Annotated in this window: 52 protein-coding genes (1 of these 52 running past the window's edge); 18 read left to right on the top strand and 34 right to left on the bottom strand. The window is 45.3% G+C overall.

Going from position 1 to position 57,671, the window contains the following annotated elements:
- On the bottom strand, positions 1-942 hold the 5' portion of the coding sequence (locus tag OCT63_RS15805) for a YifB family Mg chelatase-like AAA ATPase (RefSeq protein ID WP_269984040.1). Its footprint begins 582 nt before the window's first position; 942 of the gene's 1,524 nt are visible here — the first part of the coding sequence; it begins with the start codon at positions 940-942; its stop codon lies off the left edge, out of view.
- 471 nt (positions 943-1,413) lie between these two features.
- Here OCT63_RS15805 and ilvG point away from each other — a divergent pair, with 471 nt between their 5' ends.
- From ilvG to ilvA, 5 genes are read left to right on the top strand one after another with little or no spacing between them, the layout of a single operon-like run.
- Positions 1,414-3,060, top strand: a complete 1,647-nt coding sequence (gene ilvG, locus OCT63_RS15800) for an acetolactate synthase 2 catalytic subunit (RefSeq protein ID WP_017055441.1) — start codon at positions 1,414-1,416, stop codon at positions 3,058-3,060.
- A 1-nt stretch (position 3,061) separates the two neighbouring features.
- Positions 3,062-3,346, top strand: coding sequence for an acetolactate synthase 2 small subunit (ilvM, locus tag OCT63_RS15795; RefSeq protein WP_017055442.1), 285 nt, complete (start codon positions 3,062-3,064; stop codon positions 3,344-3,346).
- Positions 3,347-3,358: 12 nt separating this feature from the next.
- A complete protein-coding gene (locus tag OCT63_RS15790) occupies positions 3,359-4,327 on the top strand; it encodes a branched-chain amino acid transaminase (RefSeq protein WP_060468907.1) in 969 nt (322 codons plus the stop codon).
- 32 nt (positions 4,328-4,359) lie between these two features.
- Positions 4,360-6,201 (top strand): dihydroxy-acid dehydratase, encoded by a 1,842-nt coding sequence (ilvD, locus tag OCT63_RS15785; protein WP_269984039.1) that lies wholly within the window; start codon positions 4,360-4,362, stop codon positions 6,199-6,201.
- A gap of 3 nt (positions 6,202-6,204) precedes the next feature.
- On the top strand, positions 6,205-7,749 hold the full coding sequence (gene ilvA, locus OCT63_RS15780) for a threonine ammonia-lyase, biosynthetic (protein ID WP_269984038.1): 1,545 nt from the start codon (positions 6,205-6,207) through the stop codon (positions 7,747-7,749).
- Between the two features lie 99 nt (positions 7,750-7,848).
- Here the strand turns inward: ilvA and punR are convergent, their stop codons facing one another.
- Entirely contained in the window at positions 7,849-8,763 is a 915-nt protein-coding gene (gene punR / locus OCT63_RS15775; RefSeq protein ID WP_017055446.1) for a DNA-binding transcriptional activator PunR, read from the bottom strand.
- 163 nt (positions 8,764-8,926) lie between these two features.
- Here punR and punC point away from each other — a divergent pair, with 163 nt between their 5' ends.
- Complete coding sequence (gene punC, locus OCT63_RS15770) at positions 8,927-10,138, top strand: purine nucleoside transporter PunC (protein ID WP_046224850.1); 1,212 nt, start codon at positions 8,927-8,929, stop codon at positions 10,136-10,138.
- A 70-nt stretch (positions 10,139-10,208) separates the two neighbouring features.
- Here the strand turns inward: punC and OCT63_RS15765 are convergent, their stop codons facing one another.
- The 24 genes from OCT63_RS15765 to OCT63_RS15650 form a co-directional block, all read right to left on the bottom strand.
- Positions 10,209-11,843, bottom strand: a complete 1,635-nt coding sequence (locus OCT63_RS15765; protein ID WP_161687907.1) for a sensor domain-containing diguanylate cyclase — start codon at positions 11,841-11,843, stop codon at positions 10,209-10,211.
- A 222-nt stretch (positions 11,844-12,065) separates the two neighbouring features.
- On the bottom strand, positions 12,066-13,427 hold the full coding sequence (gene glmU / locus OCT63_RS15760) for a bifunctional UDP-N-acetylglucosamine diphosphorylase/glucosamine-1-phosphate N-acetyltransferase GlmU (RefSeq protein WP_161687874.1): 1,362 nt from the start codon (positions 13,425-13,427) through the stop codon (positions 12,066-12,068).
- A gap of 182 nt (positions 13,428-13,609) precedes the next feature.
- The gene (locus OCT63_RS15755; RefSeq protein ID WP_017055450.1) at positions 13,610-14,032 is read right to left on the bottom strand and encodes a F0F1 ATP synthase subunit epsilon; all 423 of its coding nucleotides are present in this window, start codon (positions 14,030-14,032) and stop codon (positions 13,610-13,612) included.
- Between the two features lie 18 nt (positions 14,033-14,050).
- Positions 14,051-15,454: a F0F1 ATP synthase subunit beta gene (gene atpD, locus OCT63_RS15750; protein ID WP_060468912.1), complete on the bottom strand. Its 1,404-nt coding sequence runs from the start codon at positions 15,452-15,454 to the stop codon at positions 14,051-14,053.
- Positions 15,455-15,505: 51 nt separating this feature from the next.
- The gene (gene atpG / locus OCT63_RS15745) at positions 15,506-16,372 is read right to left on the bottom strand and encodes a F0F1 ATP synthase subunit gamma (RefSeq protein ID WP_046224853.1); all 867 of its coding nucleotides are present in this window, start codon (positions 16,370-16,372) and stop codon (positions 15,506-15,508) included.
- 48 nt (positions 16,373-16,420) lie between these two features.
- Positions 16,421-17,962, bottom strand: a complete 1,542-nt coding sequence (atpA, locus tag OCT63_RS15740; RefSeq protein WP_046224854.1) for a F0F1 ATP synthase subunit alpha — start codon at positions 17,960-17,962, stop codon at positions 16,421-16,423.
- Between the two features lie 13 nt (positions 17,963-17,975).
- Positions 17,976-18,509 carry a F0F1 ATP synthase subunit delta gene (gene atpH / locus OCT63_RS15735; RefSeq protein ID WP_060468913.1) on the bottom strand — a complete coding sequence of 178 codons (534 nt, stop codon included), beginning with the start codon at positions 18,507-18,509 and terminating at the stop codon, positions 17,976-17,978.
- Between the two features lie 15 nt (positions 18,510-18,524).
- Positions 18,525-18,995: a F0F1 ATP synthase subunit B gene (gene atpF / locus OCT63_RS15730; RefSeq protein ID WP_032547868.1), complete on the bottom strand. Its 471-nt coding sequence runs from the start codon at positions 18,993-18,995 to the stop codon at positions 18,525-18,527.
- A gap of 58 nt (positions 18,996-19,053) precedes the next feature.
- Complete coding sequence (atpE, locus tag OCT63_RS15725) at positions 19,054-19,311, bottom strand: F0F1 ATP synthase subunit C (RefSeq protein WP_004411110.1); 258 nt, start codon at positions 19,309-19,311, stop codon at positions 19,054-19,056.
- Positions 19,312-19,360: 49 nt separating this feature from the next.
- A complete protein-coding gene (gene atpB, locus OCT63_RS15720) occupies positions 19,361-20,158 on the bottom strand; it encodes a F0F1 ATP synthase subunit A (protein ID WP_009848124.1) in 798 nt (265 codons plus the stop codon).
- 8 nt (positions 20,159-20,166) lie between these two features.
- The gene (locus tag OCT63_RS15715) at positions 20,167-20,556 is read right to left on the bottom strand and encodes a F0F1 ATP synthase subunit I (RefSeq protein ID WP_010433210.1); all 390 of its coding nucleotides are present in this window, start codon (positions 20,554-20,556) and stop codon (positions 20,167-20,169) included.
- Positions 20,557-20,748: 192 nt separating this feature from the next.
- Positions 20,749-21,630 (bottom strand): ParB/RepB/Spo0J family partition protein, encoded by an 882-nt coding sequence (locus OCT63_RS15710; protein WP_269984037.1) that lies wholly within the window; start codon positions 21,628-21,630, stop codon positions 20,749-20,751.
- A 23-nt stretch (positions 21,631-21,653) separates the two neighbouring features.
- The gene (locus OCT63_RS15705; RefSeq protein ID WP_029626854.1) at positions 21,654-22,427 is read right to left on the bottom strand and encodes a ParA family protein; all 774 of its coding nucleotides are present in this window, start codon (positions 22,425-22,427) and stop codon (positions 21,654-21,656) included.
- Positions 22,428-22,441: 14 nt separating this feature from the next.
- Positions 22,442-23,074: a 16S rRNA (guanine(527)-N(7))-methyltransferase RsmG gene (rsmG, locus tag OCT63_RS15700; RefSeq protein ID WP_161679956.1), complete on the bottom strand. Its 633-nt coding sequence runs from the start codon at positions 23,072-23,074 to the stop codon at positions 22,442-22,444.
- Positions 23,074-24,969, bottom strand: coding sequence for a tRNA uridine-5-carboxymethylaminomethyl(34) synthesis enzyme MnmG (gene mnmG, locus OCT63_RS15695; protein ID WP_060468917.1), 1,896 nt, complete (start codon positions 24,967-24,969; stop codon positions 23,074-23,076). Before mnmG ends, rsmG begins: the two co-directional genes overlap by 1 nt.
- 481 nt (positions 24,970-25,450) lie before the next feature.
- Positions 25,451-25,885 (bottom strand): FMN-binding protein MioC, encoded by a 435-nt coding sequence (mioC, locus tag OCT63_RS15690; RefSeq protein WP_060468918.1) that lies wholly within the window; start codon positions 25,883-25,885, stop codon positions 25,451-25,453.
- Positions 25,886-25,936: 51 nt separating this feature from the next.
- A complete protein-coding gene (gene mnmE / locus OCT63_RS15685; protein ID WP_060468919.1) occupies positions 25,937-27,298 on the bottom strand; it encodes a tRNA uridine-5-carboxymethylaminomethyl(34) synthesis GTPase MnmE in 1,362 nt (453 codons plus the stop codon).
- Positions 27,299-27,428: 130 nt separating this feature from the next.
- Entirely contained in the window at positions 27,429-29,048 is a 1,620-nt protein-coding gene (gene yidC / locus OCT63_RS15680) for a membrane protein insertase YidC (protein ID WP_269984036.1), read from the bottom strand.
- 2 nt (positions 29,049-29,050) lie between these two features.
- A complete protein-coding gene (gene yidD, locus OCT63_RS15675; protein WP_077681038.1) occupies positions 29,051-29,308 on the bottom strand; it encodes a membrane protein insertion efficiency factor YidD in 258 nt (85 codons plus the stop codon).
- Positions 29,275-29,598, bottom strand: coding sequence for a ribonuclease P protein component (gene rnpA, locus OCT63_RS15670; protein WP_017055478.1), 324 nt, complete (start codon positions 29,596-29,598; stop codon positions 29,275-29,277). The genes yidD and rnpA overlap by 34 nt, the downstream gene beginning before the upstream one ends.
- A gap of 45 nt (positions 29,599-29,643) precedes the next feature.
- A complete protein-coding gene (gene rpmH, locus OCT63_RS15665) occupies positions 29,644-29,778 on the bottom strand; it encodes a 50S ribosomal protein L34 (protein WP_004735800.1) in 135 nt (44 codons plus the stop codon).
- 206 nt (positions 29,779-29,984) lie between these two features.
- Complete coding sequence (locus OCT63_RS15660) at positions 29,985-30,722, bottom strand: amino acid ABC transporter ATP-binding protein (protein WP_017055479.1); 738 nt, start codon at positions 30,720-30,722, stop codon at positions 29,985-29,987.
- Positions 30,719-31,390 carry an amino acid ABC transporter permease gene (locus OCT63_RS15655; RefSeq protein ID WP_017055480.1) on the bottom strand — a complete coding sequence of 224 codons (672 nt, stop codon included), beginning with the start codon at positions 31,388-31,390 and terminating at the stop codon, positions 30,719-30,721. Before OCT63_RS15655 ends, OCT63_RS15660 begins: the two co-directional genes overlap by 4 nt.
- A gap of 135 nt (positions 31,391-31,525) precedes the next feature.
- Positions 31,526-32,275: an amino acid ABC transporter substrate-binding protein gene (locus tag OCT63_RS15650; protein ID WP_017055481.1), complete on the bottom strand. Its 750-nt coding sequence runs from the start codon at positions 32,273-32,275 to the stop codon at positions 31,526-31,528.
- A 308-nt stretch (positions 32,276-32,583) separates the two neighbouring features.
- Here OCT63_RS15650 and dnaA point away from each other — a divergent pair, with 308 nt between their 5' ends.
- From dnaA to OCT63_RS15625, 5 genes are all read left to right on the top strand, one after another.
- Entirely contained in the window at positions 32,584-34,005 is a 1,422-nt protein-coding gene (dnaA, locus tag OCT63_RS15645; protein ID WP_017055482.1) for a chromosomal replication initiator protein DnaA, read from the top strand.
- 80 nt (positions 34,006-34,085) lie between these two features.
- Positions 34,086-35,186, top strand: a complete 1,101-nt coding sequence (dnaN, locus tag OCT63_RS15640) for a DNA polymerase III subunit beta (protein ID WP_060468921.1) — start codon at positions 34,086-34,088, stop codon at positions 35,184-35,186.
- A gap of 82 nt (positions 35,187-35,268) precedes the next feature.
- On the top strand, positions 35,269-36,348 hold the full coding sequence (recF, locus tag OCT63_RS15635; RefSeq protein WP_060468922.1) for a DNA replication/repair protein RecF: 1,080 nt from the start codon (positions 35,269-35,271) through the stop codon (positions 36,346-36,348).
- Between the two features lie 17 nt (positions 36,349-36,365).
- The gene (gyrB, locus tag OCT63_RS15630) at positions 36,366-38,783 is read left to right on the top strand and encodes a DNA topoisomerase (ATP-hydrolyzing) subunit B (protein WP_161674721.1); all 2,418 of its coding nucleotides are present in this window, start codon (positions 36,366-36,368) and stop codon (positions 38,781-38,783) included.
- 504 nt (positions 38,784-39,287) lie between these two features.
- Complete coding sequence (locus tag OCT63_RS15625) at positions 39,288-39,722, top strand: Hsp20 family protein (protein ID WP_161674719.1); 435 nt, start codon at positions 39,288-39,290, stop codon at positions 39,720-39,722.
- A gap of 258 nt (positions 39,723-39,980) precedes the next feature.
- Here the strand turns inward: OCT63_RS15625 and OCT63_RS15620 are convergent, their stop codons facing one another.
- From OCT63_RS15620 to glyQ, 4 genes are all read right to left on the bottom strand, one after another.
- Positions 39,981-41,234 (bottom strand): valine--pyruvate transaminase, encoded by a 1,254-nt coding sequence (locus tag OCT63_RS15620; protein ID WP_161687882.1) that lies wholly within the window; start codon positions 41,232-41,234, stop codon positions 39,981-39,983.
- Positions 41,235-41,487: 253 nt separating this feature from the next.
- Positions 41,488-43,575, bottom strand: coding sequence for an alpha-amylase (locus OCT63_RS15615; RefSeq protein WP_269984035.1), 2,088 nt, complete (start codon positions 43,573-43,575; stop codon positions 41,488-41,490).
- Positions 43,576-43,777: 202 nt separating this feature from the next.
- Positions 43,778-45,844, bottom strand: coding sequence for a glycine--tRNA ligase subunit beta (glyS, locus tag OCT63_RS15610; protein WP_161687888.1), 2,067 nt, complete (start codon positions 45,842-45,844; stop codon positions 43,778-43,780).
- A gap of 2 nt (positions 45,845-45,846) precedes the next feature.
- Entirely contained in the window at positions 45,847-46,761 is a 915-nt protein-coding gene (gene glyQ, locus OCT63_RS15605) for a glycine--tRNA ligase subunit alpha (protein WP_017632669.1), read from the bottom strand.
- A gap of 420 nt (positions 46,762-47,181) precedes the next feature.
- Here glyQ and OCT63_RS15600 point away from each other — a divergent pair, with 420 nt between their 5' ends.
- Positions 47,182-47,736: a TMEM165/GDT1 family protein gene (locus OCT63_RS15600; RefSeq protein ID WP_009848160.1), complete on the top strand. Its 555-nt coding sequence runs from the start codon at positions 47,182-47,184 to the stop codon at positions 47,734-47,736.
- Between the two features lie 151 nt (positions 47,737-47,887).
- Positions 47,888-48,142 (top strand): hypothetical protein, encoded by a 255-nt coding sequence (locus OCT63_RS15595; RefSeq protein ID WP_009848161.1) that lies wholly within the window; start codon positions 47,888-47,890, stop codon positions 48,140-48,142.
- A gap of 77 nt (positions 48,143-48,219) precedes the next feature.
- Here OCT63_RS15595 and tusA read toward each other — a convergent pair whose 3' ends face one another.
- Positions 48,220-48,471, bottom strand: a complete 252-nt coding sequence (gene tusA / locus OCT63_RS15590) for a sulfurtransferase TusA (RefSeq protein WP_017055492.1) — start codon at positions 48,469-48,471, stop codon at positions 48,220-48,222.
- Positions 48,472-48,620: 149 nt separating this feature from the next.
- On the opposite strand from tusA, the gene OCT63_RS15585 reads away from it, so the two are divergent.
- Both OCT63_RS15585 and OCT63_RS15580 read left to right on the top strand, forming a co-directional pair.
- A complete protein-coding gene (locus OCT63_RS15585; RefSeq protein ID WP_004736674.1) occupies positions 48,621-48,806 on the top strand; it encodes a hypothetical protein in 186 nt (61 codons plus the stop codon).
- A gap of 156 nt (positions 48,807-48,962) precedes the next feature.
- Positions 48,963-49,904, top strand: a complete 942-nt coding sequence (locus OCT63_RS15580; protein ID WP_161687890.1) for a LysR family transcriptional regulator — start codon at positions 48,963-48,965, stop codon at positions 49,902-49,904.
- Between the two features lie 71 nt (positions 49,905-49,975).
- Here OCT63_RS15580 and acuI read toward each other — a convergent pair whose 3' ends face one another.
- The 3 genes from acuI to fadB form a co-directional block, all read right to left on the bottom strand.
- Complete coding sequence (gene acuI, locus OCT63_RS15575) at positions 49,976-50,956, bottom strand: acrylyl-CoA reductase (NADPH) (RefSeq protein ID WP_269984034.1); 981 nt, start codon at positions 50,954-50,956, stop codon at positions 49,976-49,978.
- Positions 50,957-51,198: 242 nt separating this feature from the next.
- Positions 51,199-52,362 (bottom strand): acetyl-CoA C-acyltransferase FadA, encoded by a 1,164-nt coding sequence (gene fadA / locus OCT63_RS15570; RefSeq protein WP_269984033.1) that lies wholly within the window; start codon positions 52,360-52,362, stop codon positions 51,199-51,201.
- A 26-nt stretch (positions 52,363-52,388) separates the two neighbouring features.
- Complete coding sequence (gene fadB / locus OCT63_RS15565; RefSeq protein ID WP_269984032.1) at positions 52,389-54,560, bottom strand: fatty acid oxidation complex subunit alpha FadB; 2,172 nt, start codon at positions 54,558-54,560, stop codon at positions 52,389-52,391.
- 227 nt (positions 54,561-54,787) lie between these two features.
- Here fadB and OCT63_RS15560 point away from each other — a divergent pair, with 227 nt between their 5' ends.
- Genes OCT63_RS15560 through hemG form a run of 3 tightly spaced genes read left to right on the top strand, consistent with a single transcriptional unit; the run spans position 54,788 to position 57,441 of the window.
- Positions 54,788-55,411, top strand: a complete 624-nt coding sequence (locus OCT63_RS15560; RefSeq protein ID WP_161687900.1) for a YigZ family protein — start codon at positions 54,788-54,790, stop codon at positions 55,409-55,411.
- Positions 55,412-55,445: 34 nt separating this feature from the next.
- Positions 55,446-56,903 (top strand): TrkH family potassium uptake protein, encoded by a 1,458-nt coding sequence (locus OCT63_RS15555; protein ID WP_161674704.1) that lies wholly within the window; start codon positions 55,446-55,448, stop codon positions 56,901-56,903.
- 10 nt (positions 56,904-56,913) lie between these two features.
- Positions 56,914-57,441, top strand: coding sequence for a menaquinone-dependent protoporphyrinogen IX dehydrogenase (gene hemG / locus OCT63_RS15550; protein ID WP_060468934.1), 528 nt, complete (start codon positions 56,914-56,916; stop codon positions 57,439-57,441).
- Positions 57,442-57,671 lie beyond the last annotated feature (230 nt).

The raw sequence follows: 57,671 nt of genomic DNA, 5'->3' as shown, positions 1-57,671 counted from the left end.
TGAATCGAGTGCCTTGCGCTCAAACTCCGGCATCTCATCCAAAAACAACAATCCATTATGCGCCAAAGAAATCTCTCCAGGACGAGGGACAGAGCCCCCACCCACTAAGGCCGCCATCGAACTCGAATGGTGAGGCGAACGAAATGGCCTTTGTTTCCAGTTGTATTGATTAATCTCTTGTTGCGTTAACGAGGCTACTGAAGCCGTTTCCATCGCCTCTTCATTACTCATCTCAGGTAACAAGTCGCGTAATCGTGAAGCGAGCATAGTTTTCCCCGTCCCAGGAGGACCAAGGAAAAGCAAGTTATGGTTTCCAGCCGCGGCTATCTCTAAGGCACGCTTGCCTTGTTGTTGGCCAATAATATCTTGTAAATCACGATTATCAGACACGTCGACGTGATGATGCTCCGTTCGATACAAGCCAAGCTGAGCCTGCCCACACATATCGGCACAAACCTCCAATAACGTTTGTGCCGATTTATGTGCCCCTTTGCCAACCAAGGCCGCCTGGTCACCGTTGTGGTGTGGAACCACCAAACATCGCTCAACACTGTCGGCCGCCAATGTGGCTGGCAACACTCCTTTGACTGAACGCAACTCTCCAGACAACGCCAACTCACCGATAAATTCATGTTGCGCTATTTTTGACGTAGGCAGCTGATCGGACGCCACTAAGATACCGAGCGCGATTGGCAAGTCAAAGCGCCCTCCCTCCTTAGGTAAATCCGCAGGAGCCAGGTTGACCGTGATTCTTTTTGATGGGAATTCAAAACGAGAATTGATGATGGCGCTTCTGACTCGGTCTTTGGATTCCTTGACCGTCGTTTCAGGTAGACCCACCAACGTAAAACCGGGCATTCCATTGCTGATATGGACCTCAACGGTCACCTCTGGCGCTTCTACACCCACACTAGCTCGGCTATGAATTATCGCGAGTCCCATAACTTTCCTTTGTCTTTGATTTAAAAGTATTCGCTCTGGATATTCGTTGTACACCAAAGCTATCAAGTTGTTATATAGCTTGGTGGAATGGTGTTTTAATGTGAAAAAAGAATGACATTTTCCTTGTCATACAACAGATTTGTGTGATAACACTAGAGATGTAGACATTTACTGAAGACAATAAACAAGAAAACTCGAATTTTATGATTTTTAACGCTCGCATTTACGCACTGATTAACCTGATTATCGTAGTCATTATTGAGACTGCGCGGGGGCGAGTGGGAAAAAAGTAACCACGAATTAGAAAAAACCCCCGCACTGAAAAGTTCGGGGGTTTTTTCTAATTTAACGGTTCAATTTTTATTATTTTATTATTTTCGGCTTTGCCGATTTACAGGAAGAATGGGAGCACAAGATGTGCAGAGACAATGGAAACAGTTACCAAAATAAAGGTAATACGGAGGAACTACGATGAAAGGCGCAGAACTAGTCGTATCCGCACTCAAGCAACAAGGCATTGAGACCGTATTTGGTTACCCAGGTGGTGCCATCATGCCAATCTACGATGCACTCTATGACGGCGGCGTTGAACATATCCTGTGCCGTCATGAACAAGGCGCTGCAATGGCCGCTATCGGTATGGCTCGAGCAACACAAGACGTCGCGGTTTGCATGGCAACCTCAGGCCCAGGCGCAACTAACTTAGTCACTGGCCTTGCAGACGCCTTTATGGATTCCATCCCACTCGTTGCTATCACAGGCCAAGTTGCTAGCTCCCATATCGGCACCGATGCATTCCAAGAAATGGATGTGATTGGTATGTCTTTGTCATGTACTAAACACAGCTACCTCGTTACCGACATTGAAGATCTTGCGCCAACATTAACTGAAGCATTCATCGTTGCAAAAGCAGGACGTCCCGGTCCGGTTATTGTCGATATCGCTAAAGATGTTCAATTGGCAGAAGCACCTGTTAACACTCTCCCTGAATTTACTCCACCAGCCATTCCTGTTGCGACAACCGATGCCATTGAGCAGGCACAGTACTTTTTGTCTCAAGCGACCCGTCCTGTTTTATACGTCGGTGGTGGTGTCCAACTGGCTAAAGCGACGGACTCTGTTCGTGAGTTTTTACGCCTTAATCCAATGCCAGCCGTAAGCACACTGAAAGGCTTAGGTACCATCGAACGTGACGACCCACACTACTTGGGCATGCTGGGTATGCACGGCACCAAGGCCGCTAACCTAGTGGTTCAAGAGAGCGACCTGCTGATTGTGGTTGGCGCTCGTTTCGATGATCGGGTAACCGGAAAACTTGATACCTTTGCACCGCACGCGAAGGTTATTCATATCGATATCGATGCGGCCGAGTTCAGTAAACTGCGTCTGGCCGATGCACCAATTCGTGGTGACATCAACAAAATCATGCCTCAGTTGGAACTAAGCCAAGACATCTCATCTTGGGTCCACCACTCTGAAGGGTTACGCAGCTCATTCAAGTGGCGCTACGACCACCCAGGCGATCTGATCTTTGCTCCGCTACTGTTGAAGCAACTGTCAGACATGATGCCAGCAAGCTCTATTGTTTCAACCGATGTGGGCCAACACCAAATGTGGGCGGCTCAACACATTCAGCCTCGCGATCCACAAAACTTCATCACCTCTGCCGGTTTGGGCACCATGGGCTTTGGCTTACCAGCCGCAATGGGTGCATCGGTTGGCCGTCCTGATGACCAATCGATTCTTATCTCTGGTGATGGTTCATTCATGATGAACGTGCAAGAGCTTGGCACGCTGAAACGCCGCCAAATCCCAGTGAAGATGGTGCTTCTAAACAACTCTCGCTTGGGCATGGTTCGCCAATGGCAATCACTGTTCTTTGATGGCCGCCACAGTGAAACCATCTTAGATGACAACCCAGACTTCGTGATGCTAGCGAAAGCCTTCGATATCCCGGGTAAAACCATCACGCGTAAAGAAGAAGTAGAGCCAGCACTGAAAGAGATGCTAGAGAGCAAAACCGCTTACTTACTTCATGTTCTTATCGATGAAGAAGAGAACGTATGGCCACTAGTACCGCCAGGTGCTTCAAACAGTGAGATGTTGGAGAACACATAACATGAAAAGATACCTATTAGACATCAAAGCCGATGATAAGCCTGTACTACTAGAGCGTGTTCTTCGTGTTATCCGTCACCGTGGCTTTATTGTTAAGCAAGTGGCAGGCACTCAAAACCACGAAAGCAAAGTGGCGAGTGTTGAGATCATTGTCGACAGTGACCGTCCGATCTCTTTCTTGGTCAATCAAATCGAAAAGCTGTGGGATGTGCGTACCGTTGACGTAATCTCAATCAGCCGTAATGAATTACCAAACAACAACTTACAACAAAAGATAAACGCATAAGGAACCGCAAACATGACAGCTAAAACGGCAGACTATATTTGGTTTAACGGTGAGATGGTTCCTTGGGCAGAGGCGAACGTTCACGTCCTGACTCACGCAATGCACTACGGTACTTCTGTGTTTGAAGGCGTTCGTTGCTACAACACGCCAAAGGGGCCGGTTATCTTCCGTCACCCTGAACATGCTAAGCGCCTGAAAGACTCAGCGAAGATCTACCGCTTTCCTATTCCTTACACTGAGGAAGAAATTATGGAAGCGACTCGCGAAACGCTACGTCAAAATAAACTAGAGTCAGCGTACATCCGCCCTCTCGGCTTTGTCGGTAACGTTGGCTTGGGTGTATGCCCACCAGAAAATACTGAGATGGAACTGATCATCGCTGCTTTCCCTTGGGGTTCTTATCTAGGCGAAGAAGCGCTAGAAAATGGCGTTGATGCGATGATTTCTAGCTGGAACCGTGCTGCGCCAAACACCATCCCAACCGCTGCTAAAGCGGGTGGTAACTACCTATCTTCACTGCTAGTTGGTGGTGAAGCGCGTCGTCATGGTTACGATGAAGGTATTGCACTAAGTGTTGATGGTTACCTTTCTGAAGGTGCAGGTGAAAACATCTTTGTCGTGCGCAATGGCGTGCTATCGACACCACCAGCGACCAGTGCAATTCTGCCGGGTATCACTCGTGATTCGATCATGACACTAGCAAAAGACATGGGTTATGAGATCCGTGAAGAGAACATTGCTCGTGAAGCGCTATACCTTGCTGATGAAGTCTTCATGACAGGTACAGCAGCGGAAATCGTTCCGGTTCGTAGCGTAGACAAAATTACAGTAGGTGAAGGCAAACGCGGTCCTATCACTGAAAAAGTTCAAGCGGCTTATTTTGGTTTATTCAATGGCACCACTGAAGATAAGTGGGGTTGGTTAGATTACGTTTATCCAGCAGACCACGCTTCAACAAACCAAACACAAACCACTAAGTAAGCAACAGCCAAGTATTTATAAGGATTTAAGCAATGCCAATCTATCGTTCAGCAACAACTACCCACGGACGCAACATGGCTGGTGCGCGCGCTTTATGGCGTGCAACTGGCGTTAAAGATGATGACTTCGGTAAGCCAATCATCGCAGTTGTAAACTCTTTCACTCAATTCGTACCAGGCCACGTTCACCTTAAAGACATGGGTCAACTGGTTGCGGGTGAAATCGAGAAAGCGGGCGGTATCGCTAAAGAATTCAATACCATCGCGGTTGATGATGGTATCGCAATGGGTCACGGCGGCATGCTGTATTCACTGCCATCACGTGAGCTTATCGCAGACTCAGTAGAATACATGGTGAATGCGCACTGTGCCGATGCGATGGTGTGTATCTCTAACTGTGACAAAATCACTCCGGGAATGATGATGGCAGCAATGCGCCTTAACATCCCTGTGATCTTTGTATCTGGCGGCCCAATGGAAGCAGGTAAAACCAAGCTTTCAGATCAAATCATCAAGCTAGACCTTGTTGACGCTATGATTCAAGGTGCCGATCCAACGATTTCAGATGAGCAAAGTGAACAAGTAGAACGTTCTGCATGTCCAACCTGCGGTTCTTGTTCAGGCATGTTCACGGCCAACTCAATGAACTGTCTGACCGAAGCGCTTGGTCTGTCTCAGCCTGGTAACGGTTCTATGCTAGCAACGCACGCCGATCGTGAAGCGCTATTCATCAATGCCGGTAAGCGCATCGTTGAGCTCACTAAGCGTTATTACGAGCAAGATGACGAGTCAGCCCTGCCGCGCAACATTGCTAACCGTGCTGCATTCGAAAATGCGATGGCACTGGATATCGCGATGGGCGGTTCTAGTAACACCGTTCTTCACCTATTGGCTTCAGCTCAAGAAGGTGAGATTGATTTTGATATGGGTGATATCGATGAGATGTCTCGCCGCGTTCCACATCTATGTAAGGTTGCGCCTTCAACACCGAAATACCACATGGAAGACGTTCACCGCGCTGGTGGTGTAATGGCTATCCTAGGTGAACTGGACCGTGCTGGCCTACTGAACAACCAGACTCGCACCGTGCTTGGTCTGAGCATGCAAGAGCAACTGGCTCAGTACGACATAATACAAACAGAAGACGAAGCGGTACTTAAGTTCTTCCGTGCTGGCCCAGCAGGTATCCGTACCACCAAGGCATTCTCACAAGATTGCCGTTGGGATCGTCTTGATGATGACCGCGTCGATGGTTGTATCCGTACCAAAGAGAACGCGTTCAGCCAAGAAGGCGGCCTAGCAGTACTTTCTGGCAACATCGCCGTTGATGGCTGTATCGTTAAGACGGCAGGCGTTGATGAAGAAAACCTGAAATTCCAAGGCCCAGCGATTGTATTTGAAAGCCAAGATAGTGCGGTTGATGGCATCTTAGGTGGCAAAGTGAAAGCGGGCGAAGTGGTTGTTATTCGTTACGAAGGTCCTAAAGGTGGTCCGGGCATGCAAGAGATGCTTTACCCAACCACTTACCTAAAATCGATGGGTCTAGGCAAGTCTTGTGCTCTGCTAACAGATGGTCGTTTCTCTGGTGGTACTTCGGGTCTGTCTATCGGTCACGCTTCTCCAGAAGCAGCCAGTGGCGGTGTGATTGGTCTAGTAAATACTGGCGATATCATCACTATCGACATCCCTAGCCGCTCAATCACTCTTGATGTGCCTGAAGCAGAGCTAGAAGCGCGTCGTGTTAAGCAAGACGCACTAGGCTGGAAACCAGAAAACCGTCAGCGTGAAGTGTCTTTCGCACTGAAAGCTTACGCAAGCATGGCAACCAGTGCCGACAAAGGCGCTGTACGTGATAAGTCTAAACTAGAGGACTAATCAATGAGTGATGACACGGTCAGCCCCCAACAACAAACTGGCGCAGATTATCTGCGTCAGATCTTGAGAGCCCCCGTTTACGAAGCGGCAATCGTGACGCCTCTGCAAGATATGCCACGCCTGAGCGCTCGTATCGGTAATCAGGTTCAGCTAAAGCGAGAAGACCGTCAACCGGTCCACTCGTTCAAGCTACGTGGTGCCTACAACATGGTATCAAGCCTTTCAGAGCAACAAAAAGCTGCTGGAGTAATTGCGGCATCTGCGGGTAACCACGCTCAAGGCATGGCACTATCCGGTTCTAAGCTTGGTATTCAAACCACGATTGTAATGCCAAAAACCACGCCAGACATCAAGGTCGATGCAGTGCGCGGATTCGGCGGTAATGTGGTTTTGCACGGCAGTAATTTTGATGAAGCTAAAGCAGAAGCGGAACGTCTATCGACGGAGCATGGCTATACCTTTGTGCCTCCATTCGATCACCCATTAGTGATCGCTGGACAAGGCACCATGGGTATGGAGATGCTTCAGCAAAATGGTCACATGGATTACATCTTTGTGCCTGTCGGTGGTGGTGGCTTAGCGGCTGGTGTTGCAGTACTGGTAAAACAGCTGATGCCAGAGATCAAAGTCATCGCGGTGGAGCCTGAAGACTCGTCTTGTTTGAAAGCAGCACTGGATGCCGGTGAACCTGTAGTACTGGATCAGGTCAGCATGTTTGCCGATGGCGTTGCGGTTAAACGCATTGGCGAAGAGACATTCCGCTTATGTCAGCAGTACATCGATGGTCACATTGCCGTGTCTAGCGATGAGATCTGCTCGGCGGTGAAAGACATCTTTGAAGACACTCGCGCAATTGCCGAGCCTTCAGGAGCACTGGCTCTGGCTGGTTTGAAGAAATTTTCAGAACAAAACCAACTACAAGGCAAGCAACTGGCAACGGTGCTGTCTGGTGCTAATACCAACTTTCACGGTCTGCGTTATGTGTCTGAACGTTGTGAGTTGGGTGAGAAACGCGAAGGTTTGCTTGCGGTCACTATCCCTGAGCGACAAGGGGCTTTCCTAGAGTTCTGCAACATTATTGGTGGCCGAGCGGTGACAGAGTTTAACTACCGCCACAATGACGAAAGCCTAGCGAATATCTTCGTTGGTGTACGTCTGCAAGGTGGTCAAGAAGAGCTCGAGCACATCATCAATGACCTACGCGACGGCGGCTACCCGGTGGTCGACCTTTCTGATGATGAGATGGCAAAACTGCACATTCGCTACATGATTGGCGGCAAACCATCAAAACCATTGAAAGAGCGCCTATACAGTTTTGAGTTTCCGGAATACCCAGGGGCCTTGATAAAATTCCTTGATACCTTAGGTACCCACTGGAATATCAGCCTATTCAACTATCGTAACCACGGTGCCGATTACGGTCGTGTATTGTGTGGCTTTGAACTTGGTGATAATGATTTAGCTCAGTTCTCGACACACCTCCGAGAGCTTGGTTATCAGTGTAAAGATGAAACCGATAACCCTTCCTACAAGTTCTTCTTGTCTTAAGAGTTAACTACCGATTCAAAAAGAGCGAGTATTTACTCGCTCTTTTTATTGGTGCCGGTTTAGGTCAGTCACCTCAAAAGATCGTCTTCAAGTAGATCATTAGATCGCCTTGCGATGATCCAACCAATCTTGATGAAGCTGCTCGCTCGATCCTAGGTATTTTACCATCCATTCGATCAATTTATGGTTGTCGTCTTTCCGCCACACCAAACAGCAGTGGCTCTGCGGGCTTGGTTCTGGCAAGATCTTCTCCACCAGCAAACCCTGCTCAATAATAGGCGCAGCGATATGTCTTGGCATATAGCCCACTCCAACACCGTTCTTAAGGCACTCAATCGCACTGTACCAATTAGGTAATAGAAGACGTCTCTGACTCGCATAGTGACCGGTGTGTCGCTTAGGCAGCACGCTAGAGGTATCATCCAAACATATTGCGGGATACTGGCTAACGAATTCTTCATTAAGGTTTTGCTCTCGCACACACGGGTGACTTGGTGACATCACAAATGCCCAGTCTAAGCGCCCCATGTCTTTGACCTCAAAGTCACCACCAACAGGAATCGCGGAAGTGGCACCAATCACGATATCTGCCCTGCCCTGCGCTATCGCTTCCCAAGAGCCGTTGAACACCTCCATGTTGATCTGAAGTTCGGCAAACTCAAACGTTTGATAGAACGCTTCAATCATCGGCTTCATTTTGTCGAGCTTAACCACATTATCGAGCGTTAGGCGCAGTGTCTTCTTCCAGCCACGAGCAGCTCGTCGAGTTTGAGCACTAATCTCTTCCATCTGCCTCAGCAACGCACGAGCCTCTTCAATGAACAGTTCACCAGCAGGCGTCAGTTCAACCTTTCTCGGTAAGCGTCTGAAAAGTAAAACATCCAATTCTTGTTCGACCTGTCTAACCCCATAACTGATAGCTGATGGCACTTTGTGCAGCTGCTGTGCCGCAGCAGTAAAACTGCCTAAGCGGGCAACCGTATCGAGCATTTCTAAAGAGGATTTAGAGAACATAAGCCTTCAAATTTTTTGATTGATAACTACATATTTTAGCGTTTTATTTTATCAGTTTTGAAAAATAGAATGTAATGATTAATAAACAGGGGCTTTCAGTCCTTTATATCAAACAATTTTTTTGATGATAAAAACACCACTACTTTTAGTTTAATGGCATTTTATGAATATTTCTAAATTTCAATTGGTCTACCTTGCAGTTCTCTCAATGCTTGGTTTTATTGCGACCGATATGTACCTTCCTGCATTTAAGGCGATGGAGATCGATTTCGCAACAGGCCCAGAACAGATCGCATTGTCGTTAACCGTGTTTCTTGGCGGTATGGCAATGGGTCAGCTCCTGTGGGGACTCGCGAGTGACAAGTACGGTCATCGTAATACGTTAGCCGTTGGCTTAATGCTATTCACTATTGCCTCATTCGGCTTAGCGTTCAGTACTGAGGTCTGGCACCTACTGACACTGCGCTTCATTCAAGCGATCGGGGTGTGCGCTCCCGCAGTAATTTGGCAAGCGATGGTTATCAAGCGCTACTCTCAGAGCAGTAGCCAACAAATTTTTGCGACCATCATGCCTTTAGTGGCGCTATCTCCAGCATTAGCACCTCAATTAGGTGTATTACTCGCGAACAACTTTGGCTGGCACAGTATCTTCATCACATTAACCTTGATGGGTGCATTGTTAGCAGTAACGACAATGGCTCAACCAAAAGAAGCACCTGAGGTAAAACAAACATCGATCAAAACAGACATCAAGATGTTGCTTAAATCAAAGCCTTACATGGGTAATGTGCTGATGTTTGCTTCGGCTTCGGCGGCGTTCTTCGCTTATCTAACTGGTATGCCAGAGATTATGGCTCAACTAGGTTATGAAGCAAAAGACATCGGTCTTAGCTTTATTCCACAGACAATCGCATTCATGGCGGGTGGTTATTTTGGCAAACAAGCTGTGAAGAAATACGGCGATGGTTTGGTACTAAGAAACCTTATTGGCTTGTTCAGTGTTGCTGCGATGCTAATCTTTATCGCATCACAGTGGGAACTGACATCAATCTGGCCTCTATTAGCACCTTTCTGTTTGATTGCTGTAGCGAATGGTGCACTTTACCCAATCGTAGTAAACCGTGCGCTATCAAGTGCTAAGCAAAGCCCGGCAACAGCGGCGGGTCTACAAAACAGCCTGCAAATTACTATAAGTGGCCTCTCAAGCGCACTAGTTGCAGCAATGGCTAGCCAAGCGTTAAGCGCCACAGGTATCGCAGTTGTGATCTGTTTGGGAGCACTGTGGATTGGCTATATTGTTTCGAACAAAGAGCTATCAGAACACTTTGCAACTCCGGATAACTCTCGCGTCGTCACAGAAGAGAAGCAAGACTAGCTTCTAGCTTAATAAAAACCAAAAAGAGCGAGATGACTCGCTCTTTTTTATACCTACGCTTAATATCAACTTACTGTTTTGGTAACGACGTCGAAACCTCTTCACCATCGACGACTTCGAGTGCTGGCGCTTTATGACGGCTGTATTCATCATAGTTAACCACTCGGCTACGTCCCATGTCTTTCGCCATGTAGAGCGCTTTATCTGCCATCTTAACCAGAGACTCGGTATCAGATGCAGGCTTAGGATACATAGCGACACCAATTGAAACACCTAACTGACCTAGTGAAAGCCCTTTATGTTCAAGGTGCATAGAACGCACGGCATCACACAGTGTCTGACCAAATTCCGTCGCTTGTTCCATCGAATAGTGCGGAAGTAATATAGCTAACTCCTCACCCCCCAACCTGCAGGCTATCTCATCTTCACTCACACTCTGTTTGAGTAGCGCGCTGATCTCTTTCAAGACGAAATCACCCGCATCATGACCAAAATTGTCATTGAAACGTTTGAAGTGATCTAAATCGAGCATCAATAGCGACAAGGGTTGCTCGCTGGTGGCTGAATTCATTGAGTGCTCTTCTAACTTCTGATCAAAGAAACGACGATTGAATAAACCGGTTAATGGGTCGCTTAAGGCTTGTGAGCGCAACTTCTCTTGCAAGCTCAGGTTAGCCAACGCTAAACCGAGATGTTCTGATACACTAAAAGCTAATTGTTCGGTAATCGGGTCAATTTTGATGTCGCCCTGACCGAAGTAAAGATGCATTATGCCAATAGTATTACCGTGTGCAGTCAACGGGATACAGAGGGTTTGGTTGTTGTCCATGTCATGCATATGGCCACAGCTCAATGAGTGGAAATTATTATTAGACAAGTGAGCCCGTCCTTTACGTAACGACCAACACTCTTCAGGGGCAAAGCTTGCGCTTCCAGGCCATATATCTCCCCAATCAAGTTGCGTAATCAGTTGATTTCGAGATGCCCTCATCAAAGAAACACTGCCGTTCACGTTACCTAAAATTCTCGGCAAAATATCAGAAACAATCTGTTGGGCTTCCACCATGTTATTACACGCTGCAAGCATATTCGCTAGACGGTGCATCAGTTCGATTTCATGGGTTCTTTGGCGAATGCGCTCGTCTTGTTTCTTTTGCTCTTCTTCTACTTTATGGACGATTTGACGGTTGCTCACATAAGACGTACCAATCAAAAAACTCAAGCTCAGCAATACCATACCAATTAGAATTCCCATTAATTGGAAATTCATCTGTTTAAGTTGGTGCATTGGCAAAGAAATGATCACAACGAAATCTTGTCCGTTAACGCTCTCTTTCATTGAATAATAAATTCGGTCTACTGAGGTTACGGTACTAAAGCGCACATCACTGCCCGTGCCTTGTTGAAGTGCTTGTTTGAATTCAGGACGGTTACCATGATTTTCAACTCTAGCCAATGCATGGTCAGACAGATCCGTATCACCAATCACGACACCATCAAGATTAATAACCTGAATTCTTAATCGTGTATTGGCTTGAGTCAGGTTGCCAATGTAATCATCGACATCCATATCAGACGTAAATAGCTCGCTGTCTTCGCGAATTTCATAAATAACGTCTGACATTAGAGAAACCAAATGGTCACGCTCATTCTCAACCACCAGCTTTTCCAAGGTTATATAAAAACCATACAGGCCTATCAACATTGAAAAAGATAAAATAATTATCGGCAACGTTTGCCATTTCTTTTCAACCAGCCTCACAAAAAACCAACCTTAAACACACCGAGTAATACTCGAAGATTAACAACCAGTTTAAAAAATACAATCATCAAATAGATTGTTTCATTAACTATGAGTACCTGGTACAAAAAAGCCAGTAGCTAAGCTACTGGCTCTCATTACTTCATTAATCACAAAACTGAGCGACTATTTTTTCTTAACCGGACGCTGCCAGTTAGCTATATTACGTTCTTTAGCGCGGCTGATAACAAGTTCATTTTCAGAAATATCACGTGTTACCGTCGAGCCCGCACCGACAGTGGCACCGTTTCCAATAACCACAGGTGCGATCAACTGGCTATCAGAACCAACAAACACGTCGTCGCCAATGATGGTCTTAAACTTATTCGCACCATCGTAGTTACAGGTAATAGCGCCTGCACCAACATTAACACGCTGACCGATTTCCGCATCACCAAGATAAGTTAAATGGTTTGCTTTTGAGCCTTCACCTAGACGAGTATTCTTCACTTCGACAAAGTTACCCACGTGCGAGTTATTACGCATGTCAGCACCAGGGCGCAGACGAGTGAAAGGACCAACCGTACAGTCTTCACCAACAGTAGCACCTTCAATAACACTGTATGGACGTACGACGGTGTTGTCATCAATTTCACAGTCTTTCAATACACAACCAGTACCGATAACCACATTATCACCAATACTTACGCAGCCTTCGATGATAACGTTAGTATCTATCTCAACATCCATACCGCACTGCAGTTCACCACGTAGGTCAAAGCGGCTTGGATCGCGTAACATAACACCTTGTTTCAATAGTTTATCAGCCTGCTCAGCTTGATAAGCTCGCTCTAGACGAGCCAATTGAGAACGGTCATTAACGCCTTCAACTTCAATTGGACTTATCGGATGCACGGCTTCAACCGCACGACCTTCATCGTGAGCTGCTGCGATGACGTCAGTCAGGTAGTATTCACCTTGGGCGTTGTCGTTGCTTAAGCCAGACAACCAACGCTTCAGATCACCACCAGTAGCAACCATCACTCCGGTATTAATCTCTTTGATAAGCTTCTGTTCATCAGTTGCATCTTTTTGCTCAACGATAGCGACTACAGGACCATTTCGACGAATGATACGACCATAACCCGTTGGGTTATCAAGAACGACAGTAAGCAGTGCTATACCACCATTTGGCTGAGCGTCTAATAAGTTTTCAATAGTTTCAGGCGAGATAAGTGGCACATCTCCGTACAGCACTAGTACCTTTTCATCATCAGCAAAGTGCGCAGATGCTTGATCCACCGCGTGACCTGTACCCAACTGATCCGCTTGCAGAGCCCAATTCACAGACTCTTCAGCTAGAGTCGCCTGCATCTGCTCACCACCATGACCGTAGACCAAGTGGATGTTTTGAGCACCTAAACCATTACAGGTATCGATAACATGTTTCACCATTGGCTTGCCCGCAAGTGTATGCAGAACCTTTGGTGTATTTGAATACATGCGAGTACCTTTGCCCGCTGCGAGAATGACTGCGCTAAACTTCATTGTAAACCTATCCAACATTTTTTTATTAAGCCGATATTGTAACCGTTTTTGGCTTACGAATTAAATCGCAATAACAATTTAACCAGTACTTATACGTAAACGGAGCATTTTTGAGATATCCAAAATACAAAAAGGCGACCCTTAGGTCGCCTTTATCTCAGAATCGATAATCTTATAAAAGATTAACGACGCCTCTTTGTCAGTTCGATAACTCGTAACTGAGCAATGGCTTTAGCCAGTTCACCGGCCGCTTGTGCGAAGTCTATGTCGCCATGCTGATTTTGGATATTCTCCACAGCCTTGCGTTTAGCTTCTTCCGCCTTTGCTGCGTCTAGCTCTTCACCACGGATAGCTGTATCAGCCAGTACAGTCGCTGTACCAGGCTGAACTTCTACCATACCACCAGAAACATAAATAATTTCTTCGTGGCCGTGCTGCTTAACAATACGCACCATACCAGGCTTGATAGCGGTCAGCAGTGGAGTATGACCATGGAAAATACCAAGTTCACCCTCACTACCGGTCACCTGAAACGTCTCAACAAGACCAGAGAAAATTTGCTTCTCGGCACTTACAACGTCTAGGTGAAAGGTTATTGCTGCCATATCGCCTCCTAGTTAGCCTTATAGCTTCTTAGCATTCTCGATAGCTTCGTCAATTGCACCACAGTACATGAACGCTTGCTCTGGAATGTCATCGTATTCACCAGATAGAAGACCTTGGAAGCCACGTAGAGTCTCTTTAAGAGGTACGTAAACACCTGGGTCACCTGTAAATACTTCCGCTACGTGGTAAGGCTGAGTTAGGAACTTCTCAATCTTACGAGCACGAGATACAACTTGCTTATCTTCTTCAGATAGCTCATCCATACCTAGGATAGCAATGATATCTTTCAGCTCTTTGTAGCGCTGAAGAGTAGACTGAACGCCACGAGCGATGTCGTAGTGTTCTTGTCCAACTACCAATGGATCCAGTTGACGTGAAGTAGAATCTAGCGGGTCGATCGCTGGGTATAGACCCATAGATGCGATGTTACGGTTAAGTACAACCGTTGCATCCAAGTGAGCGAACGTTGTTGCTGGAGACGGGTCAGTCAAGTCATCCGCAGGTACATATACCGCCTGTACAGACGTGATAGAACCAGCTTTAGTTGACGTGATACGCTCTTGTAGAACACCCATTTCTTCAGCTAGTGTAGGTTGGTAACCTACCGCAGAAGGCATACGACCTAGAAGTGCTGATACTTCAGTACCTGCTAGTGTGTAACGGTAGATGTTATCAACGAACAGTAGAACGTCACGACCTTCGTCACGGAAGCGCTCAGCCATTGTTAGACCTGTCAGTGCAACACGTAGACGGTTACCTGGTGGCTCGTTCATCTGACCGTAAACCATCGCTACTTTTGATTCTTCAGGGTTTTCGATGTTTACAACACCGGCTTCCTGCATCTCAAAGTAGAAATCGTTACCTTCACGAGTACGCTCACCTACACCTGCAAATACAGATAGGCCTGAGTGTTGAAGTGCGATGTTGTTGATAAGTTCCATCATGTTAACGGTCTTACCTACACCAGCACCACCGAATAGACCGATTTTACCACCCTTAGCGAATGGACAAATCAAGTCGATTACTTTAACACCAGTTTCTAGAAGAGCTGTCTCGTTAGACTGCTCTTCGTAGCTTGGAGCTTCACGGTGAATGGCGTAATGCTCTTCAGCACCAATTTCACCACACTCATCAATCGCGTCACCTAGGACATTCATGATACGACCCAATGTCTTAGTACCTACTGGTACTGAGATTGGAGCGCCAGTATTTTCAACTGTCAAACCACGACGTAAACCATCAGAGCTACCCATTACGATTGCGCGAACTACGCCACCGCCAAGTTGTTGCTGAACTTCAAGAACTAGACGCTCTTTCACTTCATTAACATTCAGAGCATCGTATACACGAGGTACTTCGCCCTGTGGGAACTCTACGTCGACTACCGCACCGATGATCTGTACGATCTTACCTGTAGCCATCGTTAATCCTCTAACTATTTAGTTTTACCTAAGCTTAAACCGAATAAGCGATTAAACTGCTGATGCGCCTGAAACGATCTCAGAAAGTTCTTGTGTGATTGCCGCTTGACGCGCTTTGTTATACACAAGTTCTAAGTCATCAATAATGTCACCAGCGTTATCTGTTGCTGATTTCATTGCAATCATTCGAGCTGCTTGCTCACAAGCAAGATTCTCTACCACACCTTGATACACTTGAGATTCGACATAGCGAACTAATAATGCATCTAGTAGTGGTTTTGGCTCAGGCTCATAAATATAGTCCCAAGCATGATCGCGTTTCATTTCTTCGCTATTTGATTTAGGCAAAGGAAGTAATTGATCGATCGTTGGTTCTTGTACCATAGTGTTTTCAAACTTATTGAACACTACGAACAGGCGATCTAACTCGCCTTCATCATATTTCTTCAGCATAACGCTTACAGAGCCAATCAAATCTTCAAGGCTTGGGCGATCACCCAGACCAGAAACTTGAGCTGCTACTTTAGCGCCGCTGTTATTGAAAAATGCTGTCGCTTTTGAACCTACAATTGCAAGCTCAACGTCAGCACCTTTCTCAGACCAATTTTTCATGTCGTTCATGGCTTTCTTGAACAAGTTAATGTTCAAACCACCACAAAGACCACGGTCTGTAGAAACGATGATGTAACCAACACGTTTGGCTTCACGTTCCTCAAGATAAGGATGCTTATACTCGAGGCTACCATTAGCCAAATGACCGATCACTTTACGCATTGTTTCTGCATATGGACGAGTAGCTTCCATTGCGTCTTGAGAACGACGCATTTTTGAAGCTGCTACCATTTCCATTGCTTTCGTAATCTTCTGTGTGCTTTTAACACTACCGATTTTATTACGTATCTCTTTTGCGCCGGCCATCGTTACTCTCCGTTAATGGTATGAGGTGGCCCTAAGACCACCCACCAATTACCAGGTCTGGGTTGCCTTGAAATCGTCAACAAGCTTCTTCAGCTCAGCTTCGATTTCTTTGTTGAAAGCACCCGTTGTGTCGATCTGAGTTGCTAGATCGGCATATTGACCACGAGCAAACGACAGTAAAGCAGCTTCAAAGTCTAGAACTTTAGAAAGCTCTACATCTTCAAGGTATCCACGCTCTGCAGCGAAGATGACTAAAGCTTGGTCGAATACAGACATAGGAGCGTATTGCATCTGCTTCATCAGTTCTGTCACTTTTTGACCATGGTCTAGCTGCTTTTTAGTCGCTTCATCAAGATCCGATGAGAACTGTGCAAATGCAGCAAGTTCACGGTATTGAGCTAGAGCTGTACGGATACCGCCAGATAGCTTCTTGATGATTTTAGTCTGCGCCGAACCACCTACACGTGAAACTGAGATACCTGGGTCAACAGCTGGACGTACGCCCGCGTTGAATAGCTCAGTTTGTAGGAAGATCTGACCGTCGGTAATCGAGATTACGTTCGTTGGTACGAATGCAGATACGTCACCAGCTTGCGTTTCGATGATAGGAAGAGCAGTTAAAGAACCAGTCTTGCCTTTCACTTCGCCGTTAGTGAACTTTTCTACGTATGCTTCGCTTACACGAGCAGCACGCTCTAGTAGACGAGAGTGAAGGTAGAAAACATCACCTGGGAACGCTTCACGACCTGGTGGACGCTTAAGTAGTAGTGAAATTTGACGGTAAGCTACCGCTTGCTTAGATAGATCATCATAAACAATCAGTGCATCTTCGCCGCGATCACGGAAGTATTCACCCATCGCACAACCAGCATACGGTGCAAGGTATTGCAGCGCTGCAGATTCAGAAGCCGATGCAACAACAACAACAGTGTTAGCCAGTGCGCCGTGCTCTTCTAGTTTGCGAACTACGTTAGCAATAGTCGACGCTTTTTGGCCGATAGCTACGTAGATAGAGAAAATACCAGAGTTTTTCTGGTTGATAATCGCATCGATCGCCATGGCTGTTTTACCAGTCTGACGGTCACCGATTACGAGTTCACGTTGACCACGACCGATAGGGATCATTGAGTCAACTGACTTGTAACCAGTTTGAACAGGTTGATCTACCGATTTACGGTCGATTACACCTGGTGCGATAATTTCTACAGGCGAAGTTAATTTCGCTTCGATAGGACCTTTACCATCAATTGGCTCACCTAGCGTGTTTACAACACGACCAAGCATTTCAGGACCTACTGGTACTTCAAGAATACGACCAGTACCTGTAACTTTCATGCCTTCCTGTAGGTCAGCATACGGGCCCATTACAACAGCACCAACCGAATCACGGTTCAAGTTTAGTGCTAGCGCGTAACGGCCACCCGGTAGTTCGATCATTTCACCTTGCATCACGTCCGCTAGGCCGTGAATGCTAAGGATGCCATCGCTTACAGAAACGATAGTACCTTCATTGCGAGCTTCACTAACAACGTCGAAAGATTCAATACGTTGTTTAATTAGATCGCTAATTTCAGTGGAATTAAGTTGCATGCTCCAATCCCCATTAAGACTGCAATGCATCGCTCAGGCGGTCAAGACGACTGCGCGCTGAGTTATCGATGACTAGGTCTCCGGCTCGAATAATAACTCCACTAAGTAGAGTCTCATCTATACTGCAATTCAGCTGAACTTTGCGCGCTAGGCGCTGTTCCAATTTGCTGCTGATATCTGCGCGTTGTTCTTGAGAAAGCTCAACCGCTGAAGTTACTTCAACGTCGATCTCTTTTTCATGCTCTTGTTTGAGCAATAAGAACTGTGTACACACATCAGGAAAGGCCATTAAACGACCATTTTCAGCCATCACTTTAATTAAGTTTTGACCGAATTCATCAAATTGTTCGCCACAAATTACAATGAATATTTCCGCTAATTTTTCAGCAGTCATAGAACTGCTTAATAAATTATGAACATCATCATTTTGTGCCACTTCGGCAGCAAAAGTAAGCATCTGACCCCATTGGTCTAGCTCACCTTTATCTACCGCAAAGTCAAACGCTGCTTTAGCATAGGGGCGTGCGATTGTAGTCAAATCAGACATATACAGCCCCTTGCTTTAAAGTTTTGCAGTAATGTTGTTAAGAAGATCATCGTGTACATCTTTATCGATTGTACGCTCAAGGATTTTCTCAGCACCAGCTATAGCCAGAGTTGCGACTTGTTTGCGCAGGTCATCACGGGCACGTGTGCGTTCAGCTTCAAGTTCTGCTTCAGCGTGCGCTAAGATTTTCTGGCGTTCTGCCTGAGCCTCTTCGCGAGCTTCATCAATAATTTGAGCTTTACGTTTATTTGCCTGTTCAATAACCTCAGTTGCAGTGCGCTTCGCTTCCTTCATTTGCTCAGAAGCGTTGGCTTGTGCCAGGTTCAAGTCTTTAGCAGCGCGCTCAGCGGCTACAAGACCGTCAGCAATTTTCTTCTGACGTTCTTCAATTGCTTGCATGATTGGCGGCCATACATATTTCATGCAGAACCAAACAAACAGTGTAAAAGCAATTGCTTGACCCAGCAGAGTTGCGTTCATATTCACAACAGCTACCCCTCGTTAAGAATCAACTACAAAAATTTAATTAACTATTAAAAGCTAATTAGCCTGCTAGTTGACCAACAAATGGGTTAGCAAACGTGAATAGTAGTGCGATTACGATACCGATCATTGGAACAGCATCCAGTAGACCAGCGATGATGAACATCTTAACTTGTAGCATTGGAGCCATTTCAGGTTGACGCGCAGCGCCTTCTAGGAATTTACCACCAAGAATAGCAAAACCAATTGCAGTACCTACGGCACAAAGACCAACAATAATAGCAACAGCGATTGCTGAAAAACTTAGTACAGTTTCCATTTACGTTCTCCGATTAACATTAATAGTTAGAATAAAGCTTAAAAATTTTTTAGTGATCACTATCTTCATGAGCCATTGATAAATAAACGATTGTCAACATCATGAAAACAAACGCTTGAATCAATATAACTAAGATATGGAAGATAGCCCAAGGTAGTGCACCTACCCATTGTAAGTACCACGGTAGCATTGCCGCGATAAGAATAAACACCACCTCACCCGCAAACATATTACCAAATAAACGCATACCTAGAGATAGTGGCTTCGCTAATAACGAAATTACCTCAAGTACCAAGTTAAATGGGATCATGATTGGGTGATTAAATGGATGCAGTGCCAATTCTTTAGCAAACCCGCCTAGGCCTTTCACTTTGATGCTGTAGTAGATCATCAGAGCAAAAACACCCAAAGCCATTGCCATGGTTATATTTACATCAGCTGTAGGAACCACTTTCAAGTAAGGGATACCTAGCCAATGCTCTGCAGGATATGGTAAGAAATCGATAGGCACTAAGTCCATCAAGTTCATAATGATAATCCAGCAGAATATAGTCAGTGCTAGTGGGGCAATCAGAGGGTTGCGACCATGGAAAGTTTCTTTAACGTTGTCGCCAACGAATTCCACTACCATTTCAACAAAACACTGAAGCTTACCAGGTACACCTACTGTTGCTTTCTTAGCGACTGAGCGAAAAACCCAAAGGAATAACATCCCTGTCAACACCGAAAAAAACAGACTGTCTATATGTACGTTCCAGAAACTTGTTTCCTCTACAAGACCAAACTTAGCTAAAGAGAGGTTTTGTAAATGGTGTTCAATGTATCCGGATGCTGTTGGCGCAGCCATAACTCATCCTATTTTTTATTGTTAATGAAAAGCACTGGCGCAAAGATATTAATACCTAGAACCAGTAAATAGGTCAGTTTGAGGGGAATTAATTCCACCTGCATATACATGTAGACAATAGAGAATAGTAGAACTGTGATTAAGATTTTTAGAGCTTCGCCTGCATAGAACGACGCCGCAACTAACTTAGTTGCGCGAGCTCCACAAAATAGGAAAGCACACACACAAAAAACCACATTAGCAATGACAAAAATACCGCCACCGACCAATGCAGCAAAACCCCAATCAGGATTAACAGCTAAACCTAACCCTATTGCCACTAATATAACCGCGCTAAGCTCGATCAATAACATTTGCTTTGCAAGCACTCGTCCTGGTCTTGCTAACGCCGCTACCATGTATTCGTTCCTCTTTTAAGCCCACTAAATCACTCGCTTAAAAGCGTGCTGAGAAATTGGCAAAAATTATACGTTCAGCCAAATCGATTGCAATAACAATGCAGCAATCATTTACATTTTTGTATACAAACCGACAACTTTTGTACGAAATTACTTATTTATTACATAATTGACCTAAATCAATTATCTCATTTAGTACTCTAGTTTAGCAATAAGTTGCTCTAATTTGTGAGGCTCATCAAGAGTAATCGTCACTTTTGACTTACCACTAACAGAACGAGTAACTGAAACGTTTGCTTGCAATTTTTCCGTAAGTCTTCGTGAAAGTTCGATAGCTTCTGTGTCTTCAGGCTTCGATTCTGTCTCAACTTCTGGTTTTAAGCATTTTTTAACAAGCTGCTCAATTTGACGCACGGTCATTTTCTTGCTTACCGCAGTATTTGCCGCTTCAACCTGGATATCACCTTCAAGGGCAAGCAGTGCTCGAGCATGCCCCATTTCCAGTTGTTTATTAGAAACTAAACCTTTTACTTCACTTTCGAGCTGATTTAGACGTAATAAGTTACTAACCGTTGCTCTTGATTTACCGATCACATCAGCGACTTGTTGGTGCGTCAGTTCAAATTCGTTCTGTAGACGCTCTAGCGCTTGTGATTCTTCGATAACATTCAGGTCTTCACGCTGAATATTCTCGATCAATGCCATCGCAATCGCGGCTTTGTCTTCCACTCTCTTTATCAAACACGGCACTTGTTTCAAACCAGCTTGACGAGCCGCTCTCCAACGACGCTCACCAGCGATAATCTCAAACTGGTCGTGCGCTAAAGGGCGTACTACGATTGGCTGAATAATGCCTTGAGACTGGATAGATGCAGCCAGCTCTTCGAGAGCTTCTGGCGCAATATCTTTACGTGGTTGATATACACCAGGTTTTAAGCAACCAACAGCCAATTCTGTCAATTCCCCATCAGCCGACAAAGCCTGACGATGAGAAGCAACGTGATGTTTTTCACGAGCCAATGAACTAGTAGCAAGCAATGCATCTAGCCCCTTTCCTAAACCACGCTTAGACATTGAGCGAATTCCTTTGGTTAAACCTATACTGGGACTTCTTCACGACGCAACATTTCACCAGCAAGAGCTAGGTATGCCTTCGCGCCTGCAGAATATTTGTCGTAGTACATTGCTGGCTTGCCATGACTCGGCGCTTCTGCCAAACGTACATTTCTAGGGATTACAGTTCGATAAACTTTATTACCGAAATGTTTTTTAAGCTGATCAGATACTTCGTTAGATAAGCGATTACGAGGATCATACATAGTACGCAGAAGACCTTCTATCTTCAGGTTCTCGTTTACGACCGCTGCAAGCTTACTGATGGTATCCATCAACGCCGTCAAACCTTCTAGAGCAAAATATTCACATTGCATCGGAACCAATACGGAATCAGCTGCCGCCATTGCATTGATTGTAAGAAGGTTTAGAGAAGGTGGGCAATCAATAAAGATGAAATCATAGTTATCACGAACTGATGCCAGTGCGCTCTTAAGGCGAACTTCACGGGCAAACACTTCCATTAACTTAATTTCTGCCGCTGTCACATCACCGTTGGCAGCGATGAGATCGTAATTGCCCGATGTACTTCGACAAACTACCTCATCAAATGAGGTATCTTCAACTAACAAATCGTAAGCAGTTGCTTCAACTTGATATTTATCGACACCACTCGCCATAGTGGCATTACCTTGAGGATCGAGGTCAACAACCAAGACCTTGCGTTTTGTTGCCGCCATTGATGCTGCTAAGTTAATGCAAGTTGTTGTTTTTCCTACGCCGCCCTTCTGGTTGGCAATTGCTACAATTCTACCCACTATGGCCTCGCTGATTATCCCTGACGCGATAAAGTAACTAGATGACGCTCTCCATCAAGCTCTGGCACTTGCAAAGCTTTAATGTCTGTCACTGAACACCATTCAGGTAACAGGTCGATTTCGTCTTTAGGATGTTGTCCCTTAAGAGCCAAAAATACACCGGATTGCTCTTTAGGTAAATGGTGACACCACTCTACCATGTCTGTCATTGACGCAAATGCGCGACTGAGCACGACATCAAACTTTTCTTCAGGTTGAAATTCTTCAACACGACTTTGAATCGGCATTACGTTATCGATACCCAATTCATGAACGACCTGCTTAATAAAACGAATACGCTTACCTAAGCTATCCAGCAAGTAAAACTCACCGTCTGGGTTCATGATTGAGAGAGGAACCCCAGGTAATCCAGGCCCCGTACCAACATCAATAAAACGTTTGCCTTGTAAGTGGGTACTAACAATGATGCTATCTAAGATATGTTTCACCATCATTTCTAACGGGTCACGCACCGATGTTAAGTTATAAGCTTTGTTCCATTTGTTGAGTAATTCAACATAACCAACCAACTGGCCACGTTGTTTTTCAGAGACTTCAAGTTCAGTCTGACCAATCAGGTGATCCAGTTTTTCGCGTAATGCGCTCATTATACCTCCTCACCTTTTTTTAACAGGCCATGCTTTTTCAGATAAACCAACAAAATTGAGATTGCCGCAGGCGTAATTCCTGAAATACGAGAAGCAAGACCTATCGAGTCTGGCTTAGTGGTTGTGAGCTTGAGAACCACCTCGTTAGAAAGTCCTTTAATTTGGCTGTAGTCGATATCAGCAGGCAATTTGGTATTTTCATGACGAAGTGATTTTGCAATTTCGTCTTGTTGACGTTGAATGTAGCCTTCGTACTTCACTTGGATCTCAACTTGCTCAGATGCTTGTTGATCTTCCAATGCTGGAGCAAAACGATCCAATTCAGTTAACTGTGAATAAGTCATCTCAGGGCGACGGAGAAGATCTTCACCGCTTGCTTCGCGAGACATTGGTGTTTTTAGGATCTGATTAAGCGCACCGATATCTTCAGATTTTGGATTCATCCATGTTTCTTTTAAACGTTGACGCTCTTTCTCAATATTTTCTACTTTCTCGTTGAATCGAGCCCAACGAGCATCGTCCACTAAGCCAAGCTCGCGAGACTTCTCAGTCAATCGAATATCAGCGTTATCTTCACGAAGCAACAGACGGTATTCCGCACGAGACGTAAACATACGGTAAGGTTCTTTAGTGCCCATGGTTGATAGGTCATCAATAAGAACGCCCATGTAAGCTTGGTCTCGACGTGGGCTCCAGGCTTCTTTGCCTTGCGTAAACAAACTCGCGTTGAGGCCTGCCATCAAGCCTTGCGCAGCTGCTTCTTCATAACCGGTCGTACCGTTAATCTGACCCGCAAAAAACAGCCCCTTAATAAACTTAGTTTCGTAACTCAGCTTTAGGTCACGAGGATCAAAGAAGTCATACTCAATCGCATAACCAGGACGAACAATATGGGCATTTTCAAATCCCTTCATTGAATGAACGATTTTAACTTGAACGTCAAACGGCAGACTGGTTGAGATACCATTCGGGTATAGCTCGTGTGTCGTAAGACCTTCAGGCTCAATGAAAATTTGATGGCTGTTCTTGTCAGCAAAACGCATCACTTTATCTTCAATCGAAGGACAGTAGCGAGGGCCAATACCTTCAATCACCCCAGCATACATTGGGCTTCGGTCTAGGTTAGCACGAATAACATCATGCGTATTTTCATTAGTATGTGTGATGTAGCATGGAATTTGGCGTGGCTGTTGAGTTCGATTTCCCATGAACGAGAAAACAGGGGTCGGGTTATCACCATGTTGAACCTCAAGCTCAGAAAAATCGACACTGCGTGCATCGATACGAGGAGGGGTACCTGTTTTTAGGCGATCAACTCTAAATGGAAGATCACGAAGTCGGTCAGCCAGTGCGATCGATGGTGGATCCCCCGCACGACCACCCGAAGAACTTTCCATCCCAATATGGATCTTTCCGCCCAAGAATGTACCCACCGTCAGTACCACTGCGTTAGCACGGAATTTAAGGCCCATCTGTGTCACCACACCCACCACTTGATCCTGTTCCACGATCAAGTCATCAACCGATTGTTGGAACAACGTCAGATTCGGTGTGTTTTCTAGCACATTACGAACAAAGGATTTGTAAAGTATGCGGTCAGCTTGTGCACGAGTTGCACGAACGGCTGGGCCTTTTGATGCGTTTAATGTTCTGAACTGAATACCTGCATGATCAATAGCTTGCGCCATTAATCCACCCATAGCATCGACCTCTTTTACCAAGTGGCCTTTACCGATCCCGCCGATAGCTGGGTTACAAGACATTTGTCCTAGTGTATCGATATTATGAGTGAGTAATAACGTACTTTGACCAGTACGTGCAGATGCGAGTGCGGCTTCCGTTCCAGCATGGCCACCACCAACAACGATGACGTCAAATTTTTCGTGATAAAGCATGAACCGACCTCAGGTATTCAAACGTTTTCTAAACAGATAAAAAGGAGCGATATACTACCTGTTTTCCTTGCTTGAGAAAACGTTTTTGGAATTTTTCAAAAAAGCTGTTTTTAATTAATATAGATAAGATCTTTTATTAGATCTTTTATTAGATCTATTATTAGGATCGAGGGTATCTGTGGATAAGTCAAAAATGATCAACAAGATCATGGATCTTTTTTGGATCAAATGATGTGATCTAACTTTGATCAGGCTGAGGATTAGCTGGGATCAAAATGGCTACTTATTCACAGGGGGAAATAATCCTAAAACTTGTTATTTGGATAACTATAGGTTAATCACCGTATATGTATGATCTTATCCACAGAGAAAATAGAAAATAAACCGTCGATTTTCCATTTTTTTAAAAAAAGTTATTCACAATCACGATATTCGGAGGTAAAAAAAGCGGCATAAGCCGCTTTTTGGAAGAAAGAAGAGGTTAAAACTGGTCAATATGATCGTTAAACCAGGCTTCAGCTGCATCTTCAGGGACTGGGGTTTCCAATACATCGATGCTAAAACAGGCTGAAATAGACTGCGCTCCGAGGTTTTCCAGTTGGCTGTGGACTGATTTTCCCGCTAAACAAAAGGTATCGTAGCTTGAATCTCCTAGTGCCACGACAGCAAAGCGAACCTGGCTTAAGTCTGGAGAATGCTGGGTTAATGCGTCAATAAACGGCTTAATATTGTCTGGGAACTCACCGGCACCGTGAGTTGAAGTCACCAATAACCAAAAGCCTTGTTGTGCAATATCATCGTACTCTGGCTGATTATGCAGGGTTATTTCATGTCCTTGTTCTTCAAGAAGATCATTAAGGTGATCGCCAACGTATTCAGCACCGCCCAAGGTGCTGCCTGTAATAATATGGATCATTAAGCTGTCCTTACTAAAGAAAAAAGGCCAGCATAAGCCGGCTTTTAAAGGTTATTTACCAATACAGAATGAAGAGAATATACGACCTAAAAGATCATCTGAGCTGAACTCACCAGTAATCTCATTAAGGTGCTGCTGAGTGATACGTAGCTCTTCCGCCAAGATCTCTCCTGCCATGTAACCTTCAAGCTGTTGTTTGCCGATATCTAGGTGATCTGATGCTCTTTCTAAGGCGTCCAAGTGACGGCGACGTGCCATGAAGCCACCTTCATGGCCACCAGCGAAGCCCATGCATTCTTTTAGATGGCTACGTAGTGCATCGATACCTTCGCCTGTTTTGGCTGATAAGCGAATCAAGGTCGGATCGTTAACGTGACAAATTCCTAGCTCTTCACTGGTTTGGTCCGCTTTATTACGAATCACCGTCATGCCTATGTTATTTGGTAAACGATCAACGAAATCTGGCCAAATATCTTTTGGATCGGTGGCACCTGTAGTCGTTCCATCCACCATAAATAAAACACGGTCTGCCTGAGAAATCTCTTCCCAAGCGCGTTCTATTCCGATTCTTTCTACTTCATCGGAAGCATCACGTAGGCCTGCGGTATCGATAATATGCAGTGGCATGCCATCGATATGGATATGTTCACGAAGCACATCTCGTGTGGTACCGGCAATATCGGTCACAATCGCAGACTCTTTGCCTGATAGTGCGTTCAATAGACTGGATTTCCCAGCATTTGGACGGCCTGCTATCACCACCTTCATACCTTCACGCATGATTGCGCCTTGGTTGGCTTCTTGGCGTACGGATTCGAGGTTGTCGATGATGGCTTGTAAGTCAGCACTTACTTTGCCGTCAGCAAGGAAATCGATTTCTTCTTCAGGGAAGTCGATAGCCGCTTCAACATAGATTCGTAGATGAATCAGTGAATCGACTAGCGTGTTAATGCGCTTAGAGAACTCACCTTGTAGTGATTGAAGCGCCGATTTTGCTGCTTCTTCTGAACTTGCATCAATTAAGTCAGCAATCGCTTCGGCTTGAGTTAAGTCCATCTTGTCGTTCAAGAAGGCACGCTCAGAGAACTCACCTGGACGCGCGGCACGCACGCCTGAGATGGTTAGGATGCGTTTGATTAGCATGTCCATAACCACTGGGCCGCCGTGGCCTTGCAGCTCTAACACGTCTTCGCCAGTGAACGAATGTGGGTTAGGGAAGTAAAGCGCGATACCTTGGTCGAGCTCGATGCCATCGGCAGATTTGAAAGGCAAGTACTCAGCGTAGCGAGGCTTAAGTGTTTTTCCTGTTACTTCTAGGGCAACCTGAGTCGCCAATGGGCCGGAAACGCGGATAATACCGACGCCACCACGGCCGGGCGCGGTCGCTTGAGCAACAATCGTATCTGTAGTCATAGGTGTGCCTGCTAGCATGTGAAGGCCAAAAAGGGGCGTTCACGATTAATCAATTAGCTGAATTGTAATCAGCTAAAAACAAAAAGGCGACCTTTTGGTCGCCTTTCTTTATCTCTTTCTATTATCGCACTTACTTAGAATGTAAGCCTTTCTTTTCCAGCGCGCGGTAGATAAGCGTTTGCTGAATCAGAGTTACGATGTTCGATACTAGCCAGTAAAGAACCAGACCTGAAGGGAAGAACAGGAAGAAGAATGTGAACATAACCGGCATAAAGGTCATGATCTTCTGCTGCATTGGATCCGTTACCGTTGTCGGGCTCATCTTCTGGATTAGGAACATTGAAGCACCCATCAGAAGTGGCAAGATGTAGTATGGGTCTTGTGCTGAAAGGTCAGTAATCCAACCGAAGAACGGTGAGTGACGCAGTTCAACAGACTCCATTAGTGCCCAGTATAGCGAAATGAAGATAGGCATTTGCAAGATGATAGGTAAACAGCCACCAAGTGGGTTTACTTTCTCTTTCTTGTACAGCTCCATCATTTCTTGGCTCATGCGTTGACGGTCGTCGCCAATACGCTCACGCATTGCAGTCAGCTTAGGCTGAAGCATACGCATTTTCGCCATAGACGTGTACTGAGCTTTCGTTAGTGGGTACATAGCACCACGAACGATAAACGTTAGACAGATGATTGCCAGACCCCAGTTCACAACGATGCCTTGAATGAACGAAAGCAGAGTATGAAGTGGTTTAGCAATAAACCATAACCAGCCGTAGTCAACTACGAGGTCTAGGCTTGGTGCAACAGCAGCCATTTGGTCTTGAAGTTTAGGACCAACCCAAAGTGTTGCTTTGAAGCTCGCTTCGTCGCCAGTCGCGATGGTTTTGTTCGGCATGCGCACACCGATGTCACCAAGGTTACCGATTACACGAGTGTAAAGGTTGCTGCCTGCTTCGTCGCGTGGGATCCATGCACTTGCAAAGTAGTGCTGAATCATCGCTGCCCAACCTTGACCATTTGCTAGGTTAAGAGACAGGTTGCGATCTTGCATGTCGTCGAAGCTGTATTTTTTGTAACGCGTATCTTCCGTAGAGTAAGCACCACCACGGTACGTTGGCATGGTTAGGCTACCGCCGTCATCCATAACGTTTTGACGTAGGTGAGCGTACATGCCGAATGTCGCGTTGTTACCAGAGTTGTTGATTACATCGTATTCAACGTCAATCGCGTAGCTGCCGCGCTTAAGTACGAATGTTTTTGTGTAATCAAGGCCGTTTGCTTGGTAAGTCATTGGGATGCGTAGTTCATCTTGACCTTCAGCCAGCTTGAAGCTGTCTGCTGAAACCGTGTAGCTAGGGCGGTTCGTGCTGCTTAAATCGATACCTTGAGGACCCACTAGACCGCTTTGAGCGATAAATTGGTGACCAGGTTCGTTTTTAAGAAGAACAAAAGTGTCTTCAGAATCGAACTCAGCAGAGTAATCATTAAGGTTCGCTTTAACGACATCACCACCAACCGTATCAATTGACAGCGTCAGTACATCAGTTGTTACTGTGATAGCTTTTGCAGCAGCAACTTGACCTGGAGCTGGGTCTAGATCATCTGCATAAGATGGTGCTGGTAGTGTGCTGCCAGATTGTGCCTGCTCAACCGCTTGTGGAGCTGGGGTCTTCGCTACGTTCCATTGTTGGAAAAGTAGGAAAGAAACCAAAGCCAATGCGATTAACAGGATATTACGTTGAGAATCCATCGTTATTTATCTCTGTCTTGTTTTGGGACTGGTGGAACGGGGTCAAAGCCCCCTTCATTCAAAGGATGGCATTTTAATAGACGTTTGCCTGATAACCAACACCCTTTTACAAAACCGTGAGCTTTCAACGCTTCTATCGCATATAAAGAGCAGGTTGGAGTAAATCGGCAGCGTGGGCCGATGAGTGGACTAATAAACCATCTATAAAAATAGATGGGTATTAGCGCTATCCACGCGAAGGGCGAGACAGGCGAAGCCATAATTTGTCGAGTAGCTTGAACATTTCTTCATTGCTTAAATCTTGCGCGCTCTTTTTAGCGATTACAACAAAATCTTTGTTAGGGAGTTTGTGTTGAGTGTTACGAAAGCTTTCACGAGTAAGACGCTTGAATCGGTTACGACCCACGGCGGTTTTAATCTGCTTTTTCGGAACTGCTAATCCAAGACGAGGATTTGAAAGAGAGTTATTTCGAGCAATGATGGTGAAATGAGGGGAGCCAGCTCGATGAGCTTGCTTGAAGACATTTTGATAATGTTCGGGAGTTAACAAGCGTAACTCCCGACCGAAGGCTAGCTTATTCAAAATAATCAAAGATTACTTAGAAAGACGCTTACGGCCTTTTGCACGACGTGCATTGATTGTTGCGCGACCGTTCTTAGTAGCCATGCGAGCACGGAAACCGTGTGTACGCTTACGCTTTAGAACTGTAGGTTGAAAAGTGCGTTTCATTGTAATTACCTTACTGATCAGTAGTTTTAGGTTTTTGTTAAACCCGGCGTGGGTATTTTTTCTCTTCTTTATATAAGAAAGGAAAACCGACGCCTCTCAACAAAGAGGCGGAATTGTAATCACTGTCACAAAAAGTGTCAATGATTGGGTTAACTAAAATTCCGGTCGGGGGATTATACGTAGAATAACTAAAATCACAAGGATCCTTAGTCGATCCCAACCTTGTTTAAGAATTTCTTTAATTTAGGATCCTGTGGATTACCAAAAATATCCTGTGGAGATCCCTGTTCGACAATGTGGCCATCAGCCATGAAGATCACTCTATCTGCGACCTCTCTCGCAAACTGCATTTCATGGGTAACCACCAGCATGGTTTGATGCTGATTTGCTAATTTTTTCATTAGGTTAAGTACTTCGCCAACCCACTCAGGATCGAGCGCTGATGTAGGTTCATCAAACAACAAAAGCTCAGGTTGGAGTGCCATCGCTCGGCCAATACCAACCCGTTGTTGTTGGCCGCCAGAGAGCGCTGCTGGGTAACTGTCCGATCTGTCACCTAAACCAATGTCATCGAGTATTTGTTGTGCTTTTTCATGGGCTTGTTTACTTTTCCAACCTCGAACAGTAATCAAACCTTCAGCAATGTTCTGCCTCGCGGTTTGGTGAGCAAATAACGCATAATTTTGGAACACAAACCCCGTCTTACGACGCAGTGCAAGCACCTCTGATTTGGTATGTTTCTGAACATCCACCTTGATATCATCAATCGAAATCGTACCTTGATCGGCTTGCTCTAGAAAATTAACACAACGCAGTAAGGTAGATTTACCAGTACCACTTGAACCTATGATGACAATGATCTCGCCTTGCTTGATTTCTAGGTCGATCCCTTTTAATACTTCAGTGTCACCAAATTGTTTGTGGATATTTTGTAATTTGATCATCGTACGTACGCCTTATTCAGTTTCACTTCGGCCCAAATTTGAATACGAGTAAGGATAACCACCACGCCCCAATAAATCAGCGCTACCGCTAAGAAAGCTTCGAAGAAGCGAAAACTTGAAGAGGCTTCCATCTGAGCTTTAGCCATGATTTCAGCGACACCTAAAGTGAAAGCAAGCGAAGTCGACTTAATCATGTCAATGAAGTAGTTCATCAATGACGGCAATGCGACGCGGGTTGCTTGAGGTAAGATGATTCGGCGCATCGCTTGACTGGTTGTCATGCCCACAGATAGGCTGGCTTCCATTTGACTACGGTCAATACCGATAATCGCGGCACGAATACTTTCTGCCATGTAGGCGGCAAAGTGCAGAGTTAAGCCTATGACGGCTGCGCTGAAGGCATCTAGACCAACCATCCAAGGGAACACTTGTGGTAAGCCGTAATAAAGAAGAAATAACTGTACTAGCAGTGGGGTGCCGCGAAAGAAGCTGATGTACAGTTGGCTCAACTGATCGAGTACTGGGATTTTGAATACACGAATGTTTGCCAGTATCAAAGAGAGAATCAGAGCAAAGAACAAACCCCAAGTTGCCATCTCCATGGTCGTGCCAAGATACTTCAGAAGTATTGGTAGCAGCTCCAGCATGTAATTAAAGTCAAATCCCATAATCTATCTCATATTTTTATTGGAAGTGTTGTTCTATTTAGAAATACCGTTATATCAGGCTTTTAATCAGTAATACAAAAACAAAAAGCCCACCGCTGTATAAAGCAGTGGGCCTTAAATGGAACGAGTGAGTCATTACTTTTGAGTAATATCCGCCCCAAACCATTTCTGAGAGATACCTTCTAGCGTGCCATCGGCGCGCATTGTTGCTAATGCTTGGTTGACTTCAGCTTGCAGTTTTTTACCCTTGTCGTTGTCAACGAAAGGCCAAGCGTTTTCAATTGTTTCGAATGGCTGACCTGCTAGCTGCAATGGTAGACCTGTCTTCTTAATAAGCTCTAGTGCTGAAAGGCGATCCATTACGAATGCATCCGCACGACCCAGTGCAACATCATGTTCAATACCTGTATCGTAGGTTTTTACATTGATCTTACCGTCTTTGTCGTAGCTGCGAAGCAGTTGTTCGAAGTTTGAACCCAGGTTTACCGCAACCGTCTTGCCATGTAAGTCTTCGATGCCTTTGATGCTGTCATTACCTTTACGAACGGTAATTTGTGCGCCGTCTACTACGTATGGGTCTGCGAATAGGTATTTCGCTTTACGTGCATCCGTCATAGTAATTTGGTTTGAAATGGTATCAATTCGACCCGTTTCAAGAAGACCGAACAGACCAGAAAAGTTTGCAGTCACGTATTCGATCTTGTAGTCGTTACGTTTACCAATCTCATCCCATAAATCCACTTCAAAACCTTGTAGCTGGTCTTGTTTAACGAAAGTAAACGGGAAGTAGCGACCAGACATGCCGACTTTAACTTCAGTCGCAGCTTGAACAGTAGCAGCAGAGAGTGCGATAGCCGCAATTGCAGCCTTAACCCAGTTATTCATTTGGTAACTCCTTATATTTATGGGATTGGATGTTACTGTGAAATGGCTCAATAGAATAAATAACCAGATGTTATTAACCATAACTATATCGTATTCTAATTTGGGGATAACTCGCAAGGATCCGGGCATAAGTGGATCATTGTGTGAGTAAATTAGGGGCAAGATGTGTGGATCTAACTCTTTTTACCCAATTTACTGTGAATAACTTGGATCTTATTCACTGAATTTGTGATCAATCACTGGCGATCTTACTTATCAACAGGTAAAATCAACGGTCATTTCACATAACTTAAATAGAGTGGGGCACCGTGTCATCTTCGCTTTGGTTGCAGTGTTTGCAACAGCTTCAAGAAGAGTTACCAGCTACAGAATTCAGTATGTGGGTTCGTCCGCTACAAGCGGAGCTCAATGACAATACTCTAACTCTATTTGCACCGAACCGGTTTGTACTTGATTGGGTTCGCGATAAGTATCTAAATAGCATTACCCGTTTGCTGCGAGAACATTGCGGTCATGATATTCCGCATCTTCATTTTGAGATTGGAAGTAAACGAGCCACTGCTACAAAACCTGAGACTATCGCCCCTGCTAGGACACGTACAGCTGCTGATGTAGCTGCTGAATCGTCAGCACCTGCGCAGTTACAAGCTCGTAAGCCTGTTCATAATATCTGGCGTGATGAAGAGCCTGTGGCGGTCGATCTAAACCACCGTTCAAACGTAAACCCAAAACATATGTTCAATAACTTTGTTGAGGGTAAATCAAACCAATTGGGTTTGGCGGCGGCACGTCAGGTTTCAGATAATCCAGGAACGGCCTATAACCCATTGTTTTTATATGGTGGTACTGGTTTAGGTAAAACGCACTTGTTGCATGCTGTAGGTAACGCCATTGTTGATAACAAACCAAACGCTAAAGTGGTGTACATGCACTCTGAGCGCTTTGTTCAGGATATGGTAAAGGCGCTACAAAATAACGCGATTGAAGAGTTTAAGCGCTACTACCGTAGTGTTGATGCGCTGCTTATCGATGATATCCAATTCTTCGCCAATAAAGAGCGTTCTCAAGAAGAGTTCTTCCATACTTTTAATGCGCTGCTCGAAGGCAACCAACAGATCATCCTAACGTCTGACCGTTATCCAAAAGAGATCAACGGGGTAGAGGATCGTCTAAAATCTCGCTTCGGTTGGGGTTTGACGGTGGCGATTGAGCCACCAGAGCTTGAGACTCGTGTTGCGATATTAATGAAGAAAGCAGAAGACCACCAAATTCACCTTGCGGATGAAGTGGCATTCTTTATTGCTAAGCGTTTACGCTCTAACGTTCGTGAGCTAGAAGGCGCATTGAACCGTGTTATTGCCAATGCAAACTTCACTGGCCGTCCGATCACTATCGATTTCGTGCGTGAAGCACTGCGTGACTTACTTGCACTGCAAGAAAAACTGGTCACCATCGATAACATTCAAAAGACAGTCGCTGAATATTACAAAATCAAAGTCGCTGATCTATTATCTAAACGTCGTTCTCGTTCTGTTGCTCGTCCACGTCAACTGGCGATGGCATTGGCTAAAGAGCTGACTAACCACAGCTTGCCTGAGATTGGCGATGCATTCGGTGGCCGTGATCATACGACTGTACTGCACGCCTGTCGTAAGATTGCTCAGCTACGCGAAGAGAGTCACGACATTAAAGAAGACTATTCGAACTTGATTCGTACCCTTTCTTCTTAATACACAGTATTCTTAACCTTAATAAGCCGAATCTTGGCGCGTAATATTACGAAGTGCCATTTAGACCGTAAGAGCAAGATATGAAATTTACCATTGAACGTAGTCATCTGATTAAGCCATTACAACAAGTATCTGGTGCACTCGGTGGCAGGCCAACACTTCCAATTCTAGGCAATCTACTGATGAAAGTAGAAGATAACGTGTTGTCGATGACAGCCACCGATCTAGAAGTTGAACTGATCAGCCGAGTAACGCTTGAAGGTGATTTCGAAGCGGGCAGTATTACCGTACCTTCACGTAAGTTCCTAGATATCTGTCGTGGCTTGCCAGACAGCTCAGTGATCACAGTAGTATTGGATGGTGACCGTGTTCAGGTTCGCTCTGGTCGTAGCCGCTTCTCATTGGCAACATTACCTGCGGCAGACTTCCCAAACATAGAAGACTGGAGCAGTGAAGTTGAAGTGTCTGTGACACAAGCTGAATTGCGCGGTCTTATCGAGAAAACACAATTCTCAATGGCGAACCAAGACGTTCGTTACTACCTCAACGGTATGTTGTTCGAGATTGAAGGTTCGATCCTGCGCAGTGTGGCGACCGATGGTCACCGTATGGCAGTATCTCAAGCGCAACTTGATGCCGATTTTGCTCAGAAGCAGATCATTGTTCCACGTAAAGGTGTTCAAGAGTTAGTAAAGCTGTTGGATGCACCTGAACAACCTGTAACGCTGCAGATTGGTAACTCTAACGTGCGTGCTGAAGTGAACAACTATGTATTCACTTCTAAGCTCGTTGATGGTCGTTTCCCTGATTATCGCCGCGTAATGCCGCAAAATACCACCAAGACATTAGAAGCCGGTTGCGATGAGTTACGTTCAGCGTTTTCTCGCGCGGCGATTCTGTCGAATGAAAAATTCCGTGGTGTTCGCGTTAACCTTGTCGATAGCGAGATGCGTATTACCGCGAACAACCCAGAACAAGAAGAAGCCGAAGAGGTGTTAGACGTCACCTTCGACGGTGACGCGCTAGAAATTGGCTTCAACGTAAGCTACGTATTGGATGTGCTGAACACACTGCGTTGTGAACAGGTTCGTATATCAATGTCAGATGCAAATGCGAGTGCTTTGATTGAGAATGCGCAAGATGACAGCGCGATGTACGTTGTTATGCCAATTCGTTTATAAGCGTTGTTTGTGAATCAACCATGCTTACTGACCAACAACGTTTACCTACTGTGTTGTGATTGAAGATTAATATGAAGACGCTATGCCTTTATCGCGCTTAATCGTTAAGCAGTTTAGAAATATTGAAGCCTGTGACATTCAACCGTCATCAGGCTTTAACTTTCTTATAGGGGCTAACGGAAGCGGCAAAACCAGTGTCCTTGAAGCGGTCTATCTGCTCGGGCACGGTCGCTCATTCAAAAGTTCTCTCACTGGTCGTATCATCCAAAACGAGTGCAGTGAACTGTTTGTACATGGCCGTTTTATGACCTCGGACCAATTTGAGCTGCCAATTGGCATTAATAAGCAGCGTGATGGCTCGACAGAGGTTAAAATAAGCGGCCAAACCGGACAAAAATTGGCTCAGTTAGCGCAAGTCTTACCTTTGCAGTTGATTCACCCGGAAGGGTTTGATTTACTGACGGATGGACCTAAACATCGCCGTGCATTCATTGATTGGGGAGTTTTCCACAGTGAGTCAGGTTTTTATGATGCTTGGGGCAGGGTAAAGCGGCTCAATAAACAGCGAAACGCATTATTGAAAACAGCCACGCATTATCGAGAGCTGAGCTATTGGGATCAAGAACTGGCCCGTTTAGCTGAAAACATCAGTCATTGGCGTGCCGCCTATGTTGAGCAACTTAAAGAAGTTGCCGAAGAGATCTGTGCGACCTTCTTGCCTGAGTTTGAGATAAAGATTAACTACTATCGCGGCTGGGACAAAGACACGCCCTATGCAGAGATACTAGAGAAAAATTTTGAAAGGGATCAGCAGCTTGGTTACACCTTTAGTGGGCCAAACAAAGCGGATCTAAAGATAAAAGTGAACGGCACTCCAGTGGAAGATGTCTTGTCACGAGGTCAGTTGAAGTTGATGGTTTGCGCGTTGCGAGTAGCACAAGGGCAACACCTCACTCAAATGACAGGAAAGCAATGTATCTATTTAATAGATGACTTTGCTTCCGAATTAGATAGCCAACGCCGCGCACGTCTTGCCGAGTGCTTAAAGGCGACCGAGGCTCAAGTTTTTGTAAGCTCTATTACCGCTGATCAGATTGCAGATATGCATGATGAAAATAGCAGGATGTTTCATGTGGAACATGGCAAAATAGAGCAAGGATAATTAGTCAGAGAGTAACTATGTCAGATAATTACGATTCATCGAGTATTAAAGTACTGAAGGGTCTGGATGCGGTACGTAAGCGTCCTGGAATGTACATTGGCGACACGGATGATGGTACCGGTCTGCACCACATGGTTTTTGAGGTGGTAGATAACTCTATTGATGAAGCGCTAGCTGGTCACTGTAATGACATCATTGTAACTATCCATGAAGATAGCTCTGTGTCGGTTCGCGATGACGGCCGTGGTATTCCAACAGAATTGCACTCAGAAGAAAACGTGTCTGCAGCAGAAGTTATCATGACGGTTCTTCATGCTGGTGGTAAGTTTGATGATAACTCGTACAAAGTATCTGGTGGTCTGCACGGTGTTGGTGTTTCAGTAGTAAACGCACTTTCTAAGCAAGTTACTCTTACTATCCACCGTGGTGGAAAAATTCACACTCAAACATATAACCATGGTGAACCTCAGGCACCACTTGCTATTGTAGGTGATACGGATAGAACCGGAACGGAGATTCGTTTCTGGCCAAGTGAAGAAACATTCACCAATATTGAGTACCATTACGACATCTTAGCTAAGCGTCTACGTGAACTGTCATTCTTGAATTCGGGAGTATCAATCAGGCTGATTGATGAGCGCGAAGAAGACAAAATGGATCACTTCGAATATGAAGGCGGCATTCAAGCGTTTGTTGAACATTTGAATACCAACAAGACCCCTATTATTCAAAAGATCTTTCACTTCGATTCTGAGCGTGATGATGGCATTACCGTTGAAGTTGCGATGCAGTGGAACGATGGTTACCAAGAAAACATTTACTGTTTCACCAACAATATCCCTCAGCGTGATGGTGGTGCTCACTTAGCGGGTTTCCGTTCAGCACTGACCCGTACTTTAAATAGCTTTATGGATAAGGAAGGCTTCTCTAAGAAAGCGAAGACTTCAACATCCGGTGATGATGCTCGTGAAGGTTTGACGGCGATTGTTTCAGTAAAAGTGCCGGATCCTAAGTTTTCAAGCCAAACCAAAGATAAGCTGGTTTCTTCTGAAGTGAAGTCTGCCGTTGAATCTACAATGGGTGAGAAACTCTCTGAGTTCCTGATTGAGAACCCAGGTGAAGCGAAAATTGTTTGTTCTAAAATTATCGATGCTGCACGTGCTCGTGATGCTGCGCGTAAAGCTCGTGAGATGACACGTCGTAAAGGCGCGTTAGATTTAGCGGGTCTTCCAGGTAAACTCGCTGACTGTCAGGAAAAAGATCCTGCACTGTCTGAACTCTATATTGTGGAAGGAGACTCTGCTGGCGGATCAGCTAAGCAGGGGCGTAACCGTAAGAACCAAGCAATCCTACCTCTAAAAGGTAAAATCCTTAACGTAGAGAAAGCACGGTTCGACAAAATGTTGTCTTCACAAGAAGTTGCAACGCTAATCACAGCCCTTGGTTGTGGTATTGGCCGCGACGAATACAACCCAGACAAACTGCGTTACCACAACATCATTATCATGACCGATGCCGATGTCGATGGTTCTCACATACGTACATTGCTCCTGACGTTCTTCTACCGTCAAATGCCGGAACTGATAGAACGTGGTTACATCTATATTGCTCAGCCACCGCTTTTCAAAGTGAAAAAAGGTAAGCAAGAACAATACATCAAAGATGAAGATGCAATGAATCAGTATCAAGTATCTTTAGCTTTAGACAACGCAGCATTGCATGTAAATTCTGAAGCACCCGCGTTTGCTGGTGAGGGGTTAGAGAAGCTTGTTCTGCAATACAATGCCGGTATTAAGCTCGTTGATCGTATGAGTCGCCGTTACCCACGTGCACTTATCCATGAATTGATTTATATGCCACGCTTAACCGCTGAGCAGTGTCATGATGAGGTGGCTGTTGAAACTTGGGGTAAGCAGCTTGTAGAGCAGCTAAACGCAAAAGAAACGGGTGCTAGCCAATACCATCTTGAGGTTGAAAAGCATGAAGAGCTAGGAATAAGTGTTCCTAAGATTGTTGTGCGCACACACGGTGTAACTCATGAGCATTTGTTAAGTATTGACCTAATCAACTCGAAAGAATTTAGTAAATTATCGGATTTATCTGAAGCGCTTGATGGTTTGATTGAAGAAGGTGCTTATATTAAACGTGGTGAGCGAACTCAAGCGGTAACGACTTTTGTTGAAGCAATGAACTGGTTGGTTAAAGAGTCTCGTCGTGGTTTTAGCCTACAACGATACAAAGGTCTAGGTGAGATGAACCCAGATCAGCTTTGGGAGACCACCATGGATCCTGAAAGTCGTCGTATGATGCAAGTAACAATTGAAGATGCTGTTGGTGCTGATTTGTTGTTTACTACGCTAATGGGTGACCAAGTTGAGCCGCGTCGTAACTTCATCGAAGAGAATGCATTGAAAGTAGCTAACCTAGACGTTTAGTATCTTTGATACTTCGCTCTTTCGCTTAATTTCTGTGTCAGAGGTGCTCACATACATTCGTATGCTCCGCTCCTCTTCCTTGAACTAAAACGAAATAGCTTCGTCTCAAAAAACTAAATATATTATTTAAAAGACTGCCCGAAATGGCGGTCTTTTTTGTTCTTTAAGTGTTTGAAAAATAATGATTTTGGAAAATAATTGAAAATAATCCCTTGAAACTATTTTGCTCAATCCACATATCTAGTTGTGAAGAGGATGACTGTCTTGCTCTACAAGAGAAGAAACAGAACCTTCATAACCGTTGCTAGAGTATCGCTCAATAGAGGATAACTTTGGCAGCACACAACTTAAAAATTGATTCATTGTCATGTCCCAGCGTTGTCGCCAATAGAGGTGAAACCCGAGGAATGCGAATTGAATCTCTTAGCTGTTTACTGGATCACGTAGGTTCGATCTAAGTAAAATTCGTAGCTAAGACTATTGCTTACTAAAAAGGATAGCATTATGAGAACTGTAGATTTCACTCCACTTTACCGCAACGCAATCGGTTTTGATCGTCTATTCAACATGATGGAAGCGAACACGTCGAAAAATGCTTCTGGCGGTTACCCTCCATACAACATCGAGCAAAAAGACGAGAACAACTACCGTATTACTATGGCAGTAGCTGGTTTTGCTGATGACCAATTAGATCTGACTCAGAAAGAGAACATGCTAATTGTGAAAGGTGATCGTAAAGCAGAAGTAGAGAAAACATTTGTATATCAAGGTATTGCAGAGCGAGATTTCGAGCGAAAATTCCAACTTGCTGACTACGTAAAAGTGGTAGGCGCAAGCATGGAAAATGGTCTTCTTCACATCGACCTAGAACGCGAAATCCCAGAAGCGATGCAACCACGTAAGATTGCTATCAACGGTAATAGCCTACTAGAAGGTTAATACCCGTCATACTTGAAGCTACAGCGTTGTTGACGTCGTAAATTCCCCCTAATCACATAGGTTCCCTATGCTCATAGGGTTGAATTGCTTGTGTTTTTGAAACGAATGGTCGCCTAGCTGAACCCCCAATTATTTAGGGTATTCAAGTGACAAAAACTATCGGGAAGTAAAAGTGAAAGAGCACCTCATGAGGTGCTCTTTTTTGTTTGTTCTGCCAGCGTCACTCCATAGAGGGAGGTACGACAGAGTAGGGAACCTTTATTTACTTTCGCTGTAAGCCTTTTTCACTTCTTCAGCAATGATCTTAATGCCTTTCTGCATCGCCTCATCATCTTGCACGTAGTTCATACGTAAGCACTGGTGAGCATGATCCCACTCATCTTCCTGGCCAATAAAGAAGTATTCACCCGGAACAATCAGAACGCCACGGGCTTTGAGGCGGTTATACAGTTCCATTGTGGTGATAGGCAGTTCATCAAACCATAGCCATAAAAAGATAGCGCCTTCAGGCTTGTGGATACGAAAGCGTGGATCGTCGATAGCGTCTTGCAACAGCTCAACCGCGCGTAGAGATTTCTCTTTGTAGAAAGGCTTAATCACTTCGCTGCTTAAACGTAGTAGATCACCCTTCTCAATCATGTGGTTAGCAATCGCAGGACCAACACTACTTGGTGCTAGGCTGATAATGCCATTCATGTTGGTTAGCGCTTGCGTTACTTCTTCACTCGCAATCACGATACCGCAACGCACACCTGGCAAACCAAGCTTAGACAAGCTCATACACAGAATCGTATTTTCGTTCCAGAATGGTTCCACATCTTCAAAGATGATGTTTGGAAATGGCAGGCCGTAAGCGTTATCGATCAGCAGTGGGATATTGTTCTCTCTCGCGAGTTTGTCCAACTTACGCACTTCCTCATCGGTCAGTACGTTACCCGTAGGATTGGTAGGGCGAGAAGCGCAGATAGCCGCCACTGAATCGTCCACTTTTAGCTGTTCAAAATCAACGTGGTATTTGAACTGGCGATTTTCTAGCAGCTCGATCTCTGGGTGGTAAGAGATAAAAATATCGTCATCAATCCCTGCATCGCCGTAGCCGATGTATTCCGGTGCGATCGGCAACAAAATTTTCTTGTGCGAGCCGTCAGGCTGCTGACCTGCTAATAGATTGAATAGGTAAAAGAAGCCGCTTTGACTGCCATTGGTTAGGCTGATGTTCTTTTCGCTGATGTCCCAGCCATAGGTCTCTTTTAGCATCGCAGCTAACGACTTAATGAAGCTATTTTTGCCCTGCGGACCATCGTAGTTGGCGAGGGCGGCGATGAGTTCTCCACTGGCGAGCATGTCGGCACTGGCTTGGTTAAAGTAATCGAGCATGGCAGGGATAGCGGCTGGGTTGCCACCACCGAGCATGATAGCGCCGGGAGTGCGCAGGCCATCATTCAAATCATCCATTAAACGAGTGATTCCAGAGTATCGATTAAATTTTTCACCAAACTTAGAAAACTGCATTACTTATTTTACCTAATTCATTGTGATTGCTTGTTATGTGTCATTAAGGCAGACCTTATGCCTACCATTCGTGTATTCCTTGAACATACCGCAATGTTTTTGCGACGCATAGCGCCAAATGCGCTAACACGAAAAAAACTTCTATAAAGTTTTACTAATGAGTGTTCGCTTTCTTATTGAACGAGTGTTTTGTGATCAAAAAAGAGAAGCTCAGCTTCTCCTTTTAGTTTCTGAGGGTTATTTCAATGAGCGTTTATTTCGAACCTGTATAGACAACCAACACCTTGTCGTCTTGGTATTGGCGTTCGAACGCATAGTAGCCCTTGCTGTTACGGATGATGTGCTTGCCTTGCGCGACGGCTGGGTGGCGTTGGCGGAATTGACCAAGCGCTTGCCAGTGTTCTAGCAACTCTGCACGTTCACCTGTGATTTGATCCCAAGGCATGTCAGAGCGAGTGCCTTGCATAGGGTCGGACCCTGCTGGGCCAACGTCACGAGCGATTTCATCGCCGTAATATATCTGCACCGCACCGGGAGTCAGCATCAATGCATTCGCGGCTTTGGTTTGTTTTGCAAAGTCACTGCCATGTTGTGTCCAGAATAGCGAGGTGTCGTGAGACGATAGGTAACTCAGCACGTTGAACTCACTGTCGTTGTTGATCTTATCTGCGTAGCGAAGGTAATCGGCATCAAGATCAGACAAGCACTTAAGTGCCTTGGGTGCGATATCACTTTGGAATTCAAAGTTGATGATCGAATCAAAGCCGTTAGCGAAATAATCGGATTTCACTACGCTGTGCGCCCACACTTCGCCTGTCATCCAAAAGGGTAGGTCATCCAACGCTTTGTCTGGATTATTCTGTTTCCATTCAGCCAGTGCTTGGTTAGTGCTTTCTTTTAGTTCTGCCCAAGCGTCCAATTCAACGTGCTTAGCGGTATCAACCCTAAAGCCATCAACGCCGTATTCACGCACCCAATCAGACAACCAAGTGATCAGATGTTCACGAGGCGTTTTAAGTTCATCGGTCGCGCTGGTGGATTTGTTGCGATAGAAGTTCGGTAGCCCGGTGGTTTCTGTCGATTCTGTTTTGAAATCGGGTAGGTGCGCCAAAGACATAGTCAGGTTGTTGTAACCCGGAGAGTCGTAAGCGCCGATATCGCTGCGTAACCAAGCTTTGCCCCACCATTTTTCCCACGCTTCTTTATCGCTGTATGAGATGTAGTTGTTGAAGTAGTGCCAGTTCTGGCCTTTAGCGGGTTGCCAGTCTGTCCAGTTTTCGCCAAGTGTTTTTGTTGCTTCTTCATCGGTGAGGTTGAGCTTACCAAAGTCGAACTCTTGCATATCAGCAAGTGTGGCGTAGCCAGTGTGGTTCATTACCACGTCCCAAACGACACGAATACCTTTGCTGTGTGCGGTATCGATGAAGGTTTTCAGATCGTCTTCGGTACCCATGTTGTCATCAAGCTTGGTCCAATCTTGGTGGTAGTAACCATGGTAGCCATAGTGTTTGAAATCACCGCGATCACCGCCGCCAACCCAGCCGTGAATCTGCTCTAACGGAGACGTTATCCAGATGGCGTTAGCACCGAGCGATTCTATGTAGTCGAGCTTTTCGGTTAATCCGGCCAAATCACCGCCGTGGAAGGTGCCGATTTCTTCTTGTCCGTCTTGGCTGCGACCATAGCTGTTGTCGTTATCAGGGTTACCGTTATGGAAGCGGTCGGTCATCACGAAGTAAACCGTGGCGTTATCCCAACTAAACTCAGCTTTGGTTTCAGGTTCCACCTTTTCTAGCAACAAGACACCTTGGCTATTTTCTGCTGGCTGCATGGTGACGCTGCCATTAGTTACTGTGACTTGTGTACCTGAAAGGGCATCTCTCACCAAGGTACCATCATCAAAGGTTTGAGTAACGTCGATGGTCGTTGGCTCGTCACTAGGAACCGGACAAGCAAAGCTTTGTACTTGTTGTTGCTTCGGTTTTATTTGAACCGTCAGGTCATTGGTTTGTGGGTTGAGCGTAAACTGGTAGGTGCTAGCGCGAAAGACCTTGATATCTATTTCAGACTTCTCGGCGCAGTCGTCTAGGCGAAGGGGTTTATTGAATTTGATGCGGTTTTCTTCAGCCAGCGCATAGTTGGTGCCACAGGTATTTTGAGTATCGCCGATAGAGAAGGTATAGCTACCTTTAGCGAGTTCCTGTTCAGCAATAACAGTGCCTTTTCCTGTCGATTCAAATACGACAGTGTTGTTATCGATCGTCAGCAATAAGCTGTCATCACTGGTTTGGCTGCATGCGCTGAGTGCGAGTATTGAAAGCGCGAGTACTGTTTTTTTCATTGTTCCCTTCCCCTGAATAAACAGGTCAGTTATAGCAAACAATGCCCTCTACAGTCTGAGCGCTGATTCATTCAGATAATCAATAACACCTCTACAAACAAATGCTTGGTTCACAAAAACAAAAAGGGAAGCTTTCGCTTCCCTTTGGGTGTTTACCGTTAGTTACTCAGAGTATTACTTAGAGCAACTGTCTCACTCGTGCTTATTTTTGCAGTAGAGAGATGTCAGCAATCTGTAGGAACAGGTTACGTAGGTTGTTCAGTAGCGTTAGACGGTTCTTCTTAAGCGCTTCGTCATCAGCCATAACCATTACGTTATCGAAGAATGCATCAACCGGTTCACGTAGGTCAGCAAGCTTGCTTAGGGCTTCTTGGTAGTTGCCTGTTGCGAATGCTGGCTCTAGTGCTTCCGTCATTACTTCAACGTTTTCAGCCAGTGCTTTCTCTGCATCTTCTTGAAGAAGCGTTAGGTCGATGTCAGCTGGTAGCTCGCCATCGAATTTCGCAAGGATATTACCTACACGCTTGTTCGCTGCTGCTAGTGCTTCTGCTGCTTCCAGTTCACGGAAGTGAGAAACCGCTTTAACACGTTGGTCAAAGTCAGCTGGCTTAGTTGGACGACGTGCTAGTACCGCTTGGATGATATCAACGCTGAAACCAGCATCTTGGTACCATGCGCGGAAACGACCTAGCATGAAGTCGATAACGTCAGCTTCTACGTTTTCGTTAGTCAGCTTGTCGCCTAGTAGCTCTTTCGCTTTACCGATCAGATCCGTTAGGTCTAGGTTGTAGCCGTTTTCAACGATGATACGTAGTACACCTAGTGATGCACGACGTAGAGCGAATGGGTCAGAACCTTTTGGTGCTTGGCCAATACCGAAGATACCTACGATAGTGTCTAGCTTGTCTGCCATTGCAACTGCAGAAGAGATACCCGTGCTTGGTAGATCGTCACCAGCGAAACGAGGCATGTACTGCTCGTAAAGTGCTAGTGCAACTTGCTCGTCTTCACCATCGTGAGTTGCGTAGTGCATGCCCATTACACCTTGTGTATCCGTGAATTCGAATACCATAGATGTCATAAGGTCACACTTAGCCAGTAGGCCTGCGCGCTTAGATTTCTCAACATCTGCATCGATTTGCTCAGCGATGTAGCCAGCAAGTTCTGTGATGCGGTCTGTTTTGTCCTTGATAGTACCAAGTTGCTTCTGGAAGATAGCTTGGTCTAGTTCAGGAAGACGGTCGATCAGCGGACGCTTACGGTCTGTGTTGAAGAAGAACTCAGCATCAGCAAGACGTGGACGTACAACTTTCTCGTTACCTTCGATAACGTGACGAGGCTCTTTAGACTCGATGTTTGATACGAAGATAAAGTTAGGAAGTAGCTTCTTGTTTTCGTCGTAAACAGGGAAGTACTTTTGGTCACCTTTCATGGTGTAAACCAAAGCTTCAGAAGGTACTTTTAGGAACTCTTCTTCAAACTTCGCTGTAAGAACTACTGGCCATTCAACCAGAGACGTTACTTCTTCAACAAGGTCATCTTCTAGGTCAGCTTTACCGCCAACCGCTGCTGCCGCTTTTTGAGCGTCAGCAAGGATGATCGCTTTACGCGCTTCGTAATCCGCCATTACTTTACCGCGCTCTTCTAGGATCGCAGGGTATTGGTCAGCAGAATCGATTGTGAACTCTTGTTCGCCCATGAAGCGGTGACCACGGATAGTACGAGCAGATGCTACACCTAGGATTTCGCCTTCAACAAGCTCATCACCTAGTAGTACAGTCAGTGTTTTCACTGGACGGATAAATTGAATGTCTGAGTTACCCCAGCGCATTGCTTTAGGAATTGGTAGACCAGCTAGTGCTTTCGCAGCGATATCCATCACCAATTCTTGAACAGGTTTGCCAGCTACTTCTTGTTTGAAAAGAAGCCACTCGCCTTTGTCTGTTTTCAGACGGTCAGCTTGCTCAACAGTAATACCGTTACCGCGAGCCCAACCTTGTGCTGCTTTAGTTGCGTTGCCTTCTGCATCGAATGCTACAGAAACAGCAGGACCACGTTTTTCAACGACTTTGTCTGCTTGGCCTTCAGCCAGTGCTGTTACTTTAAGTGCTAAACGACGAGGTGCTGCGTACCACTTGATACCTTCGTGAGAAAGCTCAGCCGTTTTAAGACCCGCTTCAAAGTTAGAAGCAAATGCTTCTGCTAGAGAACGAAGTGCCGTTGGTGGAAGCTCTTCCGTACCCAGTTCAATTAGAAAATTCTTCGCCATGATTATTTGTCCTTCTTACACATTGGGAAGCCAAGCGCTTCACGTGACGCGTAGTACGCCTCAGCAACTGATTTAGTCAGGTTGCGGATACGAAGGATGTAACGTTGACGCTCTGTTACAGAGATAGCTTTGCGCGCATCAAGGATGTTGAATGCGTGACCTGCTTTTAGAATGCGCTCGTAAGCTGGAAGCGGAAGTGGCTTCTCAAGCTCAAGTAGCTCTTTACACTCTTTTTCGCACTGATCGAAGAAAGTGAATAGGAAATCTACGTCTGCGTGCTCGAAGTTGTATGTTGATTGCTCAACTTCGTTTTGGTGGAAGATGTCACCGTAAGTTACGTTAGAGCCGTCTGGTGCTACGTTCCATACTAGGTCGTAAACAGAGTCTACTTCCTGGATGTACATTGCTAGACGCTCGATACCGTAAGTGATCTCGCCGGTAACAGGTTTACACTCAAGTCCGCCAACCTGTTGAAAGTAAGTAAACTGAGTGACTTCCATGCCGTTTAGCCATACTTCCCAACCAAGGCCCCATGCGCCTAGTGTTGGGTTTTCCCAGTTATCTTCAACGAAGCGAATGTCGTGAACAAGTGGGTCAACACCAAGAACCTCTAGTGAGCCTAGGTACAACTCTTGGATATTGTCTGGCGATGGTTTTAGCGCTACTTGGAATTGGTAGTAGTGCTGCAGACGGTTAGGGTTTTCACCGTAACGGCCATCAGTAGGACGACGTGAAGGTTGTACGTAAGCTGTAGACATTGGCTCTGGGCCAAGTGCACGTAGACATGTCATTGGGTGAGAGGTGCCAGCACCTACTTCCATATCTAGTGGTTGAACAATGGTACAACCGTTTTGTGCCCAGTAATCCTGCAGCGCGAGGATCATTCCCTGGAAGGTTTTGATATCGTATTTTTGCATAGTCAGGTTCGCGCGATTCTTTTAAATGAGTGATAAAAATAACCTCTGAGTATACCGAGATATTCGTAAAGCGAGTAGGGGTAATCTTGTTTAATTAGTGGTCTAAAATGTCGTTTAGTGGATTTTTTTGCCTTTAATGTTTGTTTTTCGATACAAGTGGATATTTTGATAAGTTTGACACTTGTTTTTGAGTACGTAGGTGATTAGAATTTCGCGGTCTTTGGGGAGTAGCTTACTTATTCATATCCTATTGAATGAGTTCGTCCGTCAACATAATTGATGCAAAATCATCATGGCGTTCGAGGCAACCACCACCTTGGTGGCGCTTAGCAAGACCTTAGACAAGCATCGTGAACCGGGATGGGGCGCGAGGTTTGTCTTTGGTTAAATATAATAATCTCCGTCCCAAATGAGCATGTCGTGAGCGTTTTAGCAATTTCAATTACAACTGTCGCCTTAGCCGAGATCGGTGATAAGACTCAGTTGCTATCCCTTTTATTAGCCAGTCGATATCGAAAACCGTTACCTATCATTGCGGCTATTTTCTTTGCCACTATTGCCAATCATGCCCTTGCTGCATGGCTCGGGGTTGTGGTCGCTGATTATTTATCTCCCGAAGTTCTTAAATGGGTGCTGGTGGTCAGTTTCATTGCGATGGCGGGCTGGATTTTGATTCCTGATAAGTTAGACGATGATGAACAGATCTCAAACCGAGGCCCATTTGTCGCCAGTTTTATCGCTTTCTTTATTGCTGAGATTGGTGATAAAACCCAGATAGCGACCTCCATTCTAGGGGCGCAATATTCGGATGCATTAACCTGGGTAATTCTCGGTACGACCATCGGTATGCTACTGGCGAATGTGCCCGTAGTGATCATCGGTAAGTTGTCGGCAGATAAGATGCCGCTTGACCTGATTCGTAAGATCACGGCCTTGTTATTCGTCGGTTTGGCTATCGCTGCTGCATTCTATTAATGGATAACGTTGAGGTTAATTATACTCAACCAGTAGAGTAATGTGTTGTAGGTCATACTCTTACAGTATTGTGAGAGTTATCGAGCGAATGGACATATAACTGTCATACTTGTCATGATATTTTAATATTGTGAGTTAAGAACACGAGGGTATGATTATGTTGACGCGTTATATGGGTATTACTCCACAAAGCCAAAGCTATCTATTTACCTTTGGTTTGGCTCTTACACTGTTAGGCATGGTGTTGACGGATATGTGGCTGCCAATGGTGGCTGGTTCGATGATCATGACCGGGCTTGCGGTAGAGGCTTGGATTCGGGTCGCGCATATTATTCCGATGCGCAAAGATATTCGAGAAATTCAGCATCAGCTGGAGCATCTACAAAATAAGTCTAGAAGCGAATAAAACAAAAAGCCGCTCGTACTCTGAGTTCTGTTGAAGAACATAAAGTATGAGCGGCTTTTTTGATGCTTGATGAGGCGTTACGCCTCCAATCCCTTTCTGATCAAATACTGGTACGGCAAAGCTTCAGTCGCTTGGCCGACCAACTGATGATCCATAAATCGACAAAAACTCGGGATGTCGCGAGTGGTTGAAGGGTCGTCAGCTTTTACCAGTAACACATCGCCATCCTGCATGTTTCTAATTGTCTTCCTGACCATCATTACTGGTTCTGGGCAACGCAGGCCTTCAGCTTCTAAAGTATGGGTTGCCAGTTCAGGTTTGAATGTCATGGTTTGTATCTCTATATCTATCTAACGAGTGAATAATACGTCTGCAGAAAAAATATGCAATAAGTGCTTGGCAAACAGAATCATTTCCTATAACTTAGTTAACAAGTTGATAACAACTTGTAACAAAGGCAACTAGCTAAGGAGTGGCGATGTTGACAGGATTAGATAGATTAACAATTTATTCGGTTCTCTGTTTTATTTCTTTTTGTGCGTTAGTACTGCGTTCATCAACAGAGACCTCACTGATGCCTATCTTTGGCATAGTAGCAACGATTATTGGTATTTGGGTAGAGATGCGACGTTGGCAAGGCATAGCCGAAGAGCAAGAACACTAACCCGAGTACAGCAAGCAAATTCCGATACGACAACATTCCGACACTATCCCCAAATTTTCTTGGGCTTCCCCGCGTAATTGCGGGATTTTTTTTATCTAAAGCATGCTATAAACAACTTAGTGACGAATGATCATTGTATACAGCTAGGTAAGTGGTGTGGAATTAGAAGACATCTATCGTAGAGACCTGAATTTATTGGTCGCTTTAAAGGTATTGATTGATGAGGGCAGCGTTAGTCAGGCTGCGATTCGTCTTAACTTAAGCCAGTCGGCAACCAGCCGAGTATTAGGGCGCTTAAGAGAGCTACTCAACGATCCCCTGTTTACACGTCAAGGTCAGCACCTTATTCCCACCAAAAAAGCACTCGAGATCAGCCAGCGTATTGATCAACCTTTAGAATCATTCCGCCAACTGCTTAGCCCTAGTGCTTTCGATCCTTACTATTGCAGTGAACGTTTTTTGATTGCGACCACTGACTACGCGATGCAAACCATTTTGCCGTATGCATTGCCGAAAATTTATGAACAAGCGCCGAATATCTCTTTGGAGTTTGCTCCGTTGCAGCATGAGCATTTGTTTAAACAACTCAGTACCGAACATGTCGACATGGCGATTTGTCGCCCGAGTGGCAGCATTGCGCCACTTCATCAAGAAGTATTGGGACCAGTCGGCGTGTCGTGTTTGTTATCTAAAAATCACCCTTTGGCAGGCAGTTCACTAAGCCTTGAGGATTATGTATCTCTGCCTCACGCGATGATCGCGATCAGTGATGGGGTTAAGGCTTTACTCGATAACGCTTTAGCCAATCAGCAGCCTCGAAAAATGGTGCTGCGCGCTTATCACCTTGAGGCTGCATTGGCGATTGTCGATAGAATGCCATTAGTGATTACGGTACCTGCTGATTTGGCGTATTTGGTTGCAGAGCGCTATGACTTGGTTGTTAAGCCGTTGCCATTTGAGTTTATGCCGTTTGACTATTCACTGATCTGGCATTCGCGCTGCGATTCTTCTGCCTCGCAACAGTGGTTGAGAAGAGTGGTGAAAGAGGAGTGTGGTGAGCTGATTCAAAAACGGATTGCGGACGTAGGTTTGGGTTAGGCTTTGTATTGAATAGCAAACAGAAAAAAGGGCTGATCGTGATCAGCCCTTTTGTTTTGAGTGTTAAGCGATTACAGCTTGATAACTACACGACCAGTGATTTGACCGTTAGTGATGTCTTCTGCCGCTTGAATGGCGCCATCTAAAGACACTTCTTTAGTAGCCTGGCCGTAGAAAGATTCTGGTAGTAGCTCAGCCAGTTGTTCCCACGCTTTAATACGTTTTTCACGAGGACACATTACCGAGTCCACACCTTGTAGGCGAACGTTACGCAGAATGAATGGCATTACCGTGGTTGGTAAGTCAAAACCGCCAGCTAGACCACACATCGCAACCGCGCCGTTGTAATCAATTTGCGCCAATACTTTAGCAAGTACTTTGCTGCCTACCGTATCGATAGCACCAGCCCACAGTTGTTTCTCTAGTGGTTTTGCTGGTTCTTCTAGTTCAGCACGCTCTACAATACGTGTCGCGCCTAGTGATTTTAATAGCTCACCGTTTGCAGATGCACGGCCAGTAACCGCTGCCACTTTATAACCCAGTTGGTTTAGTAGAGTGATAGACACACTGCCTACGCCGCCACTTGCGCCAGTGACTAGGATTTCACCGTCTTCTGGTTTGATGCCTGCATCGACGATAGCTTGCACACAAAGCATGGCGGTGAAGCCAGCTGTACCGATCGCCATGACTTTCTTAGCGTCTAGGCTTTTAGGCATAGGCACTAACCAATCACCGTTTAGGCTTGCTTTCTCAGCCATGCCGCCCCAGTGACCTTCACCAACACCCCAACCCGTTAAAACAACTTCGTCGCCTGCTTTGTAGCGAGGGTCATCAGATTGTGAAACCACACCAGAAAGGTCGATACCTGGAACCATAGGGAAGTTGCGAACAATGCGCCCTTTACCGGTAATCGCCAAACCATCTTTGTAGTTTAAAGAAGAGTAACTCACATCAACCTTCACGTTACCTTCTGGTAATTGAGACTCATCAATCTGAGAAACTAATGCGATAGTTTTTTTGTCTTCTTGGTTTAGTACAAGTGCTTTAAACATGATCTGCTCCGTAGGAGGAATATTAGGAAACTGAAGTAACTTTAGTTGAATCGTTGGAGAAAAAATAATGAAACATCAACATTGAATCTATGCGTTTTGTGCATATATGTTGTCGCCTATTTTTCTCTGATTAGGCTTGCTGAACGAACCTGTACAGAACTGGATAGCCGAATATAAAAAGTGCAGCTATATAAAGATAGCTGCACATAAGATTACCCGACAAGTTTTACAACCAAAGAGCGCTAAGGGCGTTCAAATACCGTTGCGATACCTTGGCCTAAACCAATACACATGGTCGCCAAGCCGTATTTCACGTCTTGTGCTTCCATCAGGTTGATTAGCGTCGTAGAGATACGAGAACCAGAACAGCCCAGTGGGTGACCGAGTGCAATTGCACCGCCGTTAAGGTTAACTTTCTCGTCAACTACATCCAATAGACCTAGGTCTTTAGCACATGGAAGAGATTGAGCCGCGAATGCTTCGTTTAGCTCAACCACTCCCATGTCTTCAATGTTCAGACCGGCACGTTTTAGCGCTTTTTTAGTTGCTGGTACTGGACCGTAACCCATAATTGAAGGGTCACAACCTGCGATAGCCATCGACTTGACGCGAGCGCGGATCTTAAGGCCAAGTGCATTGGCTTTCTCTTCGCTCATGATAAGCATTGCAGAGGCACCATCAGACAGTGCTGATGAAGTGCCTGCTGTTACTGTCCCGTTAGCTGGGTCAAATACTGGGCGAAGCTGAGACAAGCCTTCAACCGTAGTTTCTGGGCGAATAACTTCATCGTAATCCAGAGTGAACAGAGAGCCATCTGCCGCGTGAGCTTCTGTTGGTAGGATTTCGTTTTTGAAGCGACCTTCTACTGTTGCAGCTTGTGCTCTAGCGTGTGAACGAGCGGCGAAGGCATCTTGGTCTTCACGACTGATGCCATGCATCTTGCCAAGCATCTCAGCCGTTAAGCCCATCATTCCTGCTGCTTTTGCTACGTGCTTAGACATGCCTGAATGGAAATCGACACCGTGGTTCATTGGTACATGCCCCATGTGTTCGACACCACCAATCAAGCAGATTTCAGCATCGCCCACCATGATTGAGCGGGTTGCATCATGCAGAGCTTGCATAGATGAGCCACATAAACGGTTGACCGTTACTGCACCAATCTCAATCGGTAGACCAGCTAAAAGCGCAGCATTACGTGCCACGTTAAAGCCTTGCTCTAGCGTCTGTTGTACACAGCCCCAGTAAATGTCTTCAATTTCGACAGGGTTTACTTCAGGGTTGCGTTCTAAAATTCCTTTCATCAAATGCGCAGAGAGATCTTCAGCACGAGTATGACGGAAAGCTCCACCTTTGGAACGTCCCATTGGGGTGCGAAGGCAATCAACAACAACTACATTATTCATTTTGCTATTCCTTTTCCAAGTGTGGGTTACAGAGAGCTTGCTTGTTGACCGCCGTAAAAGCTTTCGCCTTTCACTGCCATATCAAGCAATAGTTGAGGAACTTGGTACATTGCACCTAAGTCCTGGTAGCTTTTCGCCATTTCAACGAAATTACTAACCCCCACACTGTCTAAGTAACGGAATACGCCGCCTCTGAATGGAGGGAAGCCTAAACCGTAAACCAGTGCCATATCCGCTTCTTGCGGTGTCGCGATGATGCCTTCTTCTAAACAAAGTACCACTTCGTTGATCATCGGAATCATCACACGTTGGATAATTGTCTGGTCATCAAAATCTTGTGGCTGTTGGCATACGTCAGCCAAGATAGGAAGAATCTCTTCAGAGAAAGTCTTCTTAGGACGACCACGTTTGTCTACGCTGTACGTGTAGAAACCGCTGCCGTTCTTCTGACCGTATTTTTCAGCGACGTAAAGCGCATCAATGGCATCACGGCCTTCTTTACCCATACGCTCAGGGAAACCTTGCGCCATCACTGCTTGTGCATGGTGTGCGGTGTCTAAGCCTACAACGTCTAGCAAGTAAGCAGGGCCCATTGGCCAACCGAACTTACGTTCCATGACTTTATCGATCTTGGTGAAGTCAGCGCCGTCACGTAGCAACATGCTGAAACCGCCAAAGTAAGGGAAAAGTACACGGTTAACGAAGAAGCCAGGGCAGTCGTTAACAACGATAGGGGATTTACCCATCTTCGCAGCGTAAGCGACCACGCGATTGATTGTCTCTTCTGAAGTATGCTCACCACGGATGATCTCAACTAAAGGCATGCGGTGTACTGGGTTAAAGAAGTGCATACCACAGAAGTTTTCTGGGCGTTTCAGAGATTTCGCTAGCAGGTTGATTGGAATCGTAGAGGTATTCGATGTTAGAACGGTGTCTTCACCAACCAAACCTTCCACTTCGCTCAGTACTGCAGCTTTTACTTTCGGGTTTTCTACTACCGCTTCAACAATCACATCTGATTGTTCAACACCTGCGTAATGTAGACTTGGAGTAATAGAAGACAGAATACCTGCCATCTTGAATCCATCTAGGCGACCGCGTGATAAGCGTTTATTCAACAGCTTAGATGCTTCGTTCATACCTAGATCAAGCGATGCTTGTGCGATGTCTTTCATCATCACTGGCACGCCTTTCAATGCTGATTGGTAAGCAATGCCGCCGCCCATGATGCCTGCACCAAGTACGGCTGCGCGTTCAGTGGCTTTATTTGCTGCCTTACCTGCTTGTTTCGCTAGGCCTTTGATGTACTGGTCATTCAGGAATAAGCCAACTAATGCTTTTGCTTCTTCCGATTTTGCTAACTTAACGAAGTGCTTACGTTCGATGTCGAGTGCTGCATCGCGATCGCTACGTGCTGCTTCTTCAATCGCAATCACAGAAGTCATCGGCGCTGGGTAGTGAGGTCCTGCTTTTTGAGCCACTAACCCCTTAGCCATGGTAAAGCTCATCATCGCTTCTAGTTTGCTTAGTGAAAGCGCTGATGTTTTTTGTTTACGGCGTAGCTGCCAATCGATTTTTTCATTTGCAGCTAGAGAAACAGTATTAATTGCTGAGTCTAGTAGTTGGTCTGTATCAACAATCGCATCTAACAAGCCAATCTTAAGCGCTTCATCAGCACGGCATGCTTTGCCTTGCGTGATAATTTCCATTGCGCTGTCAGCGCCGATAACACGCGGCAGGCGCACACAGCCACCAAAGCCAGGCATGATACCGAGTTTGGTTTCTGGCAGACCTATGCTGGTGGTCTTGTCGCCGATACGAAAGTCGGTTGCTAGGACACATTCACAGCCGCCGCCAAGAGCATGGCCACGCATCATTGAAAGAGTTGGTACAGGAAGATCTTCGAGCTTACTAAAGATTGAATTAGCGAACCTTAACCACTCATCAAGTTCTGCTTCTGGCTTAGCGAATAGGCCAAGAAATTCAGTGATGTCTGCGCCTACAATGAACGCGTCTTTGTTTGAAGTTAAGATTAAACCACGTAATCCTGCGTGAGCATTAAGAGCGTCTAACGCTTTGTCTAGTGATTCTAAAGTAGCAAGGTCGAGTTTGTTTACAGAGGCCGGAGCGCAGAAGTTTAGCTCAGCGATACCGTCTTGTAATTCCTTTACCTGTAGGGTGTTAGCTTGGTAAATCATTGTCTATCTCCATGACATACAATCCACGATTGTTTGAGAGAATCTTGTTATCTTTCTAGTATTGTAGAATACCTGGTAAGACCAGTTATATTAGTCTGTACCTCTGCTTGGTGAATTTCAATACATTTTTTAAACAATTGTTTAACATTGTGCGATAGCACAGATCCTCTAACCCTTATTATTCACGCGTGATACACTTCGCCGCTCTTATTAATTAAGTTAACGATATGAATGAACAGCCCTATTTAATACCGTCTGCGTCGGCTCAGTTTGAAGAAGAGATAAAAAAGAGCGTCTTTATTACTCATCTTGCTCATACTCCAAGTGTAGGAGCTGCAAAACAGTTCGTAGAGCAGATAAAGAAAGCGCATTCTTCAGCGCGACATAATTGTTGGGGTTTTGTGGCTGGGCGACCTGAAGACTCAATGCTTTGGGGCTTTAGCGATGATGGTGAACCCTCAGGTACGGCGGGTAAGCCGATATTGGCACAACTGTCTGGTTCTGGTGTTGGTGAGTTAACGGCTGTGGTGACTCGTTATTCAGGTGGGATTAAACTTGGAACAGGTGGTTTGGTTAAGGCCTATGGTGGCGGTGTGCAACAAGCGCTTAAGCTGCTTCAAACTATCGAGAAAAAAATAACCACAAAATTACGGCTAGAGTTAGACTATGGCTTTGTGCCGATCGCACAATCCATCATGGCTCAGCATCAGGCTGTTGAGGTGCAAGCGGATTATGGTGTTCAAGTTGAGCTTATCATTGAGATAGAGCTCCTGCAGGTAGATTCGTTTACCCAGACCATGATCAATAAAAGCGGTGCCAAGGCACTGGTAACGAAAGTTAAAGACAACTAGGAAGTTTGAAGCATTTCGCTTCGTTCAATAGCTCATGCAATTTCGCTCAATTATTCGAATCGTCGGATTATTATTAGCACTTTTTAGTGTATCAATGCTCGCACCTGCGCTCGTCGCACTGATCTATCGAGATGGTGCGGGTGTGCCATTTGTGACGACCTTCTTCGCTCTATTATTTTGTGGAGCGGTTTGCTGGTTTCCAAATCGACGCTATAAACATGAATTGAAAGCGCGTGATGGCTTCTTGATTGTTGTTTTATTTTGGACGGTAATAGGCAGTGCGGGGGCATTGCCGCTTTTGATCGCCGATAACCCCAATATTTCAGTAACCGATGCCTTTTTTGAATCGTTTTCAGCGTTAACGACGACAGGCGCAACTGTTATTGTTGGCCTCGATGAGCTCCCTAAAGCAATCCTATTTTACCGTCAGTTTCTGCAATGGTTTGGTGGTATGGGTATCATCGTATTAGCCGTGGCTATCCTTCCTGTTCTGGGCATTGGTGGTATGCAGTTATATCGTGCCGAAATCCCTGGCCCGGTAAAAGATAACAAAATGACTCCGCGTATTGCTGAAACGGCAAAAGCGTTGTGGTACATCTATCTCAGTTTAACCATTGCTTGTGCGGTGGCGTTTTGGCTTGCAGGAATGAGTTTCTTTGATGCCATCAGCCATAGCTTCTCAACCATTGCGATTGGCGGTTTCTCGACTCACGATGCGAGTATGGGTTATTTCAACAGCCCTGCTATCAACATGATTACGGTCGTGTTCCTTCTTATATCTGCGTGTAACTACTCATTACACTTTGCAGCGTTTGCCTCAGGTGGTGTACATCCCAAGTATTACTGGAAAGATCCTGAATTCCGGGCTTTTATTTTTATTCAAGCGGTGCTGTTTTTAGTTTGTTTCTTATTGTTGCTTAACCATAATTCTTATGACTCGTATTACGATGCCTTGGATCAGGCTTTGTTTCAAACGGTGTCTATATCTACCACTGCTGGTTTCACTACCACTGGTTTTTCTGAGTGGCCATTGTTTCTACCTGTTCTGCTTTTGTTCTCTTCTTTTATAGGGGGCTGTGCAGGTTCAACGGGCGGTGGTATGAAAGTAATCCGCATATTATTACTTACTTTACAGGGTGCTCGTGAAATGAAGCGTCTTGTTCACCCACGTGCAGTCTATACCATCAAGGTTGGCGGTTCGGCACTACCACAACGTGTTGTAGATGCTGTTTGGGGGTTCTTCTCTGCATACGCCTTGGTTTTTGTGGTTTGTATGTTGGCGCTTATTGCTACGGGGATGGATGAGCTAAGTGCTTTCTCTGCGGTAGCGGCGACATTGAATAACCTTGGCCCTGGTTTAGGTGAAGTGGCTATGCACTTCGGCGATGTGAATGACAAAGCCAAATGGGTGTTGATCGTATCTATGTTATTTGGCCGTTTAGAAATATTCACCTTATTAATTTTATTGACCCCTACGTTTTGGCGTAGTTAAGGACGACATTGTGGCAAAAGCTCTATTTTTGTATTCAAGCCGTGAAGGGCAGACCAAGAAAATCTTGAACTATATAAAAGAAGAAATGAATGAGTTCGAATGTGAGCTTCAAGATCTGCACACAATTGGTAACGTCGACTTTGCTCAATATGACAGAGTATTGATCGGTGCATCGATTCGTTACGGTCATCTTAATAAGAAACTATATCAGTTCATTGATGCGAACCTGATTCAGCTGCAATCAAACAAGGTTGCTTTCTTCTGCGTGAACTTAACAGCGCGTAAAGAAGACCAAGGTAAAGATACGCCTGAAGGTAGCGCTTACATTAAGAAGTTTCTTCTAAAGTCCCCATGGCAACCTACCTTAATCGGTGTGTTTGCTGGCGCCCTCTATTACCCTCGTTATAACTGGTTCGATAAAACCATGATTCGCTTCATTATGAATATGACAGGTGGCGAAACGGATACAACCAAGGAAGTCGAATACACAAACTGGGAAAAAGTCTCTTTATTCTCTAAGAAACTGCAAGAGATGTAAGAGAAAAGCCTACTTTTGAGACGTTTTGAGTTCTTTTTAATCGAACGAATAAAAAAATGGAAAAAACTTCAAAAAGGGCTTGCCAGTGTGATCGAAATCTCTATAATGCCACCTCGCTGACACGGGATGGCTTCGAAGCTTAGGTTTCAAAAGCGAAAACAAATCAGCAGGTCAAATTAGCCAAGCTAAACGCTTGAAAAAAGTTTTGAAAATAGTGGTTGACACTAAAA

Source organism: Vibrio sp. RW, from assembly GCF_027587105.1.
Classification (GTDB): Bacteria; Pseudomonadota; Gammaproteobacteria; order Enterobacterales; family Vibrionaceae; genus Vibrio; species Vibrio toranzoniae.
This window is presented reverse-complemented; position numbering and strand designations above follow the sequence as displayed.

Bases quoted from the DNA above. Each gene is read 5' to 3' on its own strand.
- ilvG (WP_017055441.1), top strand. From the start codon at position 1,414: ATGAAAGGCGCAGAACTAGTCGTATCCGCACTCAAGCAACAAGGCATT.
- ilvM (WP_017055442.1), top strand. From the start codon at position 3,062: ATGAAAAGATACCTATTAGACATCAAAGCCGATGATAAGCCTGTACTA.
- OCT63_RS15790 (WP_060468907.1), top strand. From the start codon at position 3,359: ATGACAGCTAAAACGGCAGACTATATTTGGTTTAACGGTGAGATGGTT.
- ilvD (WP_269984039.1), top strand. From the start codon at position 4,360: ATGCCAATCTATCGTTCAGCAACAACTACCCACGGACGCAACATGGCT.
- ilvA (WP_269984038.1), top strand. From the start codon at position 6,205: ATGAGTGATGACACGGTCAGCCCCCAACAACAAACTGGCGCAGATTAT.
- punR (WP_017055446.1), bottom strand. From the start codon at position 8,763: ATGTTCTCTAAATCCTCTTTAGAAATGCTCGATACGGTTGCCCGCTTA.
- punC (WP_046224850.1), top strand. From the start codon at position 8,927: ATGAATATTTCTAAATTTCAATTGGTCTACCTTGCAGTTCTCTCAATG.
- OCT63_RS15765 (WP_161687907.1), bottom strand. From the start codon at position 11,843: ATGTTGATAGGCCTGTATGGTTTTTATATAACCTTGGAAAAGCTGGTG.
- glmU (WP_161687874.1), bottom strand. From the start codon at position 13,427: ATGAAGTTTAGCGCAGTCATTCTCGCAGCGGGCAAAGGTACTCGCATG.
- OCT63_RS15755 (WP_017055450.1), bottom strand. From the start codon at position 14,032: ATGGCAGCAATAACCTTTCACCTAGACGTTGTAAGTGCCGAGAAGCAA.
- atpD (WP_060468912.1), bottom strand. From the start codon at position 15,454: ATGGCTACAGGTAAGATCGTACAGATCATCGGTGCGGTAGTCGACGTA.
- atpG (WP_046224853.1), bottom strand. From the start codon at position 16,372: ATGGCCGGCGCAAAAGAGATACGTAATAAAATCGGTAGTGTTAAAAGC.
- atpA (WP_046224854.1), bottom strand. From the start codon at position 17,962: ATGCAACTTAATTCCACTGAAATTAGCGATCTAATTAAACAACGTATT.
- atpH (WP_060468913.1), bottom strand. From the start codon at position 18,509: ATGTCTGATTTGACTACAATCGCACGCCCCTATGCTAAAGCAGCGTTT.
- atpE (WP_004411110.1), bottom strand. From the start codon at position 19,311: ATGGAAACTGTACTAAGTTTTTCAGCAATCGCTGTTGCTATTATTGTT.
- atpB (WP_009848124.1), bottom strand. From the start codon at position 20,158: ATGGCTGCGCCAACAGCATCCGGATACATTGAACACCATTTACAAAAC.
- OCT63_RS15715 (WP_010433210.1), bottom strand. From the start codon at position 20,556: ATGGTAGCGGCGTTAGCAAGACCAGGACGAGTGCTTGCAAAGCAAATG.
- OCT63_RS15710 (WP_269984037.1), bottom strand. From the start codon at position 21,630: ATGTCTAAGCGTGGTTTAGGAAAGGGGCTAGATGCATTGCTTGCTACT.
- rsmG (WP_161679956.1), bottom strand. From the start codon at position 23,074: ATGAGCGCATTACGCGAAAAACTGGATCACCTGATTGGTCAGACTGAA.
- mnmG (WP_060468917.1), bottom strand. From the start codon at position 24,969: ATGCTTTATCACGAAAAATTTGACGTCATCGTTGTTGGTGGTGGCCAT.
- mioC (WP_060468918.1), bottom strand. From the start codon at position 25,885: ATGATCCATATTATTACAGGCAGCACCTTGGGCGGTGCTGAATACGTT.
- mnmE (WP_060468919.1), bottom strand. From the start codon at position 27,298: ATGACTACAGATACGATTGTTGCTCAAGCGACCGCGCCCGGCCGTGGT.
- yidC (WP_269984036.1), bottom strand. From the start codon at position 29,048: ATGGATTCTCAACGTAATATCCTGTTAATCGCATTGGCTTTGGTTTCT.
- yidD (WP_077681038.1), bottom strand. From the start codon at position 29,308: ATGGCTTCGCCTGTCTCGCCCTTCGCGTGGATAGCGCTAATACCCATC.
- rpmH (WP_004735800.1), bottom strand. From the start codon at position 29,778: ATGAAACGCACTTTTCAACCTACAGTTCTAAAGCGTAAGCGTACACAC.
- OCT63_RS15660 (WP_017055479.1), bottom strand. From the start codon at position 30,722: ATGATCAAATTACAAAATATCCACAAACAATTTGGTGACACTGAAGTA.
- OCT63_RS15655 (WP_017055480.1), bottom strand. From the start codon at position 31,390: ATGGGATTTGACTTTAATTACATGCTGGAGCTGCTACCAATACTTCTG.
- OCT63_RS15650 (WP_017055481.1), bottom strand. From the start codon at position 32,275: ATGAATAACTGGGTTAAGGCTGCAATTGCGGCTATCGCACTCTCTGCT.
- dnaN (WP_060468921.1), top strand. From the start codon at position 34,086: ATGAAATTTACCATTGAACGTAGTCATCTGATTAAGCCATTACAACAA.
- recF (WP_060468922.1), top strand. From the start codon at position 35,269: ATGCCTTTATCGCGCTTAATCGTTAAGCAGTTTAGAAATATTGAAGCC.
- gyrB (WP_161674721.1), top strand. From the start codon at position 36,366: ATGTCAGATAATTACGATTCATCGAGTATTAAAGTACTGAAGGGTCTG.
- OCT63_RS15625 (WP_161674719.1), top strand. From the start codon at position 39,288: ATGAGAACTGTAGATTTCACTCCACTTTACCGCAACGCAATCGGTTTT.
- OCT63_RS15620 (WP_161687882.1), bottom strand. From the start codon at position 41,234: ATGCAGTTTTCTAAGTTTGGTGAAAAATTTAATCGATACTCTGGAATC.
- OCT63_RS15615 (WP_269984035.1), bottom strand. From the start codon at position 43,575: ATGAAAAAAACAGTACTCGCGCTTTCAATACTCGCACTCAGCGCATGC.
- glyS (WP_161687888.1), bottom strand. From the start codon at position 45,844: ATGGCGAAGAATTTTCTAATTGAACTGGGTACGGAAGAGCTTCCACCA.
- glyQ (WP_017632669.1), bottom strand. From the start codon at position 46,761: ATGCAAAAATACGATATCAAAACCTTCCAGGGAATGATCCTCGCGCTG.
- OCT63_RS15595 (WP_009848161.1), top strand. From the start codon at position 47,888: ATGATTATGTTGACGCGTTATATGGGTATTACTCCACAAAGCCAAAGC.
- tusA (WP_017055492.1), bottom strand. From the start codon at position 48,471: ATGACATTCAAACCTGAACTGGCAACCCATACTTTAGAAGCTGAAGGC.
- OCT63_RS15585 (WP_004736674.1), top strand. From the start codon at position 48,621: ATGTTGACAGGATTAGATAGATTAACAATTTATTCGGTTCTCTGTTTT.
- acuI (WP_269984034.1), bottom strand. From the start codon at position 50,956: ATGTTTAAAGCACTTGTACTAAACCAAGAAGACAAAAAAACTATCGCA.
- fadA (WP_269984033.1), bottom strand. From the start codon at position 52,362: ATGAATAATGTAGTTGTTGTTGATTGCCTTCGCACCCCAATGGGACGT.
- fadB (WP_269984032.1), bottom strand. From the start codon at position 54,560: ATGATTTACCAAGCTAACACCCTACAGGTAAAGGAATTACAAGACGGT.
- OCT63_RS15560 (WP_161687900.1), top strand. From the start codon at position 54,788: ATGAATGAACAGCCCTATTTAATACCGTCTGCGTCGGCTCAGTTTGAA.
- OCT63_RS15555 (WP_161674704.1), top strand. From the start codon at position 55,446: ATGCAATTTCGCTCAATTATTCGAATCGTCGGATTATTATTAGCACTT.